The following is a 57,671-nucleotide window of genomic DNA, read 5'->3' as shown; positions in this document are numbered from 1 at the left end:
GCGCCGCGACGGGCTCGACCCGGTGCCCGAGCTCTCCGAGGTGCAGGCCGAGGAGCCGGTGAAGAAGCTCGCCGACCTGTTCGGCAAGGGGGTCTGGCTGGTCAGCGGGTACGACGCGGCGCGCGACGTGCTCGCCGGCGGTGCGGACGTGTGGTCCAACGACCTCGGCCAGTTCGTGTCGCAGGAGGGACGCTCCGAGGAGGAGCAGATCGGCGGCCTCGGCATGACCGACCCGCCGCTGCACACCACGCTGCGTCGCTACCTCACCCCCGAGTTCACGATGCGTCGCCTCGCCCGGCTCCAGCCCGGCATCGAGGCGATCGTCAAGCAGCGCCTGGACGCGATGGAGGAGGCCGGCCGGGGCGGGCGTGCGGTCGACATGGTCGAGGAGTTCGCGTTCGCCGTACCGTTCGACGTGATCTGCGACCTGCTCGGCCTGCCGGTCGACGACCGCGCTCGGTTCCTCGAGCTCGGCGTCGCGCGCTTCGACCTCACCGAGGGCGGCGCGGGCGCGTTCGGCGCCGCTGCCCACACCCGCGAGTTCCTCATCAACGCCGTGCGCGAACAGCGCGCGAACCCCGGCGACGGTCTGATCGGTGCGCTGCTGAAGGAGCACGGCGACGAGCTCGACGACGTCACCCTCGGTGGCATCGCCGACGGCGTCTTCCTCGGCGGCTACGAGACCTCCGCGTCGATGCTGGCGCTGGGCGCCTATCTCATCGCGACCACGCCGAAGGCCGGCGAGATGCTGCGCTCCGACGACGCCGAGCAGGTCAACGGGGTCGTCGAGGAGCTGCTGCGCCACCTGTGCGTCGTCCAGCTCGCCTTCCTGCGCTTCGCCAAGCAGGACGTCGAGATCGGCGGCGTCCTGATCAAGGAGGGCGACGCCGTCGGCGTCTCCCTCCTCGCCGCCAACCGCGACCCGCGCCTGGCGCCCGGTCTCGACACGTTCGACCCGAGCCGCGAGCCCACCCGCCACCTCGCCTTCGGCTGGGGCATGCACCGCTGCGTCGGCGCCGAGCTGGCCCGGATGGAACTGCGGACCGCCCTGCGGATGCTCGCCGAGCGGTTCCCGGACCTGACCATGGCCAGCGACATCTCCGAGCTCGAGTTCCGCAAGCTGTCGGCCGTGTACGGCGTCGAGTCGCTCCCGGTCCACATCGGCGCCGAGCCGGTCGCCGTGTGATCGACCCGTCGCATCTGAACCTCTGAGAGCCGCCGACCCGGCGCGTTTGAACGCGCCGGGTCGGCGCTTGTGGGGCGTTCAGATGCGCCGGGTCGGTGGGACGTAGGGTCGCGGGCGTGAGGATCGTGGTGGTCGGCGCGGACGCCGCCGGGATGAGCGCGGCCCATACGGCGCTGCGGGCGGCGGCGAGCGCGGGCCGCGAGATCGACGTCACCGTCGTGGAGGCGACCGGCCACACGTCGTACTCGGCGTGCGGGATCCCGTACTGGATCGCCGGCGATGTGCCGCGCGGCGAGGACCTGGTCGCCCGGTCCGCACAGGAGCACCGTGCGGCCGGGATCGACCTGCGACTCGGGTCGCGGGCGGTGGCGCTCGACAGCGAGCGGCGCCGGGTGCGGGTCGAGGGACCCGGCGGCGGACCGGCCGACGAGCTGGAGTACGACGAGCTGGTGCTCGCCACCGGCGCCGCGCCGATCGTGCCCGACTGGGCCCGGGCGGCCGACGGCGTACCGGTCGCGGGCGTGCACCCGGTCAAGAACCTCGACGACGGGGCGCTGTGGACCGAGCTCCTGAGCGGCGCGGGCGAGCTCGACGGTCCGTCCCGGGCGGTCGTGGTCGGGGGCGGCTATATCGGGCTGGAGATGGCCGAGGCCCTGATCCGGCGCGGCCTGTCGACCACCCTGATCACCCGGAGCCGGGTGATGAGCAGCCTGGACGCCGACCTGGGCACGGAGATCGAGGACGCGCTGGTCGCCGGCGGGGTCGACCTGCGCACCGGTCGGACGGTCGACCGGCTGGAGACGACGGAGGGCCCGGCCGGTGCGCGGGTCAGCGGGGTCGTGACGGACACCGGCGAGCGGCTCGCCGCCGACGTCGTCGTGCTCGCGATCGGCGTGGAGCCCGCCACTGCGCTGGGCGCCGCGGCCGGGCTGCCGCTGGGCGAGGACGGCGGATACCTGCCCGACCCCGGGGGCCGGGTGGCCCCGGGGATCTGGGCCGCCGGTGACTGCTGCGAGCTCACCCACCGGCTCACCGGGCGCCGGGTCTTCCTGCCGCTGGGCACCCATGCCAACAAGCTGGGCCGGGTGGTCGGCGACAACCTGCTCGGGCGCGACCGGCGCTTCGGGGGCGCGCTCGGGACCGCCATCACCCGCTTCGTCGCCGGCGGCGTGCACCTCGAGATCGCCCGGACCGGACTCTCCAGCGCCGCGGCCACCGAGGCCGGGTACGACGTCGCCGCGCTCGTCACCAGCGGCACCACCGCCAGCGGCTACATGCCCGAGGCCGAGCCGATCCACACGAAGGTGCTCGCCGACCGCGCGACCCGCCGCCTCCTGGGCGTCCAGATCGTCGGCGGGCCGGGCTCGGCGAAGCGGGTCGACGCCGCGGCCGCCGCGCTGTGGGGCGGCCTCGACGTCGACGACCTGGCGGGCATGGACCTGGCCTACGCCCCGCCGTTCGCGACGGTGTGGGACGCGCTGCAGATCGCGGCCCGGCGGCTGGCCGACCGGCTCTGACCGCCGCGCCGTCGTACCGGACGAAACTGTCGCGAGATCGGCCGATCCACGACGGTTTCGTCCGGTACGACGGGGACTACTTGCTCGTGGTGAGCCGGTACTGGCGCACCGACAGCGGCGCGAACACCGCGATGATGAGCACCACCCAGATCAGCGTGTAGGCGACCGGGTTCTGCATCGACCAGGCGTCCGAGCCGGGGCCGACGCCGGTGTTGCCGAACAGGTCGCGGCTGGCCTGGGTGACCGCCGAGACCGGGTTCCACTCGACGAAGGGCTTGAGCACCTTGTTGAACGACTCCGTCGGCACGAACGCGTTGGAGATGAAGGTCAGCGGCATGATCACGATGAAGGAGGCGTTGTTGATGACCTCGACGCTGGGGACCATCAGGCCGACCCAGGCCATCACCCAGCTGATCGCGTAGCCGAAGACCAGCAGCAGCGCGAACCCGGCCAGCGCCTTGAGGGCGCCCTCGTTGATCCGCCAGCCGACGATCAGGCCGGTGAGCGCCATGATGATGAGCGAGAGCACGTTGTAGACGACGTCGGAGGCGGTCCGCCCCACGAGCACCGCGGAGTTGGACATCGGCAGCGACCGGAACCGGTCGATGATGCCCTTCTGCATGTCCTCGGCGAGGCCGGCCCCGGTGAAGGTCGCGCCGAAGACGATGGTCTGGCCGAAGATGCCGGCGATCAGCCACTCGCGGTAGTTGACGCCGGGCGTCTCGATCGCGCCGCCGAAGACATAGGCGAACAGCAGCACGAACATGATCGGGCTGACCAGGACGAACACCAGGATCTCGGGGACCCGGACGATCTTGATCAGATTGCGCTGGGCGACCACCCAGCCGTCGTTGAGGGCCTGGGCCATGGTGCTCACTGCTGCGCCTCCGCGCTCTCGTCGGTGCTGTCGTGTCCGGTCAGGGTGAGGAAGACGTCGTCGAGGGTCGGGCGGCGCAGCCCGACGTCGAGGACCTTCACGGCATCGCGCTCGAAGCCCTGGAGCACGCGGAGCAGGTCGCCCGCGGCGTCCTCGCCGACCGCGGCCGCGAGCTCGCGGCCGCCGCCGTTGACCTTGACCTCGCCGACCGCGACCTCGTTGAGGATCCGCCCCGCCGCCTCGGCGTCGGCGGTGCTGGTGAGCACCACCTCGATCCGCTGGCCTCCGGTCTGTGCCTTGAGCTCGTCGGCGGTGCCGTGGGCGATCTCGCGACCGTGGTCGATGACCACGATGTCGTCGGCCAGGACGTCGGCCTCCTCGAGGTACTGCGTCGTCAGCAGCAGCGTCGCGCCCTCGCCCACCAGCTCGCGGATGACGTCCCACATCAGCTGGCGGCTGCGCGGGTCGAGCCCGGTCGTCGGCTCGTCGAGCACGATCACCGGCGGAGCGGCGACCAGTGCGCCGGCCAGGTCGAGGCGCCGGCGCTGGCCGCCGGAGTAGGTCTTGGTGGGCCGGCTCGCGAACTCGGTGAGGTCGAAGCGCTCCAGCAGCTCCTGCGCGCGGGCCCGTGCCCGGGTGCGGCCGAGGTGGTAGAGCCGCCCGATCATGACCAGGTTCTCGTACGCCGTGAGGTGCTCGTCGACCGCGGCGTACTGCCCCGACAGGCCGATCTTCGCCTTGGCCGCCGCCGGGTCGGCCAGCACATCGATGCCGGCCACCGTGGCGGTGCCGGCGTCGGGCTTCAAGAGCGTGGTCAGGCAGCGCACCGCCGTGGTCTTCCCGGCGCCGTTGGGGCCGAGCAGGGCCAGCACCTTGCCCTCAGGCACGGCCAGGTCGAGCCCGGCGAGGGCCTCGACCTCCTTGTAGCGCTTGACCAGTCCGGTCGCGCGGATCATCGGTTCGCTCATCGCAGCCCCTGCGTCTCCTCGTCTGATGTGTCTCGATCGTCGTTCCCCCGGCGTTGCACACTACGGACCGCCACCGACACCGGAACTCATCGCCGGCTGCGCCGTTGGACCGTCGGCTAGGGGGGCGAGCCGTGCACATGCCGTCGATCCGAGGGTGGTCCCCGTGTTCCGAGAGCGCTTGCTGGGAGCCGGTCTGGCCGTGCTCCTCGCCGCCGCCGTCCCGTTCGTCCCCGGTGCTGCCGCCGCCGGCCCCGGTGTCCGGGCCCCGGCACGCGCCGCCACCTGCGCGGACGGTGCCGTCCCGTTCGTCGCGGGCGGCGACCTCGCCCGGGCGCGCGCGGCGGTGACCTGCCTGGTCAACGCCGACCGCGCGGCCCGTGGCCTGCCGACGCTGAGCGCGTCGCCGCTCCTCGACGAGGCCGCCCGTCTGCACGGGCAGTGGATGGCGACCACCCAGGTGATCGATCACGTCGAGTCGGGGCCGGGCGCCCGGCCGCAGCCCTGGGACCGGGCGGCGGCCGCGGGCTACGCCTACGCGTTCGTCGGAGAGAACCTGGCCGCCGGTCAGCCGACGCCGGCGGACGTGGTCCAGGGCTGGCTGCGCAGCGTCGGGCACTGCGAGAACCTGCGCTCCCCGCAGCCGCTGGACATCGGCCTGTACGTCACCACCGACCCGATCGTGCACCAGGGTGCGGGCATCAGCCCGGTATGGACCCTGGTCCTGGGGCGGCAGGCGGGCGTCGCCGTACCGTCGGCCGACACGTCCGGCCAGGCCGCCTGCACCGCGACGGTTCCGTCGCTCGTGCCACCGCAGGCCGGGGGCGCCGCGGCCGACTTCGGGGGGAGTACGACGGGGCGGGCCTCCCGGGTCAAGGTCACGGCGGTCGGCGCGAAGCGGCGGGCGACGTTCACGATCAGGGCCCGGACGGGGAAGCGTCCCGCGCGCGGCAAGGTGCTGATCGCCGCCGACGGCCGGGTGCTCGAGAAGGCGCGGCTCTCGCGCCGGGGGACGGTCACGGTGACGGTGCGCAAGCAGCCGAGGGGAGAGCGGACCTACACGGTCGTCTACCTCGGCAACAAGCGGACGCGAGCGGCGCAGCGCAGTGTGGACGTGCGGGTCCGTTAGTCAGGTCCGCCTCACGTAGGCAAGGCTTCCTTTTCTGGAATCGTTCCAGAAAGCGTGGCAGGCTGGTGGGCACCGACACCGAAGCGAAAGGGAGCATCATCCATGGCGACCACCGCGACCCGCCACCGCACGTCCCAGCACGTCTCGCACCCGGCCTTCCGCGCCGACGCGACGTTCGCCGCGCACCTCCAGCAGGTCCTGGTCGACCTCAACGACCTGGCCCTCCAGGGCAAGCAGGCGCACTGGAACATCGTGGGGCCCAACTTCCGCGACCTCCACCTCCAGCTCGACGAGATCGTCGACGCCGCCCGCACCTTCACCGACGAGGTGGCCGAGCGGATGCGCGCGGTCTACGTCGTCCCGGACGGCACCTCCGCCCGCACCGCCGCCCAGTCCAGCCTGCCCGCCTTCCCGGGCGGCGAGGTCGAGACCGGCGCCGCCATCGACGCGATCGTCGCGTCGATCTACGCTGTCACGGGCACGGCCCGCCGGGTCCACGACGACGTCGACGCCGCCGACCCCACCACCGCGGACCTGCTGCACACGATCATCGAGCGTCTCGAGCAGCTCGCCTGGCTGACCGACGCCGAGCGCCGTACGCCGGGCGCCTCGGTGCCGGAGGCGATCCTCGCCTGAGGCGCGGTCCTGGTGTGCCGCGCAACGACCGGATTCGTCGCGGTCGCGGCTCGCGGACAGCACATCCGGTAGTTGCGCCGTCATCACATCAGCCCGGACGCTAGACAGATCAGCCGGCATGTCTCATTCTTGGGGCATGTCGACTGAACTGTCCCATGGCTATCAGCCCGGTGGCGGGACCGCCTGGCGCGACCCGTGGGCGTCGTACGCCTGGTTGCGCGACCACGACCCGGTCCACCACGTGGTGCCCGACGAGCGGCCGGAGCGCGACCACTACGTGCTGTCCCGGCACGCCGACGTGCTGGCGGCCGCGGTCGACGTCGCGACCTTCTCCAGTGCCCACGGCCTCACCGTCGAGTACGACGAGCTGGAGCGGATCGGCCTCGTCGACAACCCGCCGTTCGTGATGACCGACCCGCCCGTGCACACCACCTTCCGCAAGCTGGTGGCGCGCGGGTTCACACCCCGCCAGGTGCGTGAGCTCGAGCCCGTGGTGCGGGCGTACGCCGCCGAGCGGCTCGACGCGCTCCGGGCGGCCGGCGGCGGCGACATCGTGGCTGAGCTGTTCAAGCCGCTGCCCAGCCTGGTCGTCGGCCACTACCTCGGCGTCCCGGCCGCCGACCAGCCGCGCTTCGACGACTGGAGCGGCGCGATCGTCGCGGCCAATGTCGCCGGTGAGGGCGAGACCGCGGCGGCGGGCGCGGCGGACGCGACGCTGGAGCTGATGGGCTATTTCACCGAGCTCGTCGAGCGCCGGCGCCACGAGCCCGGCGAGGACACGGTCTCCCAGCTGGTCCTGGCCGACGTCGAGCTGCTCGAGATCCTCGCGTTCGTCTTCACCATGGTGGCCGGCGGCAACGACACCTCGACCGGGGCGCTCGGCGGCGCGGTCCAGCTGCTCGCCGCCCGCCCCGACCAGCGGGCGCTGCTCGCGGGCGACCCCGGGCTGGTGCCCGACGCCGTCGAGGAGTTCCTCCGGCTCACCTCGCCGGTGCAGGGCCTCGCGCGGACCACCACCCGCGACGTCGAGCTGCACGGCACGACGATCCCGGCGGGTCGCAAGGTCCTGCTGCTGTACGGCGCGGGCAACCGCGACCCGAGGAAGTACGGCCCCGACGCCGACGCCCTCGACGTACGTCGCCGGCCGAGCCAGATCCTCAGCTTCAGCCAGGGCCACCACCACTGCCTGGGCGCGGCCGCCGCACGGCTGCAGATCACCGTCGCGCTGGAGGAGCTGCTGGCGCGGATCCCCGACTTCGGCGTCGACGAGGACGCCGTCACCTGGGCGCCCGGGCCCTACGTCCGGCGTCCGCTCTCGGTCCCGCTGGTCGTGGCATGACCCCGTCCGCGACGCCCTGGGTCGACCGCCGGGCGCCCGCCGTCGAGCGGATCCTCGACGCGGCCGGAGCCCTCTTCGCCGAGCGGGGGGTGGACGGGGTGGCGATGGGCGAGATCGCCGTCGCGGCCGGCTGCTCGCGGGCCACGCTCTACCGCTACTTCCCCGACCGTCCCGCGCTGCAGCTGGCGTTCGTGCAGCGGGAGGCGATCCGGGTCGGGGCGCTCGTCCTCGCCGATCTCGGCGATCCGACCGGCGCCGCGGACGACCTGGTGACGACGGCCGTCCTCTCGGCGCTGCGTCACGTCCGCGCGGCGCCGACGCTGGCCGCCTGGTTCCGGGAGACCGACGCCGGCCGCACGGCCGACCTCGCCCAGGGCTCCGAGGTGATCGAGGCCCTCGGCCTCACCGTCACCGACGACCCGGACGCCGCCCGCTGGCTGGTGCGGGTGATCGTCTCGCTGCTGACCGTGCCCGGCGGCGACGCGGCCGAGGAGCGGCGGCTGGTCGAGCGCTTCGTCGCCCCGGTGATCGCCCTGACCGCCCCCTGACGGTTCCCTGGCCGTCCCCTGAACCACCACTGACCGGCCCGGGATCCGGCCCGGCGTCCCCTACGGTGGTGCCCGTGGGAGCGGTCGTCTGGGTCTACACGGTCGTCACGAGCCTCGTCCTGGCCGCGGGCCTCGCGACGGTGATCCGCCGGATCCTCGGCGCCCGGGTCGGCTGGCTGCGCACGCTCCTCGTGGGCTGGGCCGCGCTGCTGGTCGGCATCCCGGTGACGGGCAGGCTGGCGGTCGCCGCCGGCGTCGGGACCGAGAGCGGCGAGCTGACCACGTCCGAGGGGACGGCCGTCGCCTTCCTCCTCGTCAGCTGCCTGTGGGTCTTCGCAGCGTCCCTGGCGGTCGTCATGCTGCTCGAGGCACTCCTCCCGTCGGGCACCGTTCCCGGCCCCCGCGAGGCCGTCGGCCGGTTCCGTGCCTGGCTGCGCCGGACCCGGCGCTACCTCCAGATCGGCCGCGCCGCCACCGGCTCCGGACTCGGCGCCGTGCTGCGCGGCGGCCCGGGCTCGGCCTCCTTCGGGCCCGCCCTCGCCTCGGTGTTCAACAAGTCGGGCGTCACCTTCGTCAAGCTCGGCCAGATCCTCGCCACCCGCGACGACCTCCTCCCCGCGGAGACCACCCGTGCCCTCGCGACCCTGCAGTCCGACGCCGACCCGGAGCCGTACGACGCCGTGGCGGCCACGATCGAGGCGGACCTCGGCGACCGGCCGGATGCCCTCTTCGCCACCTTCGACGCCGCCCCGCTCGCCGCGGCGTCGGTGGCCCAGGTCCACACCGCGACCACCCACGACGGTCGCGACGTCGTGGTCAAGGTGCAGCGCAGCAAGGCGCGCCGCCAGGTCGAGGTCGACACCGACATCCTGGTCCGGCTGGCCCGCACGGCCGAGCAGCGCTGGCCCTGGGCGCGGGACATGGCGGTGTCCCGGCTGGCCGAGGGTCTGGCCCAGTCGTTGCGCGAGGAGCTGGACTACCGGATCGAGGCCGGCAACACGGCCTCCGGCGCGGCTGCGCTGCGGGAGCGGACGGACATCGTGGTGCCGGCGGTGGACCTGGCGCTGAGCACGCGCCGGGTACTCGTGATGGACCGGCTCCACGGCGTACCCCTGTCCGCCGGGGAGGAGGCCGTCGTCGGCCTCGACCCGGCCCGGCGCGTCGAGCTCGCCGACACGCTCATCGGCGCCCTGCTCGACACGGTCTTCGTGGCGGGCGTCTTCCACGCCGACCTGCACCCCGGCAACATCCTCGTGCTCGACGACGGGCGGATCGGCCTGCTCGACTTCGGCGCCGTCGGGATCCTCGACAGCGAGACCCGGCAGCTGCTGGCCCTGCTGCTGTTCGCGATCCTCAGCGACGACGCGGTCTCCGCCGTCGACGCGCTGACCCTGGCGTTCGACGTACCCGACCACCTCGACGTGCCGCTGCTGCGGCGCGAGCTGGGCCGGGAGATCGCGGCACTCCAGCTGCGGACCACCATCGGCGGCGACACCTTCACCCGGATCTTCGCCGTGCTTCGGCGCCACGGCATCGGCGTCCCGGGCGATGTCGCCGCGGCCTTCCGCACGCTGACCTCGGTCGAGGCCGCGGTGACCCTGCTCGACCCCGGCAGCAGCCTGCTCCGGTCGGCCCGCGCCCAGCTGCCCTCGCTGCTGAAGCGGCTCGCCGAGCCGAAGCGGGTCGCGGCGCAGGCGATCAGCCAGGCCGGCGTCGTGGCCGCCATCGCCCGGCGCCTGCCCGAGCGGGTCGAGCACCTCACCAGCGCCCTCGGCGACGGCACCTTCACCGTCCGCACCCGCGCCTTCGGCGACGCCGAGGACCGCGCGTGGCTGCGCGACCAGGTCAACAACGGCCTGGCCGCCGCCTTCGGCATCACCGCCTGCATCCTGGCCGTCGTCCTGGGCGGGATCGACGGCGGACCGCAGCTCACCGACCGGCTCTCGCTCTTCGCCCTGCTCGGCCTGACGCTCGGGTTCTGCGGCGTCACCCTCGCCCTGCGCGTGGTGGTGCGGCTGTTCCAGCGCCGCGAGTAGGGCCGCGGACGGGTCAGGTCTTGCTCTCGGCGAGCAGCAGGGTGCCGCCGAGCCCGATCATCATCGTCCCGCCGGTCGCCTGGATCGCCGAGAGTCGTCGGGGCGAGCGGGCGAACCACTCACGGGCCGACCCGGCGGCCACCGCCCAGGCGCCGTCGCAGGCGAACGCGATGAGGGTGAACACCAGGCCGAGGACCATCATCTGCAGCGGCACGTGGCCCGCGCGGAGGTCGACGAACTGCGGCAGCGCCGCGACGAAGAACACGATCGTCTTCGGGTTCGTCGCGCCGACGATGAAGCCCTGGCGCAGCACGGTCCGCGACGACACCTGCCGTACGTGGGTGTCGACGGGGTCGTCCAGGCCGCTGCGGCGGTGGCGGATCGCCTGGACCCCCAGATAGCCGAGGTAGGCCGCGCCGAGCACCTTGACGACGGTGAACAGGGCGATCGACCGGGCCACGACCGAGCCGACGCCGAAGGCGACCGCGGCGATCGGCACCAGGGAGCCCAGTTCGTTGCCGAGCACGCTCCACAGTCCGCCCCGGCGGCCCACGGACAGCGACTGGCCGATCACGAAGAGCACGCTCGGCCCGGGGATCGCGATCAGGATCAGCGAGGTCAGCGCGAAGGCGAGGAGGACGTGCGGCTCGGGCATCTCGTGATCGTAGTCCCGGTCGGCCCCGGAGGCACCGACGATTTCTCGGTGCCACCCATCTCGTGGTTCCCGGTCGAGTACCTCACGCCGACGATGGAGCGACGAGCACTCGAGGTGCAGGGCGTTCTGGCCAAGCGCGGCCAGCACCGGGCGCCGTCGGTGCCCGACCTGCTGATCGCCGCGGCCGCGGAGATGTCCGGGCTCGTCGTCCTCCACGTCGACAAGGACTTCGAGCTGATCGCCGAGGTGACCGGCCAGCAGGTCGAGCGCCTCGACATCACTGGCTGATCAGCGCCGCCTCCACCTGCTGCTCGATCGGCGGCGCCAGCGCGTCGTCGCCGGTGACGATCTCGACCCGCTCGATCCGGCCGGTGAAGCGGTAGCCGTCGCGGGTGCCGTAGTCGTCGGTGACCGGGGTACCGCGGTCGATCCCGACGTCCAGGGTCTGGTCCATCGAGAACATGCCGGGCAGGGAGCGCTCCAGCCGGCCGTGGCCGACCTCGGTGCCGTCGAGCACGAGGACGATGTCCGCACCCCGGCCGAGCCCGCCGCCGTCGTACCCGAACCGGAGCTCGGCGACGTGCTCGCCCTCGGTGAGGGTCACCGACGAGCGGACGTGGGTCCAGTCGACGGCCGCGTAGCTGTAGGCCCAGGTGAGCACGCCGTCCTTGACGTAGAGCGACCAGCCGCCGAAGTAGCCACCCTGCGCGACGATCACGCCGCGTGCGCCCGGACCGCCCGAGAAGACCGTCCGGACCAGGTGGGAGGCGTTGCGGACGATCGGTACGGCGTCGTCGCGGAGCCGTCCCGACGTCGGCCCGAGCACGATCGAGGCCGGGGGAGCGGGTCGGCTCCCGGCGGCGCGCGCGAACACCAGCTTGTCGTCCATCGGGAGCACGTGGTTGCGCCGCGCCTCGGCGAGGAAGAGCTCCTGCAGGGCGGCCAGCCGCTCCGGCTCGACCGCGGCCAGGTCACGGGCCTGGGTCCAGTCGGTGGTGGTGTCGTAGAGCTCCCAGCGGTCGTCCTCGAAGCGCGGCGTCTCCGCGAACCGCGGGTGCCACGGCGCCTTGTGGGCGGCGACCGCGGTCCAGCCCTCGTGGTAGATCCCGCGGTTGCCGAACATCTCGAAGTACTGCGTGGTGTGCCGCTCCGCGGCCTGCGGCTGGTCGAAGGAGTAGGCGAACGAGACGCCGTCGAGCGGCGCCTGCTCGACCCCGTCGATCGTCTCGGGGAGGGGGACGCCTGCCACGTCGAGGAGCGTCGGCAGGACGTCGTTGACGTGATGCCACTGGTGTCGCACCTCGCCGCGCGCCCGGATGCCCGCGGGCCAGTGCACGACCAGCCCGTTGCGCGTGCCGCCGTAGTGGGAGGCCACCTGCTTGGTCCACTGGTACGGCGTATCCATCGCGACCGCCCAGCCCGCGGGGTAGTGCGGGTAGGTGTCCGGCCCGCCGAGCTCGCCCGGCCGCTCCGCGAGGAACCGCGCGATCCGCTCCGGGTCCTCCTCGATGCCGTTGAAGTGCAGGCCCTCGTTGAGCGTGCCGGCGTCGCCGCCCTCGGCCGATGCCCCGTTGTCGCCGAGGATGTAGAGAACGATCGTGTTGTCGAGCTCGCCGCGCTCGCGCAGCGCCGCGATCACCCGGCCCACCTGGGCGTCGGTGTGCTCGGCGAAGGCGGCGTACAGCTCCATCAGGTGCTGACCGGTCTCGCGCTCGAGGTCGGAGATCTCGTCCCAGTGCGGGACGCCGGGGGTCCACGGCGCCAGCTCCGCGTCCTCCGGTACGACGCCCAGCCGCTTCTGCCGCTCGAGGGTGATCTCGCGCTGGCGGTCCCAGCCGTGCGCGAACTCCCCGCGGTACCGGTCCCGCCACGACTCCGGAACCTGGAAGGGCGCATGGGTCGCGCCGAACGCCAGGTAGCAGAACCACGGCTTGTCCGGCGCGTGGCGGCGCACGTCGCCGGTCCAGGCGATCGCGCGGTCGGCCAGGTCCTCGGAGAGGTGGTAGCCCTCGGCGGCGGTGCGCGGCGGGTCGACGAAGGTGGTGCCGTCGACGAGGGTCGGCTCGAACTGGCTGGCCTCACCGCCGAGGAAGCCGTAGAAGCTGTCGAAGCCCTCGCCGGTCGGCCAGCGGTCGAACGGCCCGGCGGCGGTCTGCTCCCACGGCGGGGTCTGGTGCCACTTCCCGAAGGCGCCGGTGCTGTAGCCGTTCCCGCGCAGGATCTGTGCCAGGGTGCCGGCGGACCGGGGCCGCTGGCCGTCGTACCCGGGGGCGCCGGTGGAGATCTCCATGACCGTGCCGACGCCGACGGCATGGTGGTTGCGGCCGGTCATCAGCGCCGCGCGGGTGGGGGAGCACAGTGCGGTCGTGTGGAACCGGGTGTAGCGCAGGCCGTCCTCGGCGAGCTCCTCCGCGACCGGCGTACGGCACGGGCCGCCGAAGACCGAGGGCGCGCCGAAGCCCATGTCGTCGAGCAGGACGACGAGCACGTTCGGCGCGCCCTCGGGGGCGTGCAGGCGCTCGCGCAGCGGCAGCGGCGCGACCTGGTCGCGGGCGTCCAGCTCGGCCTCGAAGGGCGCGCGGTCGCGGTGGAAGGGCAGGTGGGTGCGGTCGGTCATCGGTCGTCCGTCCTGTCGGTGAGGTCGTGGAGGGGGAGGGAGTTGCCGCACCGGAAGCCGACATTGGCCGAGGCCGAGTCGGGGGTGTTGCCGCTGCGGGCGGCGACGCGGTAGCGGTTGCAGTAGGAGTCGTGGCACAGGTACGAGCCGCCGCGCATGACGCGGTGGGTGCCGTGGTCCGGGCCGCGGGGGTCGGTGGCCGGACGGTCCGTGGGGGAGGTCGCGTAGGACGTCGGGTCGAACCAGTCGGCGCACCACTCCCAGACGTTGCCGACGGTCTGGAAGAGCCCGTACCCGTTGGGGCGGTAGGACTTCACGGGCGCCGTGGTGAGGTGGCCGTCGTCGAGCGTGTTGGTCACGGGGAAGTCCCCCTGCCACACGTTGAGCCGCCAGGCGCCGCCGTCGTGGAGCTCGTCGCCCCACGGGAAGCGGCGGCCGGCGAGACCGCCGCGGGCGGCGTACTCCCACTCCGCCTCGGTCAGCAGCCGCTTGCCCGCCCACCGGCAGTAGGCCTGGGCGTCGTTCCACGTCACGTGCACCACCGGATGGTGCGGCAGGTCGCCGATCGAGGAGCGCGGGCCCGCCGGGTGCCGCCAGTCGGCGCCCTGGACCGCGACCCACCACGGCGTCGTGTCGAGGCGGTGCAGCACGTCGCCGCGGGCCGCCTCGACCGCGAGGTGGAAGACCGCGGAGACGCCGAGCCGCTCGGCCTCGGTGACGTACCCGGACGTCTTGACGAAGCGCGCGAAGGCGGCGTTGGTCACCGCCGTCTCGTCGACGAGGTACGGCGCCAGGGTGACCTCGTGCACCGGTCCCTCGCCGTCCGCCGGGTCGCCGTCGCCGAAGGGGTCGCCCATCGCGAAGGTGCCGCCGGGGACGGGCCGCTGGCCGCGGGTGTCGCGTTGGGGTGCGGATTGGGGTGCGGATTCACCACGGGATGTAGGCGAATCGGAGCTTCCCGTGCGGAGTTCCACCAGGGAAGTGCCTGTCGGGCTACATCCCGTGGTGAATCCGCCACCACCCGCGCAGCACGTCCCGCTCACGACGCCAGCTCGCGCACCCGGCGGCCGCGGCGCGCCGGATCGGGCACCGGCACGGCGTCGAGCAGACGCCGCGTGTAGTCGGCCGTGGGCCGGGCGAAGACGGCGCCGACCGGGCCTGCCTCGACCAGCTGTCCGGCGCGCAGCACCGCCACCCGGTCGGCCACCTGGTGCACGACGGCGAGGTCGTGGCTGATGAACAGGCAGGCGAACCCGAGCCGTTCCTGCAGGTCGCGGAACAGCGCGAGCACCCGTGCCTGCACCGACACGTCGAGCGCACTGGTCGGCTCGTCGGCCACCAGTAGCGCCGGCTCCAGCGCCAGGGCACGGGCCAGCGCGATCCGCTGCCGCTGACCGCCGGACAGCTCGCGCGGCCGCCGGACGGCGTACGACGCCGGCAGCTGGACCGCCTCGAGCAGCTCGGCGACCCGGGCGTCCCGCTCGGCGGGCGTGCCGACCCGGTGGATGTCCAGCGGCTCGCGGATGCTCGCCCCGACGGCGTAGCGCGGGTCGAGCGAGGCCTCGGGGTCCTGGTGCACGAACGCCAGGCCCCGGCGCAGGTGGCGCCGCTGCGCGCGGGGCGCGGCCAGCACGTCCTCCCCGCGCAGCAGCACCTGGCCGCCGGCGAGCGGGACCAGGCCCGCGGCCAGGCGGCCCAAGGTGGTCTTGCCCGAACCGGACTCGCCGACCAGCCCGACCACCTCGCCGGGTGCGACCGCGAGGGAGACGTCCGCGATCGCGGGGAAGGCGCGGCCGCGGCGGCTGGACCCGTAGTGCACGTGGACACCGCGGAACTCCACGGCCGGCACGGCCGGCGGCCCCGGCGGCCCCGGCGGCCCCGGCGGCCCCGGCGGCCCCGGCGGCCCCGACGGCCCCGACGGCCCCGACGGCCCCGCCGCGTCCTCGGCGACGGGCGGCTCGATCTCTCCGTCGAGCTCGGGCAGCCGCAGCACCGAGGCGAGCAGCGTCCGCGTGTACGGCTCGCGCGGCTCGGCGAAGAGCGCGCGGGTCTCGCCCTCCTCGACGACGTTCCCCGCCTGCAGGACCACGACCCGGTCGGCGATCTCCGCGACGACGCCCATGTTGTGCGTGATCAGCACGATCGCGGTCCCGGTGCGCTCGCGGATCCGGTCGAGCAGCCGCAGGATCTCGGCCTGGACGGTGACGTCGAGCGCTGTGGTCGGCTCGTCGGCGAGCAGTACGTCGGGCTCGTTGGCGAGGGCGAGCGCGAGGACGACCCGCTGCTTCTGACCTCCGGAGAGCTGGTGCGGGTACGACCCCAGGCGCCGCTCCGGCTCCGGGATCTCGACCGCGCGCAGCAGCTCGACCGCCCGCTCCGTCGCGGCCTTCCGCGAGATCCTGCCGTGGGCCCGCAGCGCCTCGCGCAGCTGCCAGCCGATGGTGCGGACCGGGTTGAGGGCGGTCTGCGGCTCCTGGAAGACCATCGCGATCCGCCTCCCCCGGATCCGGTTGAGCTCGGCCTCGGGAAGGCCGAGGATCTCCGCGCCGTCGTACCGGATCGACCCGGTGGCCCGCGCGCCCGGTGGCAGCAGGCCGAGGACGGCGCGCGCGGTCATCGACTTGCCGGAGCCGGACTCGCCCACCAGGGCGAGGATCTCGCTCCGGCGCAGGGTCACCGACACGTCCTCGACGGCGGGGCGCGGCTGGGCGAAGGAGATGGCGAGGTGCTCGACGGCGAGCACGGCCTCGGTGGAGTGGAGATCAAGCACGGCGGGCCTCCGAGAGCGACTGGGAGATGAGGAGGAGGCCGAGGACCAGCGCGACCACGACGGCCAGCGGGCCCACGGCGAAGAAGGGGGCGTCGTGCAGCAGCCGGACGCCGTCCTTGATGAGCGAGCCGAGCGACGGATGCGGCGGGCGGACGCCGAGGCCGAGGAAGCTCATCGCGCCCTCGATGAACACCGCGACCGACATCGACACGGCGAGCTGGACGGTCAGCGGCTCCAGCGCGTTGGGCAGCACGTGCTTGCGCAACACCCACAGCGGCCCGGCGCCGACGACCTGGGAGGCCTCGACGAACGGCATCTCGCGCACCGTGCGGACCGCGGTGCGCACCAGCCGCCCGAAGACGGGGATCTCCAGCGCCACGATGACGATCCCGACGGTGAGCAGGCCGGGGCCGAAGAAGGCCGTCAGCAGGATGCCGAGGATGAGGGCGGGGAAGGCGAGCAGCAGGTCGAAGGCCCGCTGCGCGACGACGTCGGTGACCGACCACCAGCTGGTGACCAGGCCGAGCAGCACCCCGAGCACGGCGCCGATCGGCACCGCCGCGAAGACGACGACCAGGTCGGCCCGGATGCCGTAGAGCGTCCGGGAGAGGATGTCGCGGTTGAGCTCATCGGTGCCGAGCCAGTACCCGGCGCTCGGACCCAGCAGGTTGGCGCCCGGGACCTGCTCGGTCGGACCGTACGGCGCGACCAGCGGCCCGAGCACGCCCAGCAGCACCACCGCGCCGACCAGCACGAGCCCGGCCAGGCCGCGCCCGCGGAGCAGGGCGGACAGCAGCCCGTGGCGCCGCGCGGGGGCGGGATCGCCGGGGACCGGGCCGACCGGCACCGGGGAGAGCGGCTCCTCCAGGGAGACGTCGACGGATGCGGACATCACGAGGCTCCGTTCGTGCCGGTGGTCAGGCGCACGCGCGGGTCCAGCCACGCGTGGATCAGGTCGCTGGCGAGCTGGGTCAGCACGAACACCACGACCGAGAGCAGCAGTAGGACCTGCACGACGGGGTAGTCGCGCGACGAGATGCCCTGCTCGATGAGCCGGCCCAGTCCGGGCCAGGCGAACACCGCCTCGACCAGGATCGCGCCGCCGAGCAGGGTGCCGAACTGGATGCCCAGCACCGTGATCGACGACGGCAGCGCGTTGCGCAGCGCCTGGGTGAGCACGATCCGGCGCCGTGGGATGCCCAGCGCCCGTGCGGTGGTGACATAGGGCTGTCGCAGCTGGGTGCGCAGCGCCTCGGTGAGGAAGCGGGTCAGCGCCGCCCAGGCCGGGAGGGCGAGGGCCAGGCCCGGCAGGATGAGGTACTGGAAGGCGATGTCGGGGTGGGCGAAGAACCCGCCCGGCGGCGTACCTCCGGCCGGCAGGACGGGGAAGCGCACCGCGAACACCAGCACCAGCACCAGTGCCGTCGCGAACGTGGGCACCGCCACCGCGGCCGTGTTGAGCGCCGAGAGCAGCGAGTTGAGCCAGCGCCGGTCCCACACGACCGCGGCGGTGCTGGCCGCCAGCGCGCCGGCCGAGGCCAGCACCAGCGCGAACAGCGTCAGCACCACGGTGTTGAGCGCGCCGTCGGCGATCAGGCTGCCCACGTCGCCCCCGAGCTTGTACGACGGCCCGAGGTCCAGCCGGGCGAGATCGCCGAGCCAGTGCAGGTACTGGCTCCAGAACGGCTGGTCCAGCCCGAGCTCCGCGCGGATGGCCGCGCGGGACGCGGGCGTGGCGTCCGGCCCGGCGAGCACCGAGACCGGGTCGCCGGGCACCAGCCGGATCAGGGCGAAGATCCCGATCGACGCGAGCACCGTCACCAGCAGGGCCGAGCCCAGCCGGTGGAGGAGGTAGCGGATCATCGCCGGCTCACTTCGTCAGGTAGGTGTCGTAGAACAGCGGCTCGCCCCGCTTGGTCTGGCCGATGTCGTGGACCTGGGTGCTGCTGGCGTCCTGGGGCAGCGTGATCGCGATCTCCAGCAGGAAGGAGCCCTTCAGCAGCGCCTCGTTGAGGGCGGCGTAGTCGGCCGGGTCGACGTCGCCTCCCCCCTGAACGGCCGGCTGGTTCCACACCTCGTCGGCGATCGCCTTGTAGTCCGCGTCGACGTAGAGCGAGGCGTTGTGGTCGGCGTTGAACGGGTACGCCGACACGGCCAATGTCGAGGGTGTGTAGTGCGCGTAGGCGTGGTTGAGGATCCACAGGCCCTCGAACTTCGCGCCGATCAGCTGCTGGATCACCTGTGCCTGCTCCTGCGGGTCCAGCTCCACCTCGATACCGGCCTTCGCCAGGTCCGCCTGGACGATCTGCGCGATGGCGCCGTAGGCCGGGTTCTCCGACGGATAGGTCAGGGGGAGCTTCGGGATCGTCACGCCGTCGGCCTTCGCCTCCTCGACCAGGGCCTTCGCCTTGTCGAGGTCGAAGTCGTAGGTCGCGTTGGCGTCCGCGTCGTAGGCGGGCGAGTAGTCCGGCCAGGGCAGGCTGATCGGGATGGCGGCGCCGCGGTAGACCTCGTCGACCACCCGCCTGCGGTCCAGGGCGTAGGCGATGGCCTGGCGGACCCGCACGTCGGAGAGCGCCGGGTTCGTCACATTGGTGCCGACGTACACCTGACCCTCGGCGCCGTTCCACTGGTTGACGCGGAACGCCTCGTCCTTGCCGAGGCTCTCGAAGTCGCGGTACGACGCGCCGAGGATCAGGTCGAGCTGGTGGGCGCGGAGCTGGGAGACCTGGGCCTGCGGGTCCGGGATGACGCTGACGTCGATGCCGTCGAGGGCGGGCCTGCCGCGCCAGTAGTCGTCGTTGCGGGTGAAGCTGATCTTGGCGCCGGGGCTCCAGCTCGCGAACTCGAACGGGCCGGTCCCGACGAACGCCTTGCCCTCGCGGAGCTGGTCGATCGACTCGGCGTCGATGATCGGCAGCATGTCGAGCAGGTCGAAGACGTTGCTCAGGGGGTGTGCGAAGGTCAGCGTGATCGCGTGCTCGTCGCTGGTGTCGAAGCCGGTGATCGCCGCCGCGGTGCGCTGCAGCTGCACCGTCCAGACCGGGTCGGCCCAGGTCTTGATGGAGAACTCGACGTCCTTGCTGGTGAAGGGGCGGCCGGAATGGAAGGTGACGTCGTCGCGCAGCTGCAGGGTCAGCCGGGTGCCGTCCGCCGACTGCTCCCACGACGTCGCCAGCGACGGCTGCGGCTCGAGCTCGTCGAGCGGATAGTCGATGAGCGAGTCGTAGACGCTGCCGATCAGCAGGTTGATGGCGTCGCTGGAGTTCGTGAAGATGCGCGCCGGGATGATGTCGTTGAGGGCGCCGACGCGCAGCGTGCCGCCCTCCTGGCGCTCGCCGGAGCTGGCCTTCAGCTCGTCCACGGCGGAGGAGCACGCAGTGGCCGCCACGAGCGTGAGCAGCGCGATCGCGGTCGCGACCAGGCGGCTCGGGCGTCGGCGGGAGCGTCGGCGCGGGTGCGCAGGGGCAGAAGTGGACACGGGTGTTCCTTTCGCAGGGTGCGGGAGGTGCGGGGGTGCGGGAGGAGGGTGGTCAGGCGCCGAGCGGGCGTCGACACCCGCCGTCCGCCTCGACGCACCCGAGGGGGTCGTCGAGGACCGGACCGAGGGCGACCGTGCAGGCGCTGATCGCCTGGATGTCGCTGCCGAAGCGGGTGAACGACACCGGGACCGGGTGGTCGAGCGCGCTGTGCGCGTCGTACGCGGCGACGATCGCGTCGAGCAGGCCCGGGTCGCCGGTGAAGGCCTGGCCGACCAGTACGACCCGGTCGGGGGAGAGCATGTCGCGCACCGCCCCGGCCGTCGTACCGAGGATCCGGGCGCGCTCGGCGGCGGACCCGGCCTCGACGGTCGCGGCGAGGCACCCGGTGCGCCCACAGGGGCAGGCGATCCCTGAGCCGGTGGGGAAGTGGGCCAGGCCGGCCGACCGGGTGACGTCGGTCTGCACGCCGCGGTCCACGGCCACCGACCAGCCGAAGGTGTCGCGCGCGTAGAGGTAGAGCGTGAGGCCGGCGGGATCGGGGCTGGTGGTGTCGTGACGGCCGTGTCGGCGGTGCAGGAACTCGGCCGCCGCGACCGCGGAGATGTGGTCGCCGGTGCGGACCGGGAGGCCGGTCAGCTCGTGCAGCTCGGCCTCGCGCTCGGTCGGCACCAGTGCGATCTCCCGCCACGGAGCGACCAGGCCCGCGGCCACCGGGACCCGCCCCGGGTGGGAGCCGAGCAGCGTCGCGGCCGCTCGGCTGAGCTGCTCGAGATCGGGCTCGTCTCCGAGCGGGCGGCGTACCGTCTGCGCGGCGAGGACCCGGCCGGTGAGGTCGCCGAGGGCGACCGTCGCGATCCGCCGGCCGATGTGGACGCCGATGGTGACGTAGCGGTCGGGGTCGATCTCGACGGGGACGCCGGGGCGCCCGGTGACGCCGGCCCGGGCGCGGTCGGGCCGCTCGCGGAGCAGGCCGCGCTCGACCAGCAGCGTGGCCGCGCGGCCGACGGTCGCGATGCTCAACCCGGTCGCGGCGGCGACCTCGTCGCGCGAGGCCCGGCCCACGGCGCGGACCTGCTCCAGCACCTGGGCCGCGGTGGGGCTGAACCGGCCGCGGGACACGGTGATGATCGGTGAGCGTGTCATGCCGTGCCTCCTCGTCCGGGTCGTGTCGAATGGTTTGTCTATCAACCTACTCGACAAACTGTAGATCATGCCGGAGGGCACGGCGCAAACCGATCCCGCGATCCGGGCGGGTTCGGATCACGGTGAGCGGAAGCCTTGTCCGACCCGGGATTCCTCCGCACCGTTGGGCCTCGTCCGATTCCCCGTCACCGAAGGGCCCACTCATGACCATCAGCCTCGACCGCGAGACCGCCGCTGCCCCCGGGACGATCACGGTGAGCAGGCTCGGCAGCCGGATCGGCGCTCGCATCGACGGTGTCCGACTCGGTGGCGACCTCGCACCGGAGACCGTGACCGACATCCGGGCGGCGCTCAACGAGCACAAGGTCGTCTTCTTCCGCGGCCAGGACCACCTCGGCGACGACGCGCAGATCGCCTTCGGTGAGCTGCTCGGCCCGCTCACCACCGCCCACCCGACCGTCAACACCGGCAGCGCGCGCGTGCTCGCCCTCAAGGCCACCAAGGGCATGGCCGCGAACTCCTGGCACACCGACGTCACCTTCGTCGACCGGGTGCCGGCGTTCTCGATCCTGCGCGGCGTGACCATCCCGAAGTACGGCGGCAGCACCGTCTGGGCCAACACGGTCACGGCGTACGCGTCGCTCCCGCCGCAGCTCAAGGCCCTCGTCGACGACCTGTGGGCGGTGCACACCAACGACTACGACTACGCCAACCACTACACCGAGGAGGGCGAGGCCAACTCCCAGTTCAGCCGCGCCGAGTTCGCCTCGACGGTCTACCAGACCCAGCACCCCGTCGTCCGGATCCACCCGGAGACCGGCGAGCGCGCGCTGCTCCTGGGCCACTTCGTGAAGAACTTCGTCGGCTTCAACTCCAAGGAGTCGGCCGCCCTGTTCAACCTGCTCCAGGACCGCGTGACCAAGCTTGAGAACACCGTGCGCTGGGCCTGGCAGGCGGGCGACGTCGCGATCTGGGACAACCGCGCGACCCAGCACTACGCCGTCGCCGACTTCGACACCCAGCTGCGCGAGGTCCGCCGGATCACCGTGCAGGGGCCGGTCCCGGTGTCGATCGACGGCCGCGAGAGCCGGGTCGTGCAGGGCTCGGCCGACGTCTACAACCGGCTCGACGAGCTGATCAGCTGAACGTCGCGGGTCGGCGCCGGGGCGTAGCGTCGGTGGCATGACTCCTGCCGATCTGCTGACCGACGCCTTCTCCCGCGTCCTCGGCGTCGTCGAGTCGGTCCTCGACGGCGCCGACGACGCGCTCCTCCTCCGGCGCCCGGGCCCGGACGCCAACCCGATCGCCTGGCTGGTCTGGCACCTGACCCGGGTGCAGGACGACCACGTCGCCGACGTCGCCGGGACCGGCCAGGTCTGGAGTGACGAGGGGTACGCCGAGCGCTTCGCGCTCCCGCTCGACCCGGGCGACATCGGCTACGGCCACACGGCCGAGCAGGTCGGCCTGGTCCGCGCCCCCGCCGGCCTGCTGCTCGACTACTACCGCGCCACCCACGCCCGGACCCTGGCCTTCGTCGGCGCCGTGGAGCCCGGCGACCTCGACCGGGTCGTCGACACCCGCTGGGACCCGCCCGTCACCCTCGGGGTCCGGCTGGTCAGCGTGGTGGACGACTGTGCACAGCACGCCGGGCAGGCGGCGTACGTGCGGGGGCTGCTCAGCTGAGCTTGGCGAGCAGGGCCAGCAGCGTGCGCCGCTCCGCTGCGGTCAGCGGTGCGAGCACGTCCTCCTGGACGTCGTCGAGGACGCGGTCGAGCTCGACGAGCCGGCGCTCGCCGGCGCGGGTGAGAGTCACGACATTGCGCCGCCGGTCGGCCGGGTCGGGGTCGCGGCGCGCCATCCGCCACGCGACGAGATCGTCGAGGACGGCGACCACGTCGCTCCGGTCGATCCCCGTCGCCCGGCCCAGGTCGGCCTGGCTGCACGGACCGTACTCGGCGAGGGCGGCGAGCAGGCGGTAGTGGTAGCCGCGCACGCCCGCCGCCGCGAACGCCTCGCCGAGCAGGCCCTGGGCGCGCGCATGGGCTCGGCCGAGCGCCCAGGTCGGCCGGCCGGCGACACGTTGCAGCGAGGTCACCCGCGCAGTCTACGGAATGTTGGTAGGGCCAATGATCCGGTATTGTTGGTCGTACCAACGAATCAAGGAGTGCTCATGCCCGTCCGCTTCGGACCCCAGCTCATCGGCCAGACGGAGAAGTCGTTGTCCGCCCTGCTCCTCCGCATCCTCGACGGACGGCTGACCGAGCCCCAGTGGGTCGCGCTCCGGCTCGCCCAGGCGCTCGACGGCGACCTCGCGGACGACGCGGCTCTCGCCGCGGCGGTGGCCGACCGTGCGCGGTTCGCCGATGCATCCGGCCTCGTCGACACTCTCGTGGCCGCCGGCCTGGTCGCCGCCGGTCGGCCCACGCCCCGCGGTCGTGAGCTCGTCGCCGCCGTCCAGGACGAGATCGCCGCGACCACCGCCCCGGTCTGGAAGGGCCTCGACGAGGCGGATGTCGCCGCCGCCGGTCGGGTCCTCGACGAGGTCCTGCGGCGGACCCGGGTCGTGCTGGCCGGCGGCTGAGCGCCCGGCTCAGAGACCCGCGACCAGCTCCCGCACGATCTCGCCCGCCGGCCGCGCCTGCGCGCCGCGCCAACCCGTGCCGGCCCACAGGTGCAGCCGGTGCGGGTCGCCCGCGCGGGCGGCGGCGCGGCGCAGGTCGCGGGTGAGGTGGTGCAGCTCCGGATAGCCGTACGGCGCCGCGGCGTGGTGCCGCTCGACGAACCCGTTGCGTAGCGCCCGGGCGGGCCGTCCGGTGAAGCAGTGGGTGACCACGGTCGTCGTGAACCCGGGATCCGCGAGCGCGTCGCGGTGGGTGGCGCTGGTGCCCGCCTCGGTGGCGCGGAGCAGGAGGGTGCCGACGGCGACGGCCTCGGCGCCCGCAGCCAGCAGCAGGGGTACGGCGCCCGGTCCGTCGACCCCGCCGGCGGCGACGAGCGGCAGTCGGGTCACCGCCGCCACGGCCCGCACGACGTCCGCGGTGTCGGCAGCGCTCGCGGCGGCGGGCACCGGGCGGTGCGGGTCGAAGGTGCCGCTGTGGCCGCCCGCCGCCGGCCCCTGGACGACCAGCCCGTCAACGCCGGCCTCCTCGGCGGCGCGTGCCTCGTCGGGCGTGGTCACCGTCGCCAGCACCCGCGAGCCCGCCGTCCGCAGCGCCGCGATGTCGCCCTGGCGGGGCAGGCCGAAGGTCAGGGAGACGACCGGCACCGGCTCGGCCAGGAGCAGGTCGACCTTCGCCCGCCAGGCGTCGTCGTCGTGCCGCGGCTCTGCCGCCAGGTCCGCGCCCAGCGCATCGGCCTCCGCGCGGATCTCGGCGGCATACGCGCGATAGGCGTCGGGCGCGATCGCGCCCGCCTGGGGCACGAACAGGTTGACCCCGAACGCCTGGCCAGTGGCGCGTGCGGCCGTGAGGTCGGCCGCGAACGCCTCCGCGGAGAGATAGCCCCCCGGCAGGAAGGCGAATCCGCCCGCCTCGCTCACCGCCGTGGCGAGGCCGAGGGTGGAGGGGCCGCCGGCCATGGGCGCCGCGGCGAGGGGGAGGGCGGAGTCGAGCAGGGGCACCTCCCCAGCATGGCCGATCGGCCCCGTACGGCGCACCTGACGGATGGGTCGCTGATGCGGCGATTCCCGACCATCTCGTCGGGCACGACGCGGGGACCGACTGCCGGGACATTCCCACCTCGGCCTACCACCGCGGTGCACCAGCGTCGCCCCGGACAACCTGCTCATGACCAAGTTGAGATTCCCACCTCGGCCTACCGCCGAGGTGCACAGGACTTCTGGATCTTCCCCGGCGCGATCCGCTTGATGTTGAGATTCCCACCTCGGCCTACCGCCGAGGTGCACGACGCCTACGTCGGGCCCGCATCGACCAGCCGATGTTGAGATTCCCACCTCGGCCTACCGCCGAGGTGCACCGGGAGCGTACGCCGCCCAGCGCGCGCCCGGGCCAGTTGAGATTCCCACCTCGGCCTACCGCCGAGGTGCACCTGCGCCAGTTTGAACGCTCCCGCGGCGGCGGCGTTGAGATTCCCACCTCGGCCTACCGCCAAGGTGCACGGTGCTTCCTCCTGGTCGTGGCGTTGGGTCACCACCAGTTGAGATTCCCACCTCGGCCTACCGCCGAGGTGCACACGAGATCACCGCGCCGGCGGAGTTGATCCACTCGTTGAGATTCCCACGTCGGCCTACCGCCGAGGTGCACAGCAGCGACACCGCGACCACGCTCGCGCAGGTTCGCGAGTTGAGATTCCCACCTCGGCCTACCGCCGAGGTGCACTCTTGCACTTGGCGAACTCGTTGCGCTCGGTGGCGATGTTGAGATTCCCACCTCGGCCTACCGCCGAGGTGCACGACTGCGACACGAGCGAGGTCGTGGTGACGGTGAAGTTGAGATTCCCACCTCGGCCTACCGCCGAGGTGCACCCGCGGGTGTGGTGCTCCTCGATCGCCCAGTAGCCGAAGTTGAGATTCCCACCTCGGCCTACCGCCGAGGTGCACACGGCGAGGTCGGGCCGGCAGTCCGGCGTACGGGAATGTTGAGATTCCCACCTCGGCCTACCGCCGAGGTGCACGCAGGAGAGCCTTCCCGATCGCCCGCTGGATGAAGTTGAGATTCCCACCTCGGCCTACCGCCGAGGTGCACCAAGGCGCGCGACGTCGTGCTCAACGCCAACCAGAGGTTGAGATTCCCACCTCGGCCTACCGCCGAGGTGCACGCCCCGACCGCTACCGCACCGCACCCACCACGAAGGAGTTGAGATTCCCACCTCGGCCTACCGCCGAGGTGCACCGGTCTGGTTCGAGATCGAGACCGAGGGCGACGAGTTGAGATTCCCACCTCGGCCTACCGCCGAGGTGCACCGCCACGGTCACCGCGGCCGGGGACCTGGCGGGCAGGTTGAGATTCCCACCTCGGCCTACCGCCGAGGTGCACGATCGATGCCTGCACCTCGACGGCGGGGTGGTCGACGTTGAGATTCCCACCTCGGCCTACCGCCGAGGTGCACTGCGGTCGGCCGGCTTCGGCACAGCGCCAGCAGGTGTTGAGATTCCCACCTCGGCCTACCGCCGAGGTGCACTCGGGTTCACCCCCTCAACCCTCAAGTCCACGAAGTTGAGATTCCCACCTCGGCCTACCGCCGAGGTGCACTGCGGTCGGCCGGCTTCGGCACAGCGCCAGCAGGTGTTGAGATTCCCACCTCGGCCTACCGCCGAGGTGCACGAGCCCGCTGGTGGTCCCCTGCAACGGTCCGGGCAGGGTTGAGATTCCCACCTCGGCCTACCGCCGAGGTGCACGCCAGCCGCTCATCCTCGGCGATCCGGGCCAGCAGGTTGAGATTCCCACCTCGGCCTACCGCCGAGGTGCACGACAGCCTCGCCCGCGAGTGGCGGGGGCAGGCGCAGTTGAGATTCCCACCTCGGCCTACCGCCGAGGTGCACCGCCGGAACTTCGTCCGCAGGAACGACCCCCGGATCGTGTTGAGATTCCCACCTCGGCCTACCGCCGAGGTGCACCGCGACCGCTGGTATCGCGGGCACCGCGGCGCTGGTGTTGAGATTCCCACCTCGGCCTACCGCCGAGGTGCACTGGACCGATCTCGGGTTCCCGCTCGTCGGGGCGTGGTTGAGATTCCCACCTCGGCCTACCGCCGAGGTGCACCACGTCGAGATCGACGCACCCCTGCCCGCCTGCGAGTTGAGATTCCCACCTCGGCCTACCGCCGAGGTGCACCACGGCGCGACCGCTGTCGTCCTCGTGGGCGACTGGTTGAGATTCCCACCTCGGCCTACCGCCGAGGTGCACCGGGCTGTCGATCTTGCCGACCGCGGCGCCGTCGGGGCGGTTGAGATTCCCACCTCGGCCTACCGCCGAGGTGCACCGGAGGGCGTCGTCGCCCTCGGGGCCGTCAGCGACCTTGTTGAGATTCCCACCTCGGCCTACCGCCGAGGTGCACCCAGTCCGACCGGGACACCTTGACCTCGTGGCCGTGGTTGAGATTCCCACCTCGGCCTACCGCCGAGGTGCACCCTCACCGTGGCCCAGAGGAGAAGCACCCTCTGTCACGTTGAGATTCCCACCTCGGCCTACCGCCGAGGTGCACGGCATCAGGCCACCTCGAACGAGCACGTGATGGAGTAGTTGAGATTCCCACCTCGGCCTACCGCCGAGGTGCACCCCGTCGCAGCCACGACAAGCGCAACTACGGGGATGTTGAGATTCCCACCTCGGCCTACCGCCGAGGTGCACCCGCCGGCAGCAGCTGCACCACCCCGATCGCCGCGAGGTTGAGATTCCCACCTCGGCCTACCGCCGAGGTGCACCCCATCTGACCTGCACAACCGGGCTCGGGACGAGGCTACCGATGCATCCAACTGTGACGGAATGAAACTCCTGTGATCCACGGGGTGGGCAGGCCACGGTAAGGGCGGCATCGCCAGCGATTCTCAGAGCGTCCATGCTTGATCGTGCGGGAGGTTCTGCGATTCGCCCAAGCGGATCACCGCATTGAAGTCCTCGGAGTGGATCGGGTACAGCCGAAGGCTGTCCTCCTTAGACTCGATCACCTCTTCGAGCTTGTGGAGGAGCTTCGCGAGATCGGACTTCGAGCAGGTTACCTCGAACACCGAGTACTGAACACGTTGGCCGTAGCCTTCGCAGATCTTCGCGACTCGCCGCAGCCGGCGCTTGCCTGCTACGGTCAAGGTCGAAACGTCGTAGGTGACGACAAGGTTCATCGGACGACCAACTCGTGTGCTGTGTAGGAGCTCCTGCTGCGGAGGCTGTTTGCCAGAAGGTTGGCCTGCAGGATAGGGATTGCCGCGTTGGGCACGAGCATCTGTGCTGATCGGAGCCGTGTCTCTTGCTTTCGATGCTGATGCCAAGCATTCATGACGATCTCGCGGCCGACGTCCGTCAGCGACACAGCGCCGGTGAGGGACGTCTCGAAGTGTTCATCGCGTGGCTGTCTCCGGTTGAACAACGAGACGGTGAGACGATCTGCCTCCGGCCGAAACTCCTCCATCAGGTCGAGTACGAGTGATGGCTGGCCGTCACGATCGCCATGAAGGAATCCGCAGTACGGATCGAGCCCCGCCGCATGAGTCGCGCCGTGGACCGCCAGGCGAGTCATGGAGTAGAGAAACGACAGTACGGCGTTGACCGGGTCGGGAGGCGGGCGACGTTGGCGACCCGGGAAGTCCCCGACCTTCAGCGCCACAGGGAAGCACTCGAAATAGCGCCGGGACGCGGCACCTTCCACCCCGAGCGCTTGGAGCCTCCCGATGTCTGCTAGGGATGCGTGGTCTTGTTGCAGTGCGGCGGCCGCCTGTTGCAGCTGAGTCGCGGCGGTTGCCTCGGCGTCACGAGCCCACTGTTTGAGCGCCCATGCCATCTGTCGGATCTTTCCCGCGACGATCGACCGCGCCAGGGCATCGCGACGGCTCGTGTCGAAGTGGGACTCATACTGCAGGCGTCGAAGGCGCCCGCGCCCACTGGTCGGTCCCTCGATGATCGCCCGTGGCTTCCCGTAGCGACTCAGGATTGCGATTGTCCGGCCATCCTCCGCACATCTTGTCAAGAGGGGCGTTGAGACGTCGATGCCGCTGAGTACCGCAATGGAGTCGATGGCGTTGAGCGGAAGACGTCGTGGCGGGGCCTCATCACGCAGCGCGCGGACAGCGTCGCCGTCGAGCACCAGGCGTGTCCCGGCGGTGTGGACGAAGAGCGTTCTGAGGAAGTACGACGTCATCGCCACTCCGCGCCACGTGGCTGGCAGGCGTTCCGGACGCTGCACGACTGGCAGAGTCGGCTGGCGAAGTTGGGCGGTATCTCCTCTTGAAGTCGGAGACGAGCCTCTTCGACGAGCGACACAACACGCGAACGGTGCTCCTCGGTGCGATAGACGTCGCGCCTCCGCTCCTTGGTGATGTAGAGGGCCACCTCGGGAACCTCCACGTCCAGCATCTCCTCGAGGCAGATCGCCTGCGCCACCACTTGGGCCAACGAAGGAAGGAGGTCGCCGGCGCCCCGCCCTCGCTTGTGCTCGACCGGCAGAAGCCGACCGTCCCGATGCTGCTCGACCGCATCGGCGATCCCGTGGAGCCGCAGCTCATGACTCACCAAGGGCACGCGATGATGCACGACGACGCCTCTTCTTCGGTCTGCTCCACCGGCATCGACTCGCTCGTGCCCAGCCGTTCCCTGGACCGTCAGGTGATTGTCAGCCCACACCCCGTCGGAGAGCAGATAGGCCTGGCGCGGACAGTACGCGTAGTGCTGGATCGCCGAGATGCGCAGCCAGCCACTGTCGGGTTCGCTGGAGGTCACGGCTACACGACGGTCACCAGGGAGATGCCCTTCGGCAGGGCTCCGTCTGCGGGAGGCTCGATCACGTAGTCGCTGGACGACGTGGGCACCTCGGCGTCGGTCACCTTGGTGACGCTCACGGTGTCCAGCAGCTTCCTCGCGGGAGCATCACCCAGCGCATTCGAGTGGCTGAAGACGAACAGGTTGCGTACCGATACGTCCGGCCGCGCAGCGCTCCGGGTGACTTCGAACATGGTGGAGAGCGTGGACCAGAGGACCTCCAAGTCCTCCGGGGTCACCTGGTTGTCCTTGGTGGGCTGGTAGTGGATCCGACAGACGTAGAGCCCGTAGGGGATGACGGACTTGTTGCCCATCTGGGAGGCGTTGTCCTTGTCCGCCTCCTTGGTCGACGCCGTGCGGGTGATGCCGAGATCGATAGGCAGCACGGGATCGAGTGAGCGGGCAAGGCCAACAGTGACGGGACCGGTCACCTTGCCCGCGGACGCGTGGCCTGTGCTCATGACGGCACCGAACATCCGCACGTCGTAGTAGTTCGCGATCATGTACGCCGCGCCCTTGGCGACCGACGCTGCCTTGGGCTTGCCCTTGTCTTGCCCCAGCGCTTCGTAGGCGGCCTCCAGTTGTTCGTTGAGCGAGACACCGCGGCGGATGAAGATCTGGTACCGATCGGCCGGCGTGAGAAGTCCCTGATCGACTTGGAACTGGACGGCGTCGCGCACCTTCCGCTTCAGGCTTGCGTCGGACACGAGCCCATGGCCCGTGTCGAGGTCGGTACGGGGCTTGCCGGCGTTGTCAGGGTCGCCGTTCGGGTTGGAGTCGACGGCCTCGAACAACAGCAGGGCATCGTGCTTGACGGTGGGGTCGGTGTGGGAAGTCATCTCAGTTCTCCTCGGAGGTGGTCTGCTGCTTGTTCTCTTGCGCCCGCTGGAAGTTCGCCTGACGCTGCTGGTAGTAGCCGGCGATCCAGAGGGCCTGCTCCTCGCTCGTCAGCCGACCGGGAGCCGCCCCGCATCTGGCATGGAGATCGTCGACACGCTTGCTGAAGGCGATCTCGGCGTCACGTCGTCCCTTCCTCCGGAGAGCACGAAGGTGCTGTTGTTCCAGGGTTGAGAGCGCGTGATCGACACTTGCCGGGTTCGCTGACGCCCGCTCGAAGTAACGGTCGGTGATCGACGCGTTCACTTCGCCCAATGCCTGGTACTGGAGCGACTCCCGGACGGCGAAGAGGCGCCCGGAGAGATAGGACGGCTCGCTTCTGTCCTCATCGAGATGTGGTGGCAATGGCTTCCCCTTCAGGTGAGAGCGGTTGAGGATGAGGCGGATCAGAGCGAAGCGGGCATGCATGCGTCGCCGTACGACGCCAACAGCTCGCGCGTCGGAGAGCGACAGATAGTGGGTCTCCGCCCGCGCTCGACCGATGGCCCGGGTGAACAGGTTTCGTGGGATCTTCGCCCCGGTCAGCGCGCACGTGATCAGCAGTTCACGGGAGCCCTCTGGCAAGCCCGAGAACAAGCCGTCGGAGGGAACGAAGTCACCGCAGCTCCTAGCCATCTCCGATACGCCAAAATTGGCTCTGCCGGGCACTGGTCCGGCGCTGTCGTCGAACCATGCGACTACGTTCCGGTGGGCTTCCAGCAACGGGAGGTCGATCCACTGACGGATCACGAGCCGAGCCACGTTGCCTGAGAACGTCAGGGCGTAGAAGTGGTCTGCATCCTCGAACTCGCCGATGGGTCTGTGCCCTCTGTCGAGGGCCGTGAGAAATGCGGCGACCTCGCGAGGCTCTGGCGCTTCCAGGGTATTGAAGTCGACCGAACCATCCTCGGTCCACCAGATCGTCGCCTGTGCCTCGTTCCGCCCGCCCCAGCGGTGATCTGGCGAGGCGGCGAGCGTGTTGAAGGCCGAGACGGCACCGGTCGCGCAGTCCGCACAGATCGGCGCCGACCGGAGCCCAGTGCCGCTTGCGCCGCGAGAAGCCGCCGGGAAGTTGACGCTCACCAGGGCCACGTTGGAGGTCGACGTGGCAGGGATGAGCGCCCCGGTCAGGGATTGCGGAAGCGTGTCGACGACTGGCTTGAGCCGGCCGCAGACGAGGCAGATGCGTGGCTCGCCGCGGGATTTGGACGATGTTGCGCGCGCGCTCCAGAAACTCTGAGCGGACGGCTTCGAGTGGATCTGCGATGACGCGCCCACTTGGATCGCGATCGGATCGAGATCCAGACGGCCGATACTGAATGAGTCCAGAGCGGCAATCGCCCTCTCCAGCCCTGGTTCGCCATTGCCGCGCCAACGGAGGAAGACCAGCGCGTCGTCGTCACCGGCCGTTTCCGCGTATTCCCGAAGCAGGGCGTCGAAAGCCGCGCACTTGACGCCTGCCTTCGCGGCCTCCTTCTCCTGCTTGGCAGGATCCTTCTCAGCTTTGGGGCGACCGAGCACATAGCTCGCGTTGTCGCATCCGAGCATGGGCACCGGCTTGACCGTCCGAACGACATTCGGGATCAGGGCGGATCCAGCCACGGCCCGTGACTTTCCGTCAGGCGTCTCGAGGCGCTCGTAGCGCGAGTGCAACTGGCAGCCCTCGCCGTCCGAGTCGATCTGGAGGACGAAGCCGAGGGTCTTCATCGCATAGCCCGCCGGCGTGCGCCCGCCGGCTCCGCCGTATTCGTTCAACGCGCGAAGGAGCATCCTCGTCACCCGACCTCGAGGTCGTGGGCAGCCATCAACCCGATTCGGGGGATGTCCATCGCGCCGTCGACGACCTTCGCCTCGAACCAGTCGTAGGTCTCAGCGCCCGTCCGCTCGTCGTAGACGACGGAGTGGTGCATGACCCCGAGATCCTCGGTCCAGCCGATGGGTGCGGTGTCACTCGCCTCCATCACGTCCGCGTGAAACTCCCGCATCCCCAGAAATGGCGTACGGAAGGACTGTCCACGTTTCACGCGACGCTGGAACTGATCCCTCCACTTGGCCGGGGCCTGTTCTTCGGCCTCGGGGTGTACCCAGACGTTGGCGTGGATGCGGTAGTGGACGTCGCGCAGCATCGTGGTCATCCGCTGCTGCACCGTGTCGTCCACGTCAAGGTAACCCTTGGAGAGGTGATCGCGGGTGATCGCGGAGCCGCTCTCGTTGCGTCGGAAGGTCGTCCACTTGACGGGCGCGAGCACTTCGATCCGCTCGACGACCCAGCGGAACTGGGGCTTCCAGAAGACGGAGGAGAGCAGACCGACCGCTGCTGCCGGCGTGATGATCGGGTAGCTCACCCGTTCGCTGACCAACTCCGGCCTGGTGAAGCAGGCCCAATCGCCGCTGGCCTCGACGGACAGCGGCGGATATCGGAATGACGAAGGAACAGGCAGCGTGTCCCAGTCGTGATGAGGCGTGCTCATTGCGCGACCTTCCAATGTGCTGCCTGAAGGTGACGTGATCCTGATTTCGCGGTGCGACGTGGGCTGATCACCAGATCGTCGCTTCGCTCGTCGTGTCCAGCACCAGACCGCAGTGGTCGTCGTAGTCGCCTCGCCATAAGAGAGGTCCTCCTTCGAGTTGCTCGAACAGGTGGGGTTGGGTGAGTCGCAGCAGACTCGGCGCGGTCGCTGTGAAGGCGCCGAGCAGTCGGCGATCGGCTCGGCTCATGACATAGCCGGGGAGCCGAAGCCGCTCGATGAGCGGAGCGGGCAGTTCCGCGTCGTCGGCGTCGTCGTGATCGGTGACGACCACCGAGGTGCTCCGGTCCTCGATCAGCCGGAAGGCGTCGTTGGTGCGAGCGAACGCGAGATCCTTGCGGTGCTGCGCGATATCGGTCGACACCGTCTTGGCCGACGAGTCGTGATGAAGGCTGTAGAGGTGCCGGTAGTAGTTCTCCATCGACCGGGGGTCGCCGAACACCGCGCGACTCGGGTCATCTGCATTCTTGCGGCCGGCCTGCTCGATGAAGAGCGACTTGGTGATCCGCGCCGCGTCGGCGTACTCACCTGCTGGAAACCGCGCGTCCTCAGGTTGGAACACGACGACACGTCCGGCGCCGACCCCCAGCAGTCCTTCCCGGTTGCAACGCCCGGCGCTCTGGACGACGGAGTCAGCAGGGGCCAGGGCGCGGTAGACGACGGGGAAGTCGATGTCGACGCCTGCCTCGATGAGCTGGGTGGAGACCAAGACGACGGGTGCCTTCTGGTCGAGCAGTCGCCTGGCTGTCTCGAGGACGCTCGCGCGGTGACGGCTGTACATCCGAGTGGAGAGATGCAGTACAGGGACGCCGACATCGACGCGGGAGGCGATGAGGCCATGGAGCCTCTGAGCGTCGGCCGTGGTGTTGACGATCGTCAGGGCCTGACGCTCCGCGGAGACCTCGTCGGCGATCTCCTCCCATGGTTGCTCGGATGCTCGCACGTCGTAGGTCACCCGCTGAGTGATGGCCGGCACGTAGTCGACCGGCATCACGTCGTTCATGGGGAGGTCGCGCCACTCGTCGAACGACCAGAACGCCGGCTGGGTCGCGGAGGCGAGCAAGAACGTGACGCCGTACCGCTCGCTCAGCTCACGCATCATCCGAAGGGTGGCGGGAACCAGCCTCAGCGGAAGCGATTGCACCTCGTCGATCACGATGACCGAGTTGACCAGCCGATGCAGCTTGCGCGTTGCAGAAGGGCGGTTCGAGAAGAGAGACTCCAAGAGTTGAACGGTCGTGGTCACGATGAACTCCGCGTCCCAGTTCGCTGCCGCCAGGCGTCGCCAACCATCGTCTGCGACGCTCTCGTCGAGGATGGCGGAATGGTGCTCGAGCACGACGTCGTCCCCGAGCCCACCCAGGAGATCGCGGTAGACGGCCGCGTTCTGCGTCGTGATCGAGGTGTAGGGAACCGCGACGATCACCCGACGCTTGCCGAAGGACGCGGCGTGGGTCAGCGCGAAGGCCGCCGCCGAGAGCGTTTTTCCGCATCCGGTCGGGGCAGGCAGCCGGTAGATCCCGCCGCTTGTCGCGGTGCTCGCGGTGCTCGCGGCGCCGGCTCGGCGCCCCGCGTCGAAGTACTCCCAACGCAGCCCGCTGAGCTCCGATGCGGGCTTGCCCGGTTGAGGCGTGTAGCGACGGTGATACTCCCGCTCGAAGTGAGATCGGAGTTGCTCGACGCCGCGGACCACGCTGCGATGGGGCACCCCTGACCCGTCGAAGTGTGCCGCCGTGTCGAGGAAGTCGGCATCGACGAGAGTGGAGTGGCAGAGGCGGGTGAAGAGTTCGAGATCCGCGCGTGTGCTGATCCACTCGGGCATCGTCACGTCAGCGGCGAGCTCGCGGAGATCGAGGCTCAACTCGGACTCCATCTTGGCGACGAGCTCGTCCAGGTGCCGGCGGTTCCGGTCGACGAAGCGCAGGATGGGCTGCACCGTCTCGGGATCCGTACGGTCCGGAATGAAGTTGTGATGACCGAAGTTGGCAAGCGCCATGACTTGTGCGGCAGACACGTTGCCGGCATCCAGGAGAAGCGCTGACAGCGCGGCTCCCTCCCACTTGTGAGGATGGCCGAGTCGCCGCCCTCCGTCGACGGCTCGCTGGCGCAGGGCACGCTGCACGTCATCGGTCAGCTTGCCGGCGTCATGGGTGATCCCGAGGAGGCGGCAGATCTCAGCAGCTCGAAAGGCGGCGCCGAAGTCGGCTGCCAGCGTGCCGACGATCCGCGCGTGGTCGGCCCAGAGGTGCCAGGTCGTCGACCCGTTGGGAGGTGTGTGCGCGTAGAGCGCAGGCTCGACACACAGGGGACGAGCCGGGACGGGGGTCGACGGCCCGGCAGTCACCGCGCGGCATCCCTCACCGTCATCGACGCGCATCGACATTGACGCTGTCGTCTGTCGAGCATCGCGACCGATTCGAAGAGCATGGCTGGAAGGTAGACGTCACCCCCGACGAAAACCGGAGAACGGCAGATCCGGCCGCGGAATCAGGCGGATCTTGTCACGCGGTAGCGCACGAACGACGGTACGGCGAGCGCCGCCACGACCACCAGGACGACGACGAGTACGCCGCCACCGGCAGCCGCGGTCGCCGTACCGACCATGGCCGCGGTGGCGCCGTGGGCGACATCGGCGATCCGGGGCCCGCCGGCGACCACGACGATGAAGATGCCCTGCAGCCGGCCACGAACCTCGTCGGCCGCCGCGGTCTGCAGCATCGAGGTGCGGAACGCGGCCGAGGCCATGTCGGCGGCGCCGCCGACGACGAGCATGAGCACCGCGACGACGAGCCAGGCGCGGGCCGGGCCGGGAAGGGAGTCGGCGGCGAAGACGGCCAGCCCGAAGCCGACCATGGCCAGGCCCCACACGACGATGCACCAGACGACCGCCCGGCCCTGGGCGCTGATGCGGGAGACCCAGCCCGAGAACACCCCGCCGAGGACGGCGCCGATGGGGATGCCGGCGAAGAGCAGCGCGAACGCCAGCCCGCCCTCCTCGGGGCCGAGGAAGCTCTCGTGCGCGATCTCGGGGAACAGCGCCCGCGGCATGCCGAAGACCATCGCGATGATGTCGACGACGAACGACATCATCAGCACCGGCTGGCCGCGCAGGTAGGCGATGCCCTCGATCACCGACCGCAGCCCCGGCGTACCCGCCGCGATGCCCTCGACCGGCAGCGCGGGCAGCCGGATCACGGCCCACATCGTCGCGAGCAGGCACACCGCGTCCGCGAGGTAGAGCCACGAGAAGCCGGTGAACGGGATCAGGACGCCGGCGATGAGAGGGCCGCCGATCGCGCCCGCCTGCATGACTGTCATGTTCAGGGAGTTCGCCGCGGGCAGCAGAGCGGGCCCCAGGAGCCGGGGCAGGACGGCGGCCCGGGTCGGCTGGTTGACCGCGAAGAACCCCTGCTGGACGGCGAACAGCCCGAGCAGCAGCCACACGTTCCCGACATCCAGGGCCGCCTGCAGCCAGAACAGCGCGGCGGTGCCGATCAGCCCGCTCGTGGTGATCATCAGGATCGTGCGACGGTCGAAGTGGTCGGCGAGCGCACCGCCCCACAGACCAAACACGACGAGGGGGACCAGACCGAAGACACCGGTGAGCCCGACGTACGCCGACGAGCCGGTGTCGGCGTAGATCTGGGCCGGCACCGCCACCACCGTGAGCTGGGCCCCGACGACGGTAACGATATTGGCGGTCCACAGCCGCCGGAAGTGCGGATCCTGCAACGGCCGGGTGTCGGCCAGCATCCCGCGAAGACTCACCAGAGAAGGCTACGGAGGGAGTCGCGGGGGCGATGAATCGAGCCCGGTGCGACGGTCGACACGTCCATGAGCATCCCGGAGCAGAGCGGCATCGGTCCGCTCGACATCACCTTCACCGAGACCCTCCGTCAGAGCGACGCCAAGGGCGGCTGGACCTATGTGATCTGGCCCGAGTCCGTCGCGCGCTTCGGCACCCGCGGCCGGGTCAAGGTCCGCGGCACCGTCGACGGCGCGCCCTTCGAGACGTCCTTCATGGCGCTCGGCGACGGCACCCACAAGCTGCCCGTCGCCAACGCCCTGCGGGTGGACTCCGGCAAGCACGCCGGCGACACCGTCGAGGTCCACCTCACCGAGCGGCTGGCCTGAGCCCGCCGGCGCTACTGGGCCGGCGGCCAGCAGTACCGGAAGTGCGGGATCTGGTCGAAGTCCGTGCTGTCCCAGCCGTAGCCGGTCACGATGTCTCCGACGGCCTCCACCCCGCGCACCAGTGCGCCCAGCACGCCCCGGTCGAGTGCGCTCTGCCGGTCGACCGGCGCCCGGACCGCCGTGTCGACCGCGAGCCGGGCCTGCAGCACGTCACGCTCGTACGCCGCCCAGCGAGCCCGCCCCGCGGCGTACTGCGGCGCGTCGCGGTAGGCGACCACGATCCGGCTGCCGCCCCGGAACCGCCTGCGGACCTGGCCGTCGGCGGCCGGCTCGCTCTCCGCGCCCGTCGTGGTGACCTGGGCGGTGCCGCCGATGATGTCGCCGACCTGGTCCTGGGTGACCTGGGCGCTGTAGCAGTCCTGCGGCCGGACGCCGACGATCTCCAGGTGGGCCTGCAGCAGCTCCTGCGGCGTGCTCGGCAGGTACGGGAAGGGTGAGGGTACGACGGGTCGCTGGTCGGTGCGCGGCATCACGACCTTGCGGATGGCCAGCCAGTTGAGCACCGTCACCTGGACGTCGGGGGGCGGCACGGCCTGCAGCGGCCGGGCCGCGGCCATCTGCTCCAGAACGCCGTCCGCGGCGCCCGCCGGATGGAGGACGACCACGCCGGTGACGCCGACCAGCACCCGCGGACTCTCACCCTCGTCGCCACCGCCGGTGGCGGCGACGCCCACCCGTCGCGCGATGCCGAGGCACCGATCCGGGCCGAGGTCGGCCCGGCGGAGGTACTCCAGCCCGAGGTCCTCGTCGAGCACCGACGGCTCACCCGGCGACCGCGCCGCCCAGCGCTCGCGGGCGTCGAAGGCGACCTGCGCGGCGGGTGCCGCCGGCGGCAGGCCGGAGGTCGCGGCGTGCGCGACCTCCCACTCGATGATCGCCGCCTTGCGGATGCCGAGTCCACCGGGCAGGTGGTCCGGCACCCGGGCCACGCCGTAGACCAGGTCGGGCCGGCCGGCCAGCCCGGAGCCGCCGAGCCATGCCGCCAGCTCCTCGACCGGGCGCTTGCGACCGGTCGCCACCCGGGTGAGCACGACCGGCGAGCGGTCCGGCGCGAGGTACGGCGTCCGGGCCTCGTCCCGCGCCGCCCGCTCGTGCGCGGCCTGGACCGCGGCGTCCGCGCTGACCGGGGGCGCCGGAGGGACCGGGGCGGTCCGGCCGCGCACGGTCTCGCGCAGCGCCTGTCCGAGTCCGGCCCGGGCCTGGGCGAGTTGGGTCCCGAGGTCGACCGTGGTCAGCGCCTCGCGGTCCGGCATCGGTCCGTACAGGTACGCGCCCGCAGGACCCGACAGCGCCCGCCGGGCCTCCTCGGCCGCGATCGCTTCGTCGACCGACGTCTGCATCCGGGCCATCGCGTCGTCGTACGCCGCCCGCTGCTCGGGTGTCATCGCGGCGAGCTGCTCCTCGCTCAGGTGGCCGCCGCTCGCCATCGCCTCGCGACCGGCGGCGAGTCCCTGCCGGATCGCGTCGGGGCTCAGCGCCCGGCCGATCTGCTTCAGCTTGTCGAACATCACCGCACGCTCGCCGCTGCGGGCCCACGTCGCAACCGTTCGGCACCCGCCTGAGACCGGCGTGAGACGGGACCCCGCCGCGCGGGTCGCGGGAACGCCGATGAAAAAGTCCGTGGCAGGCTGTCGTAGCCAGCGTCCCCCGTTCGTGGAGGGGGTGAGCGGCGGTCATCGGACCGTCCCGCACCGACCGAGACCAGGAGAGATCCATGACGCAGTACCTGCTGTCCGTGCACGGCAACGAGGAGGAGTACGCCGCGGTCCCCGAGGACCAGCTGCCCGAGATGTTCGCCGCGGTCGAGCGCTTCAACGAGCAGTTGCGCACCGACGGCGTCTGGGTGTTCGCCGGAGGCCTGGAGGGCGCCGAGACCGCCACGGTCGTCGACGCCCAGGGCGACGCCCCGGTGTTCACCGACGGTCCCTACCTCGAGACCAAGGAGCACGTGGGCGGCTTCTGGATCATCGAGGTCCCCGACCTCGACGCCGCGTTGAAGTACGCCGCGGCCGGCTCGAGGGCCTGCCAGGGCAAGGTCGAGGTCCGGCCCTTCCAGGCCGAGCCCCCGGCCGAGGCGTGAGCGAGGACCCCAGGTCTGCCGTCGAGCGGATCTTCCGCGACGAGTACGGCCGGCTGATCGCCTCCCTGGTCCGCCGCTTCGGTGACATCGACATCGCCGAGGATGCGGCCGGGGAGGCGCTCGTCGCCGCCCTCGAGAAGTGGCCGCGGGACTGGCCAGAGACAGGTGAGCCGCCCAACCCCGGTGCGTGGCTCACCACCACCGCCGGCAACCGGGCCATCGACCGCCTCCGCCGCGAGAAGCTCCGCGACGGCAAGCACCGGGCCGCCGTCATGATCGAGGACGACACTCCCCACGAGCCGACCGGCGTCATCGAGGACGACCGGCTGCGGCTGATCTTCACCTGCTGCCATCCGTCGCTCGCGCCGGAGGCACGGATCGCGCTCACCCTGCGCCTGCTCGGCGGACTCACGGTCGCCGAGATCGCCAGCGCCTTCCTCGTCCAGGAGACGACGATGGCGCAGCGGATCACCCGCGCCAAGGCCAAGATCAAGGGCGCGCACATCCCCTACCGGGTGCCCGAGGCCGAGGACCTGCCCGCCCGGGTCGGCGCCGTGCTGGCCGTCCTGCTGCTCATCTTCAACGAGGGCTACCTCTCCTCCGGCGACGGCGACCCGGTCCGCGAGGAGCTCACCGGCGAGGCGATCCGGCTCGCTCGGATCCTCCACGAGCTGCTGCCCGCGGACCTGGAGACGACCGGCCTGCTGGCGATGTTGCTGCTCACCGAGGCACGCCGCTCGGTGCGGGTGCGCGGCGGTGAGCTGGTCCCCCTCGACGAGCAGGACCGCGGCGGCTGGGACCGCGCGCTCATCGCCGAGGGGCACACCCTGGTCCGGCAGTGCCTGGCCGCCAACCGGCCCGGCCGCTACCAGATCCTCGCCGCGGTCAACGCCGTCCACACCGACGCGCCGACCGCCACCGCGACCGACTGGTCCCAGGTCGTCGCGCTCTACGACCAGCTCGCCCGACTGGACCCGTCCCCGATCGTGGCCCTCAACCGCGCGGTCGCGGTCGCCGAGATCGACGGGCCCGAGGTCGCGCTCGCGATCGTCGACCGACTGCCGCTCGACGGCTACCACGCCTGGCACGTCACCCGCGCCGAGCTGCTGCGTCGGCTGGGGCGCAGCGCCGACGCGCGCACCCAGTACGACGCCGCGCTGGCGGTCTGCGACAACGTGGCCGAGCGCGCGTACCTCACCCGCCGGCGCGGTCAGCTCGCACCGGGCTGACCACCGGGCTGACCACCGGGCTGACCACCGGCTGACGCCGTCGCGGGGCATCCCGCCGCACGGCCCGGTCCGCCCGTCCCGGAAGATGCGGGACCTCCACCTCTGCTGCTCGGGCCATCCGGCCCGCGATCGTCGGTCCGCCCGGAACGAGACAGCGGAAAGAGGACGAGAAGATGCAGGCGCGACGTACGGCGATTCTGACGGCGACCACGGTGCTCGGAGCGTCACTGGCGACGCTCGGGACGACGCCCGGTGCGAGCGCGGCTCCCCAGCGGGCGGACCTGGTGGTCTCCGCGCTGAGCACGCCGCCGACGACGGTGCGACACGGCAGCTCCTTCAACCTCGGCGCCACCGTGGCCAACAAGGGCCGCGCGAGCGCCAAGCGGAGCTCGCTGCGCTTCTACCTCTCCCGGGACCGGGTGCGGAGCGCTGACGACATCGTCGGCGGGAGCGTGGCGGTGAAGCGGATCAAGCCCCGCAAGAAGAAGACCGTCAGCGGTCCGGTGCACGTCCCCGTGACGGCCGCCGGGAAGTACTGGGTGCTCGCCTGCGCGGACGCGACCACGAAGGTGAAGGAGACCAAGGAGCGCAACAACTGCCGGGTCTCGCGGAGCCAGGTCGACGTCGACGCGGCCCTGCACGCGGCCCTGGTCGGCCGGCTCACCTTCCTCGACGAGGGGGAGCGCACCGACCCGACCACGGGTCGGGTCGAGACCTGGCGACACACGGCGTCCGCCTCGATCTCGATGGCCGTCGACGGCGACCCGCACAACCCGACCTTCGCCAGCACCGGCAGCACCTACGAGCGCGCCGGCTCGGTGACCGCCCTCGAGGAGTCGGACAACTGCCGTATCGCACTCGACCGCACTGAGGCCGGCGGCGGCACGCTGGCCTATGCCGGCGACCGCTTCAACGACGACATCAACGCCCGCTTCACCCGCACCGACCTGAGTGGCCTGCGGGTCGGCCTGTCCCTGCGGGCCGACTGGTCGGCGACCTCGACGCGGACCGGCCGGGGACAGTTCCCGTGCGATCCCTCGACCACGACCACCGAGGGGACGGTGCTCGACATCAGCAGCATCGAGCTCACCCAGGTCGCGGCGACGGCGGGCGGGATCACCTACCGCGTGGTCGGCTGGGTCGGGGAGCAGAACACCCCGTCCGACTGGGACCGGGTCGAGGGCACGCTGACCCTGACCTCGCGCTGACTCACTCGGTGGTAGGGGCCGGCGGATCGGCGCCGCGGTCGCGGAGCGGGAGCCACAGCACGAACCGGGTGGTGGGGGACGTCGCGTCGAGTGACAGGTGCCCGCCGCACACCTCGGCCAGCTCGGAGGCGACCGCCAGGCCGATGCCCTCGGAGCCGTCGGTGCCGGTGCTGACGCCCCGGTGGAACACCTCCGGGCCGAGGTGATCGATCCCCTCGTCGCCGACCCCGACCTCCAGATGGGTGCCCGCGTCGCGGACCTCGACCGTGATGGTGCCGCGTCCGTGGGTACGGGCGTTGTCGATCAGGACGTCGAGGACCTGCTCCAGCGGTCCGACCGGGACCCGGGCCCGCGAACGCCGGCCCGACTGTCGGACGACGAGGTCCCGCGACTCGGCAGCCAGACGACGCGACCAGCGCGCGGAGCTCGCCCGCACCAGGGCGACGAGGTCGACCTCCTCCTGCGCGTCGATGCGCCGGCCGCGGGCCAGGGCGAGCAGCTCGTCGATCGCCGTGCTCAGCCGGTCGAGCTCGCCGATGCCTCGCTCCAGCTCCGTCGCCACGGTGGGTGCGGTCTCCGGCCACAGGGTCAGGTCCTCGAGGCTGAGTCGTAGCGCCGTGACGGGAGTGCGCAGCTGGTGCGAGGCGTTGGCAGCGAACTCCCGCTCACGGCGCACGAGATCGTCGAGCTGCTCAGCCGCCCCCCGCAGCGAGGATCCGATCGCCTCGGCCTCCGGGACGGAGTAGGCGGGCACGTCGATGTCGAAGCGGCCGTGACCGAGTTCGCGCGACAACAGCGCGAGCTCCTGGAAGGGGCGTGAGAGGCGACGCGCCAGGACGAGGCCGAGGATCGCCGAGACCAGCGCCAGCGCCAGGCCGAGCAGCACCAGCGGCATGATCGCGTCGCGGACGGTCGCGCCCACGGTGTCGCCGGAGACGCTCAGCCGCAGGACGCTGCCGTCCTCCAGGCTCCGGCGGACCGTGATCCCGCCGGAGCCGTCGCGCTCGGCCCCGACCATCAGCGGCTCGCCGTCGATCGGCGTCAGCTCGACCCGGTCCGCCGCAGCCAGGCCGACGACGAGCAGGTCCTCATCGACCGTGCCGTGCGCGGAGCGGTGCTCGTCGAACAGCTCCTGCAGCGCGGTCGCCGTGCCGTCGAGCTTCGCGCGCTCCTGGTCGCGGACCAGGTCGGCGAGGAAGTAGGCGCGCGGCACGCCGTACAGTCCGATCACGGCCATGGTCAGGCCGACGAACGCGATGACCAGCCGCTCACGCATCGGGCGCGGCGCCCTCCAGTCGGAATCCCACACCACGGACGGTGTCGAGCCGGATCGGAGCGGAGCCGTCCTGGAGCTTCTGGCGCAGCCGTCCGACCGTGGTATCGAGGGTCTTGGTCGACCCGAACCAGTTCTCGTCCCACACCCGAGCCATCAGATCCTCGCGGGTGACCACCGCTCCGCGGTGGTCGTCCAGCAGCGCGAGGACGTCGAACTCCTTCGCCGTCAGGGTCAGCTCCGTGTCGCCGACCCAGGCGCGACGTGCGGACCGGTCGACACGGAAGCGGTCGCCTCCGCCGGGCGACGGGTCAGGGACCGCCGCCGTCGGGGCTGGCGGTGCGGGCGCCCGATCGGATGCCTCGGGTGCGTCGTCGGCCCCCGTCCGCGGGGGCGATCGACGCAGCAGCGCGCGTACCCGGGCCAGCAGCTCCGACAGGCTGAACGGCTTCGCGAGGTAGTCGTCGGCGCCGACATCGAGTCCCACGACCCGGTCCAGCTCCCCGGCCCGGGCGGTGAGGATCAGGATGCCCCCCACGAAGCCGTCGGCCCGGAGCTGGCGGCACACGTCGAGTCCGTCCATGTCGGGCAGACCGAGGTCGAGCAGCAGGAGGTCCACGCCGCCGGCGGCGACCAGGTCGATCGCCGGCCGCCCGGCCGCGACCCGGACCACGTCGTACCCCTCGCGCTGCACGGCGCGCAGGAGTGGGGCTGCGATGGCATCGTCGTCCTCGACGATCAGCAGGCGCACGGGCACTCACCGAGCATAGGGGTCCTCGGCGTGCGCGCCGGCGGACCGCGCCCGACGGGACCGGATGCGTCGGTCGACGTCGATAGCCACCAGCACGGAGAAGGGGAGCACCAGGCCCACCAGCGCCGCGACGCCGAACCCCTGCCGCGGCTGACCGGGCAGGCCGATCGTCAGCGCCAGGGCCGTGAGCGCGAGCGGGGCGGTCACGACCAGGACGACGGCCAGCCGCGTCTCGAGGCAGTTGATCCGGGCGAGAGCGGCCGCGGCGAGCAGGCTGAGGGGTGCGAGGACGAGCGCGGTGGCCGCGGTGCGCTCACTCCCGTTCGTCCACCACAGCTGGCCCAGGCCGAGCAGTCCGGTGAGCGCCGCGGCGGTCTGCGAGCCTCGCGTGGGAGCGCTCATCAGAACTCCCGGTCCGGCGCGCCGGACTCGGCGGCCGGCGCTGCCGCGCAGGCGCCGCCGGTCGTGGACAGGGCCGCCGTGGACGGCGTCCACACCATCGTGGACGCCGTGGACACCGTGCGCAGTCCGCTCCCGCCGGACAGGGTCCCGACGGTCACGGTCACCACGGTCCGCTGCACGCCGTCGACGGTGATCGTCGCGGCGGTCAGGGTGGCATTGAACTGGACGGTCTTGCGCCCCTTGACGTAGTCCTCCCGCAGCCCGACCGAGCCGAGCTGGACGGAGGCCCCGTTGCGGAGCACGTCGATCGCGTCGGTCTTGCCGGTGCCCCCGAGCAGGTTGCCGTCACGCAGCCGCAGGGTCACCGGCAGGGCCGCGCCCGACCAACCGGGCGTGATGCTGGTGGGAGCGACGACGTCGCTGTAGGTGAGCGTGACGGTGTCGCCCGCGTCGACGCGGCCGGCGGTCCCCTCGCCGTTGCCGGTCTGCACGTCGACCGCGCGAAGTCTGCTGTTGTCGATCCTGCGGCCGCCGAGGATCGCCGATGCCGACGTCGCACCCCGGCCGTCCGTCAGGACGGCCCGCAGGTCGTAGACGCCGTTCGCCACGGTCGTGGTGTCCCAGATGCAGGAGTACGGCGCGGCGGTCACGGTGCACAGGTCGGTCCAGGCGATCGTCCCGCCGGGGGCGTACTGGATGCGGACCGAGGCGATCCCGGCGGTGGAGTTGGCCTGGGCGGTGATGGTCGCCTGCCCCGACAAGAAGGCGCCGGGATCGTCGAGCGACACCGAGGACACGGTGTTGTCGACCACGCGTCCGGTCACCGCCGCCGACGTCGCCGTGTTGCCGGCCGTGTCGGTCGCGACGGCCCGGAACGCGTACGTGCCGTCGGCCAGGGTCGTCGTCGGATAGCGGCAGGAGTAGGGGTCGGCGGTGAGCACGCACAGGTTCTGGTAGCCCGCCCCGCCCGCGGCGTACTGCAGCACCACCTGCTGCACGCCCGACCCCACGTCGCCAGCGGTGGCGGCGAAGGTCGCCGTACCGCTGAGCGGCGAGCCGGGGTCGACCATGGCGACGGTCGGGGCGACGTTGTCGACGAGGACGTCGCTGACGACCGCCGACGTTGCCGAGGTCAGGCCCGCCGTCGCGACGGCCCGGAGGTCGAACGAGTCGTTGCTGAAGGTCGTGGTGGACCAGGTGCACGTGAACGGCGCGCTCAGGCCGGTGCACAGTGTCTTCCAGTTCGTGCCCCCGTTGGTCGTGTACTGGACGGAGACCAGCCACGGAAGGAGCCCCCCGTTGTAGACGCTGGTCTTCAGCGAGACGCTGCCGCGGACGACCTCGCCGGGGTCGCCGAGCACGACGAGGACGTTGTTGGCGACCGTGGTGGACACGGAGTCCGACACAGTGGTGTAGCCGGCTCCGTTGACCGCGCGGGCCCGGAGGGCGTACCCGCCGTCGACGCCGGCGCGGGTGTTCCAGGCGCAGCTGAACGGCGCCACCGTGGTCGTGCAGAGCGTCGTCCAGGAGCTGTCGCCCGGCGCGAGGTACTGGACGACGACCGAGGCGATGCCGGACTCGGCGTCGGCCGCCGTCGCGCTCAGGGTGACGGTGCCCTGCACCGGCGTCGCGGGCGGTGCGAGGGCGACGGCCGGTGGGGTCCAGTCGGCGGCGGCCCGGACGGTCGCGGTGTTCGAGGTCGACCGCACGTAGGTGGCGTCCGAGGACGCGGTAGACGTCAGCATCAGCCCTGCGCTGAGCAGACCGAGGACGGCCAGGCGGAGGGTGAGCGGGTGTCGCATCGCGGCGTCCTTCGTGACGGGGCTGGTGGCGGATCGGAGTCGTCCTCAACGCTAGGGATGGCGACGCCACGGGAGATCCACGGTGAGGACACGCGATCTCCACAGAAGGGAGTGGAGGAAGTGCCGGGCCCGCGTTCCCACCGACGCGAGCCCGGCCGTTCCCCTGTCGACGCCCAGCGCCGTCAGGCCGTCCGGGCTCGACCCCCCAGCGCCGAGCCCGGACGAGTACGGAGGGCGGTGACGAGCTGCCCGAGGCTGAGGAGGGCGATCAGGCCGGCGGGTACGCCGACGACGAGCATCCGGGTGTCCCGGTCGGCGAGGGCGATCAGCGCGTAGCCGACGTACGGGACCGAGAACGCCACCACGGGCTGGCGTTCCGACGTCAGCGAGAACCGCCACGGATCGGGGTCGGGGTTGGCGTCGCCCTGCGTCCGGAGCACCTGACGGCCCTCGTCGTCGCGGGTGATCCGGATGACCCGGTGGGTGACGAGCATGGTCACGCCGGACGAGACCGGCGGCTGGTAGGTGATCACGTCGCCCACCTGCAGGTCGGCGGCCGGGACCTCGCGCTCGAAGACGACCGATCCCTTGTCGTAGGTCCCGGTCATCGAGCCGCCGGTGATCACGTAGCGCTGGAGGCCCAGGCTCGACGGAAGGACCGCCGCGAGGGCCGCGAGCGAGATCAGGACCAGCAGGAGGGTGCCGACGCCGCTGGCGGCGCGGCGCACGACCCCGGGGCCGGGGTGGTCGCGGTGGGCTGCCATGGTGCTCATCTCCTCGCTGGACGGCCTTGCTCGTTCGGCCCGGATCAGTGGTCGTAGGTGTCGCCGTTGAGCTGGACGGAGTCCCACTGATAGGTGGCCGAGGCGGACTTGCCCTGGTCGGCGTTCGGGGTGGCGGTGGCGAGCTTCACGGTGAAGCGGAAGGTGTTCGCGACCCCCGGCTGGACGACCCCGATGTCCGTCCTCGCTCCGTCGACCAGACCGCCGAAGGTGCCGCTGTAGACCGTGGCGCCGGTGGTGGTGTTGGTGACTGCCAGGCTCAGGTTGTCCCCGGTGAAGCCATTGGTCGACGACGTCTCCGTCAGGCCGAAGGAGGCCGGCAGCGAGCCGGTGTTGGTGAGAGTCAGCGTGCCGTTCAGGGTGTCGCCCGGCTTGAGGTTCGCCAGGTCGAAGATCGCGCCGCCGTCCTTGGAGTTCGTCTGCTGCAGGGTGCCCGCGGTGACGGCGCTGACGGTGTTGCCCGACTGCGAGGTGAAGGTGGCACCGGATCCGACAGCGATGGCGCCGGCCGCGGAGAGGGTGGCGAGCGGGACGAGGATCTTGCGGGACATGCGCATGGCGGAGGCTCTCCTGGTGTGTCGTGCTCGTCGTGAGCAGGTCGTTGCTGATGACCGAAACTCTGCTCGCCCGCGATCCACGGACGCTCCACGTGATGTCCGCGCGATCTTCCCGCCATCTCCACAGCTCGCCACGTAGCCCGGTGCTGGGTCACGGCTTCTCCCCGCCGACCGAGGTCCGGAGTCGCCGCGGCCCACCGGGTCGGTGACCTGGCAGGGACGACCGGTCTCTCTAGGCTGAGCCCATGACGCTCGCGCCGCTCCCCCTGCCGACCTCCCCCGACGACTGGCCCACCTGGTTCCGGGCCACCACCGAGGCGGAGCTCGCGCGGGCGACGGCGCTGGTCGACGCGCTGCGGGCGGCGCCACCGGCGGACCCGGTCGAGGCGCTGCGGCAGTGGGACCGCGCCGCGGGCCACCTCGGCAACGCCGCCGCCGCGGGCTCGCTCTTCGGCAACGTCCACCCCGCCGAGGAGGTCCGCGACCTCGCCGACGCCGCCGAGCAGGAGGCACAGCGGATCGCCACGGCATGGGGTCTGGACCGCGGGCTGTACGACGTCTTCGCGGCGATCGACGACGCGGCGGTGGCCGCCGACCCCGCGGCGGCCCGGATGCTCGCCAAGGTGCGTGAGGACTTCCGCCGCTCGGGCGTCGACAAGGACGAGGCGACCCGGGCGCGGATCGCGCAGGTCCGCGAGCGGATCACCGAGCTCGACCAGGAGTTCAGCCGGGTGATCCGCGACGACGTACGTACGGTCCGGGTGACCCCTCAGCAGCTCGCCGGCATGCCCGACGACTGGCTCAGCGCCCACCCGGTCGACGCCGAGGGCATGGTCACCGTGACGACGGACTATCCCGACTCGGTGCCGGTGCGGATGTTCGCCCGCGACCAGGACGTCCGGCGCGAGGTCACCGTCGCCTTCCTCGACCGTGGCTGGCCCACCACCGAGCCACTGCTGACCGAGCTGTTCGCGCTGCGCCACGAGCTCGCGACGACCGTGGGGTACGCCGACTGGCCGTCCTACGACGCCGACGTGAAGATGATCGGCGACGGGCCGGCGATCCCCGCGTTCATCGAGCGGATCGTGACGGCGGCCGAGGAGCCGATGCGTCGCGACCTCGATCAGCTGATGGAGCGCTACCGCCGCGACCACCCCGACGCGGCCGAGGTCCCGGCGTACGACTACAACCACTACGCCGAGCTGGTCCGCGCCGAGAAGTACGACGTCGACGCGCAACGGGTGCGCGCCTACTTCGACTTCGCCAAGGTCCGCCAGGGCCTGCTGGACGTGACCGGCCGGCTGTTCGGGCTGCGCTACGAGCCGGTCGACGTACCCGTCTGGCACGAGGACGTCACCGTCTACGACGTCTTCCGCACCGACGAGGCGGAGCGGATCGGCCGGATCCACCTCGACCTGCACCCGCGCGACGGCAAGTACAAGCACGCCGCGCAGTTCACGCTCGCCGACGGCGTTCGTGGCGAGCAGCTGCCCGAGGGGGTGCTGGTCTGCAACTTCTCCCGCGGCCTGATGGAGCACGACCACGTGGTCACCTTGTTCCACGAGTTCGGCCATCTGCTGCACCACGTGCTCGGCGGGCACGGCGACTGGTTCCGCTTCGCGGGTGTCGCCACCGAGTGGGACTTCGTCGAGGCGCCGAGTCAGATGCTCGAGGAGTGGGCCTGGCACGCCGACGTACTGCGCACCTTCGCCACCGACGCCGCGGGCGACCCGATCCCGGCGGAGCTGGTCGCCGCGATGCGGGCGGCCGACGACTACGGCAAGGGCATCTACGCCCGCACCCAGATGTTCTACGCGGCGATGTCGTACTGGTTCCACGCCGACCGCGGCGCCGCCGAGGTCCCCGACCTGACGGCGCGGATGATCGAGCTGCAGGACCGCTATGCCGCGCTGCCCTATCTCGCCGGCACCCACATGTTCGCCAGCTTCGGCCACCTCGGCGGCTACAGCTCCGGCTACTACACCTACATGTGGTCGCTGGTGATCGCGAAGGACATGTTCAGCGCCTTCGACGAGGCCGACCTGTTCGCACCCGAGGTGGCACACCGATACCGCGACCGGGTGCTGGTTCCCGGCGGCGCAGGCAATGCCGCAGAGCTGGTCGCCGGCTTCCTCGGCCGACCGTTCTCGTTCGACGCGTACGCCGCCTGGCTGGCCCGCTGAGCCCGGCGATCGACCACGTCGGCACCCGGTCCGGGTCGGCCGGCACGTCCGCCGGGCCGGGTTCCGGGGCGGTGCGGCCGCCGGCGTCGCGGGCGGAGCCGGGAGCGGAGGCGGGAGCCGACCGCGGCCGGGGCGCGGGCAGGTCCGGGCGGCGGGCCTGGCCGGCGACCGGCCGGTGCGCCCAGGACCACACCCCGGCCGCCGCGGCCAGCCCCAGCGCGAAGACGAGGAACACCGACGCCGTGGTCGGCGCGGTCGGCCGGCCGCGGGTGAGCGCCAGGGTCAGTACCGGGCCCACGGCGCCCAGCGTCGCGAAGACCGAGACGACGGCGGCCTGGGCCCAGCGCATCCGGGCCGGGATCGCCGGCGCGGACGCCGCCGCACCACGGCGGACCTGCCAGGGTCGCGCCGCCAGGAGTACCCCGGCCGCGGTCACGGCGGTCGACGCCGATGCGAGGGTGGCGAGTGCCTCGGAATGGGTGCCCATGGTCGGGTTTCCGTTTCGCTGGGCGGCAGGGCCCGAGATCGAGGCCGCGGAGTGGTGGAGGTGTCGGGGTGCCCCGGTGGATGGGACCGGGGCACCCGGGGCGGGGATCAGGCGGACCGGCTCCGGCGCCGCGATCCGAGCAGGGCGGCGCCGGCGGCGGTGAGGGCCGATGCCGAGCAGGCCGAGCCCGGCCGAGGGGCCGCCCGTGTTCGGCAGCCCGCCCTCGGCGCGCGGGGTCGCCGCCGCGTCGACCTCCCCGTCCGGCTCGGCGTAGGCGACGACGGCCACGCCGCCGACCTCGCCGGGCTTCTCGGTCTCGCCGCCGACCTCGCCGCACGAGACGGTGTTGGTCTCGACGGGGGTGGGGTAGCTGTGGGTGGGCTTGTTGTCGGGGAAGGTGTGGCCGGTGGTGGCGGTGAGGGTGATGGAGCCGTCGTTGTTGCGGGTGGCGGTGTAGTTGCCGGTGGGGATGGTGCCGTAGGTGGCGTTGCCGGTGCCGCAGGGGTCGGTGACGGGGATGGTGGGCGGGGTGATCTCGACGTCCGGGTTCTCGGGCGTGGTGTCGTCGCAGGGGGTGGTGTTGGTCTCGACGGGGGTGGGGTAGCTGTGGGTGGGCTTGTTGTCGGGGAAGGTGTGGCCGGTGGTGGCGGTGAGGGTGATGGAGCCGTCGTTGTTGCGGGTGGCGGTGTAGTTGCCGGTGGGGATGGTGCCGTAGGTGGCGTTGCCGGTGCCGCAGGGGTCGGTGACGGGGATGGTGGGCGGCGTGATCTCGACGTCCGGGTTCTCGGGCGTGGTGTCGTCGCAGGGGGTGGTGTTGGTCTCGACGGGGGTGGGGTAGCTGTGGGTGGGCTTGTTGTCGGGGAAGGTGTGGCCGGTGGTGGCGGTGAGGGTGATGGAGCCGTCGTTGTTGCGGGTGGCGGTGTAGTTGCCGGTGGGGATGGTGCCGTAGGTGGCGTTGCCGGTGCCGCAGGGGTCGGTGACGGGGATGGTCGGCGGCGTGATCTCCACGTCCTCGCCCTCGCCGTCGTCGGTCGGGCAGGCGGAGAGCGGGACGTCCTTGGCGCGCTCGCCCTTCTTGGCGAAGCGGACGGCGACCGAGTCGTGCGCGTCCGGGAAGCTCCACGGGAAGGTGGTGCCGTTCCATCCCTTGAGGGTGTTCACGCTGACGATCACGATGTGGTCCAGCACGCCGCCCGGGGTGGAGACGTACTTGCACACGACGACCTTCTTCGCGTCGTCGCCCTTCGCCCGGTCACCGCCGGCTCCCGTCCGCCCACTCGCGAGAGCCGCCGCGTCGGTGCGCGCCGCGGCGTCGGCCGCCAGCGCCGGTCCCGCGAGCGCGGCGGTCAGCAGCGCGATCGCCGTCACGAGGGCGCCGAGCAGGCGGGTCCGGGCGGGTACGCGGTCGAGGCGCGCAGGAAATTTCACGGTTCTCCTTCAAGGGCGTAACGCCGATGAGGTCTCGGCGTTGAGCCGGAGGAAATTCCCGCCAGATACCTCTGGAACCCGGGGTTCTCCGGCCGATGGTCCGGATGCGCCGCCGAGAAGAACGCGGAGCCATCTCAACATGGCCCGCCGGGCGATCTGACCGCTCGGTTCTCGGATGCGATATGCCCGAGCCGCAGCCGTGGCGAACGCCACGTTGCGCGCTCGGTAAAGACTCGGTGAGGTGCCGGATTGCCCTGCCGGCGGCCGCTCCGGCTGGTTAGGGTCGGTGCCGTCTCCTGTGGATGATCTGGCGGGTCTTCGGGTGGGCGCTCTCGGGAAAGGGAGCAACCGCCACCGTGTGAAAGAGGACCGGGCGAGTGTGGGGGATCATCTCGTCGTTCGAGGCCGACGTCGCCTCGAGTCCCGATGCCCGTGCGCTCTGGGATCGGGGACAGCCGCCGTGGGTGGCCCTGGAGGGACGGGCGGCGCTGCTGCATCGCGCCGTGCTCGCCAACTGTCTGGCGCTCATCCACTTCGCCTCGGCCGATGACGTCCGTCGGCTCGACGAGCTGATCGGCGCGGAAGGGGCACCGACCGTCGCCCGGATCCAGGAGCGTGTCCTGGCCCGGATCGACGACCCGGAGCGGTCCTTGACCGTGCGCCTGGTCGGGCGGCTGGGGCGCCTGGCCTGGGGGTCGCGCGCCCGCGCCGGCACCTCGGTCATCAGCGGCAGTCCCGAGCTGGAGAAGACCTGTGCCGAGGCGGCACTGCGCCTGCTGCTCGTGGGGGCGCGGGACGAGGTCCCGCCGACCATCCGCTCGGCCGCGGATCTGGGCGCGGTGATCGACAGCCAGGACCTGCGCGCCTGGCGTGCGTGGGCCGCGGCGTCCGCGGCCGCGCCGTGGACCGGGCGGGTCGAGGAGCACCTGGCGCTGATCCAGTCCGGTGGCCGGGCCGGTGAGACGGCCGGGCTGCAGGCGTTCGTCGGTCTGGTGCAGCGCGTGACCCGTGAGGACGAGCGTCGTACCGTCGCCGATCAGATCCGCGCCAGCGTCACCAGCACCGGCCTCTCCCAGCGGGAGTTCGCCGCGCTCATCGGGACCTCCCCGTCGCGGCTGTCGACGTACCTGACCGGCGCCGTCGCGCCCTCGGCGATGATGGCGCTGCGCATCGAACGGGTCGCCCGGTGGGTCGTGGCGTCGAGCACCGCCGCGAGCGCGGAGGGGACGGCGGGACCCGCGGGCTCCTCCGGTCCCGCCGGGCCGGCCGGGCCTCCGTCCCGGTCGCGGCATCCGAGCGACCACGAGTTCGCGCCGAGCGCGCGGGCCCGACGGCGGCACGCCCGGACCCGTCCCGACCGGGCCTGACGACCGACGGGCTTGCGTGGTTGATGGTTGTCGCGTACGGTTGCGATATATCGTGATACAAACACGATCTGTTCCCGCGGTATCTCGAACTCAGGCCGGGCCCACGAGGCCCCCGACATCGAAGGAGGTCCCCCATGGGACGCCATCACGAGAACGTCGGTCGGTACGACGACCGCGACCCCTGGGGTCGCTCCGAGCCCCGCGGCTTCCAGCGCCGCCAGCGCGGCGGGGGCCCCGGCCCCTGGGGCGGCTGGGCCGGTTGGGACCAGTGGGGTGAGCCCGGCCGTGGCCGGGGTCGCCACGGTGGTCCCGGCTTCGGGCCCGGCGGCCCGGGCATGCCGCCGCCGTGGCTCGCCGGCCTCTTCGGCATGGGTCGCCCCGAGCCCGGTCGTGGCCCGCGGGTGCGCCGCGGCGACGTCCGCTCCGCGATCCTCGACGTGCTCCGCGACGCCAACCAGCGCGAGGAGTCGCCGAACGGCTACCAGGTGATCCAGGCGATCACCGACCGCAGCGGCGGCGTGTGGAAGCCGAGTCCCGGCTCGGTCTACCCGACCGTCCAGCAGCTCCAGGACGAGGAGCTCGTCGAGATCGACGAGGCCCGCGGGCGCCGCGCCATGCGGCTCACCGCCAAGGGCGCGACCTGGTGCGAGGAGCACGCCGACGAGCTCGCCGCCGTCTGGGTGCCCTTCGACCGCAACCGGGAGCGGGCCCAGGGCGGCGCGGTCGACCAGGGCCATGCCGACATCAAGGCCGAGATCGGCCAGGTCATGGGCGCGGTGTGGCAGATCGTCACCGCCGGCTCCGACGCCCAGCGCCAGGCCGCGGTCGGCGTGCTCGTCGACGCCCGGCGCAGCCTGTACGGCATCCTCGCCGACGGCCCGACCCGGGACGTCGACCCCGCAGATCCGGAGGACCCCGCCGACCCCGCAGATCCCGCAGATCCCGAGGACCCCACCGACCCGGAATGAACGCCGACCCGGCGCATCTGAACGCCTCACAACCGCCGACCCGGCGCATCTGAACGCCTGACAACCGCCGACCCGGCGCGTTCAAACGCGCCGGGTCGGTTCGTCCTGGGATCAGCCCGCGGCGTACTCGTCGGCCACGTCGAGCGCCTCGTCGAGGATCGCCAGTCCCTCGAGCAGCTCCTCCCGTGTGGTCGTGCACGGCGGGGTGACATGGGTGCGGTTGAAGTGGACGAAAGGCCACAGGCCGCGCTCCTTGCAGGCGGCGGCGAACCGGGTCATCGGCTCGGCGTCGGCGCCCGCGGCGTTGAACGGGACGAGTGGCTCCCGGGTCGCGCGGTCCCGGACCAGCTCGACCGCCCAGAACATCCCGAGCCCGCGGACCTCGCCCACCGAGGGATGACGCGCGGCGATCTCGGCGAGCCGTGGGCCGATCAGGTCGGTGCCCATGCTCCGCGCGTGCTCGAGGACGCCGTCGGCCATCACCCGGATCGACGCGACCGCCGCCGCGCAGGCCAGCGGGTGGCCGGAGTAGGTCAGCCCGCCCGGGTAGGCGCGCTCACGGAAGGTGTCGAAGATCGACTCCGCGACGACGACCCCACCCAGCGGCACGTAACCGGAGTTCACCCCCTTCGCGAACGTGATCAGGTCCGGTACGACGCCCCAGTGGTCGATCGCGAACCACTCGCCGCAGCGCCCGAAGCCCGCCATCACCTCGTCGGCGATGAGCATGATCCCGTGCTCGTCGCACAGCGCGCGTACGCCGGCGAGGTAGCCCGGCGGGGGAATGAGGATGCCGTTCGTGCCGACCACGGTCTCGAGGATGATCGCGGCGATGGTGGCGGGTCCCTCGACCATGATCGTGTCGGCGAGGTGCTGCAGCGCGCGCACGCCCTCCTCCGCCTCGGAGGTGGAGTGGAAGGCCGAGCGGTAGGGGTAGGGCCCCCAGAAGTGCACCGATCCGGGGATCGACGGCTCCGACGGCCAGCGCCGCGGGTCACCGGTCAGCGCGATCGCGCCGGCGGTGGCGCCGTGGTAGCTGCGGTAGGTCGAGAGGATCTTGTGCCGACCCGTGTGCAGCCGCGCCATCCGGATCGCGTTCTCGTTGGCCTCGGCGCCGCCGTTGGTGAAGAACACGTGGTTCAGCGACCCGGGCGCGCGCTCGGCGATCAGCCGCGCCGCCTCGCCGCGCACGTCGTTGGCGAACGCCGGCTGCACCATGCACAGGCGCGCGGCCTGCTCCTGGATCGCCGCCACCACGGCGGGGTGCTGGTAGCCGAGGTTGAGGTTGACCAGCTGCGAGGAGAAGTCGAGGTAGGTCGTGCCGTCGTAGTCCCAGAACCGCGATCCCTCGCCGCCGGCGATCGGCAGCGGGCTGATCCTGTCCTGCGCCGACCAGGAGTGGAAGACGTGGGCGCGGTCGTCGGCGACCACGGTGTCGACGCCGGCGTCGGTGGTGATCCCGGGCGAGAAGGTGGTCACGGGAGTCACCGGTTGCGCGGGAAGCCGAGGTCGATGGTCGACGTCGCCGGGTCCGGCCAGCGCGACGTGATCACCTTGGCCCGGGTGAAGAACGCGATGCCCTCGGCGCCGTACATGTGGTGCGAGCCGAACAGAGACGACTTCCAGCCGCCGAACGAGTAGTGCGCGACCGGGACGGGGATCGGCACGTTGACGCCGACCATGCCGACCTCGATCTCGCGCTCGAACCTCCGGGCGGCGCCGCCGTCGCGGCTGAACAGCGCGACGCCGTTGGCGAACTCGTTGCGGTTGACGAGGGCGATCGCCTCGTCGAAGGTGTCGACCCGGACGACCGACAGGACCGGCCCGAAGATCTCGTCGCGGTAGACCGACATCTCCTCGGTGACGTGGTCGATGAGCGAGGGACCGAGGAAGAAGCCCGACTCCGGGACGTCGGTACGACGGCCGTCGAGCACCACCGTCGCTCCGGCCTCGGCCCCGGCGTCGATGTAGCCGGCGACCCGGTCGCGGTGGGCGCCGGTGATCAGCGGGCCCATGCCGGTACCGGCCACGGTGCCGTCGCCGACGGTGATGTCGAGCGCGCGGGTCTGGATCTCCTTGATCAGCTGGTCGGCGACGTCGCCGACGGCGACCAGCACGGAGACGGCCATGCACCGCTCGCCGGCCGAGCCGTAGGCGGCCGAGATCGCCGCGTCGGCGGCCATCCCGAGGTCGGCGTCGGGCAGCACGATCATGTGGTTCTTGGCGCCGCCGAGGGCCTGCACCCGCTTGCCGGCGCGGGTGCCCGCCTCGTAGACGGCCTGCGCGACGGGGGTCGAGCCGACGAAGCTGACCGCGGCGACGCCGCGGTGCGCGAGCAGCTCCTGCACGGTGCCGGCGTCGCCCTGGAGCACGGTGAACACGCCGTCGGGCAGGCCTGCCCGCTGCCAGAGGTCGGCGAGCAGCAGCGACGCCGACGGGTCGCGGTCGCTGGGCTTGAGGATGAAGGCGTTGCCGGTCGCGATCGCGGTGGCGCACATCCACAGCGGCACCATCACCGGGAAGTTGAACGGCGTGATGCCGGCGACGACCCCGAGCGGCTCGCGGATCGAGCGGACGTCGACGCCGGTGCCGACCTCGGCGGAGAAGGAGCCGCGCAGATGCTCGGCGATGCCGACGGCGTAGTCGATGTTGTCGAGGCCGCGGGCGACCTCGCCGGCCGCGTCGTCGAGGACCTTGCCGTGCTCGGCGGTGATCGCCGCGGCCAGCTCGTCGGCGTGGCTGCGGACCAGCTCGCGGAACGCGAAGAGGACCTGAGTACGCCGGGCCAGGGAGCTGTCCTTCCACGCGCGCGCCGCCGTGGCGGCCGACGCCACCGCACGGTCGACGAGAGCGGCGTCCGCGAGCTGCACGGCACCGGTGACCTCGCCCGTCGCGGGGTTGAACACGTCGCCGGTCCGGGCGCCGTCGACCGTCAGGCGGGCACCGTCGAGCCAGTGGGGGATGGAGGTCGTGGTCATGCTCAGGACCGTAGGCGGGAGTGCCGCCTGCGGCCAGTGGCAGACTGTCTCTGATCAGGCAGTGGGATTGACATTATGACAAGGGAGGTGGCGCCCGTGCTGCCCACCCTCGCCGCGGTGCTCGCGCTGCCCGAGCTGCAACGCGGCGCCCCGCTCGTCGTCGCCGCCCGCGAGCATCTCGACCGGCCGGTGCGCTGGGTCCACGTCAGCGAGCTCAGCGACATCGCCGCGCTGCTCAGCGGCGACGAGCTGCTGCTCACCACGGGCATCGCGCTGCCGTCCTCCCGTGGAGACCTGCGCCGGTACGTCGACGGGCTGGTCGAGGTCGGCATCGCGGGTCTCGGGATCGAGCTCGGCCGGCGCTACACCGACGCACTGCCGCCCGCTCTCGTCGCCGCCGCGGAGGCGCGCGGCCTGCCGCTGGTCGCCTTCCGCCGGGAGACGTCGTTCGTGGCGGTCACCCAGGCGGTGCACCAGATCGTCGTCAACGCCCATCTCGCCGAGCTGGAGGCGTCCGAGGAGGCGCACCGCGCCTTCACCCGCCTCACCCTGGGCCGGGCCCGGCCGCAGCAGGTGGTCGACCTGGTCGCCGAGATGGCCGGCCGGCCGGTGGTCTTCGAGAACCTGGTGCATCACGTGATCGCCTACAACACCGCCGGGCGCGACCACGACGCCGTCATCGGCGACTGGGAGCGCCGCTCCCGCGCCGCCCGGATGCGCGGCCCGGGCGCGGCCGTCGACGTCGGCCCGGAGCCCGGCCGGTTCGGCCGCCTGGTGCTCCTCGCCGACGGCGCCGACGTCACCGACGTCACCGAGGAGGAGGTGACGCCGCGACACCGGATGCTGCTCGAGCGGGGCGCCACCGCGCTCGCCATGGGCCGGCTGATCGACCGCGACGCCCAGAACCTCGAGCTGCAGGCGCACCGCACCCTGCTCACCGAGCTCGCCGCCGGTTTGGACGTGCCCCACCTCGCCTCCCGGCTCACCTCCCTCGGCCTGCGCTGGAAGGGTCGCCACGTGACCGGCGTCGTGGTCCGGCTGCCCGGGCCGCAGGGCGACGCCGGTGAGCTCCGCGCGGTGGCCTCCGACCTGCTCGACGAGCTGCGCCTGCGTCGTACCAGCGGGCTGGTCGGGCCGGTCGACGACGAGCGCGTGGTCGCCCTCGTCGCGCACGCTGCGGGCGGCGGTGACCCGGTCGTCGACCGGCTCGTCGAGCGGCTGGCCCGCACCGGCGCCCGCCTGGTCGTCGGCG

Annotated in this window: 48 protein-coding genes and 1 CRISPR repeat array (2 of these 49 cut by a window edge); of the genes, 19 read left to right on the top strand and 29 right to left on the bottom strand. The window is 71.9% G+C overall.

Annotation, left to right across the window (positions count from 1 at the left end):
• Positions 1-1,186, top strand: partial view of a cytochrome P450 gene (locus QJ852_25875; GenBank protein ID WGX96561.1) — the 3' portion only. The gene continues 161 nt to the left of window position 1, outside the view; only the last 1,186 of its 1,347 coding nucleotides appear in the window; its start codon lies beyond the left edge, outside the window; the stop codon is at positions 1,184-1,186.
• Positions 1,187-1,302: 116 nt separating this feature from the next.
• Positions 1,303-2,703 (top strand): FAD-dependent oxidoreductase, encoded by a 1,401-nt coding sequence (locus QJ852_25870; protein ID WGX96560.1) that lies wholly within the window; start codon positions 1,303-1,305, stop codon positions 2,701-2,703.
• Between the two features lie 76 nt (positions 2,704-2,779).
• On the opposite strand, the gene QJ852_25865 is transcribed toward QJ852_25870, so the two are convergent.
• Both QJ852_25865 and QJ852_25860 read right to left on the bottom strand, forming a co-directional pair.
• The gene (locus tag QJ852_25865) at positions 2,780-3,571 is read right to left on the bottom strand and encodes an ABC transporter permease (protein WGX99506.1); all 792 of its coding nucleotides are present in this window, start codon (positions 3,569-3,571) and stop codon (positions 2,780-2,782) included.
• 5 nt (positions 3,572-3,576) lie between these two features.
• Positions 3,577-4,548 carry an ATP-binding cassette domain-containing protein gene (locus tag QJ852_25860; GenBank protein ID WGX96559.1) on the bottom strand — a complete coding sequence of 324 codons (972 nt, stop codon included), beginning with the start codon at positions 4,546-4,548 and terminating at the stop codon, positions 3,577-3,579.
• A gap of 163 nt (positions 4,549-4,711) precedes the next feature.
• On the opposite strand from QJ852_25860, the gene QJ852_25855 reads away from it, so the two are divergent.
• From QJ852_25855 to QJ852_25835, 5 genes are all read left to right on the top strand, one after another.
• On the top strand, positions 4,712-5,674 hold the full coding sequence (locus QJ852_25855) for a CAP domain-containing protein (protein ID WGX96558.1): 963 nt from the start codon (positions 4,712-4,714) through the stop codon (positions 5,672-5,674).
• Between the two features lie 102 nt (positions 5,675-5,776).
• Positions 5,777-6,310, top strand: coding sequence for a DNA starvation/stationary phase protection protein (locus QJ852_25850; GenBank protein ID WGX96557.1), 534 nt, complete (start codon positions 5,777-5,779; stop codon positions 6,308-6,310).
• A gap of 136 nt (positions 6,311-6,446) precedes the next feature.
• On the top strand, positions 6,447-7,649 hold the full coding sequence (locus tag QJ852_25845) for a cytochrome P450 (GenBank protein ID WGX96556.1): 1,203 nt from the start codon (positions 6,447-6,449) through the stop codon (positions 7,647-7,649).
• Complete coding sequence (locus tag QJ852_25840) at positions 7,646-8,197, top strand: helix-turn-helix domain-containing protein (GenBank protein WGX96555.1); 552 nt, start codon at positions 7,646-7,648, stop codon at positions 8,195-8,197. Before QJ852_25845 ends, QJ852_25840 begins: the two co-directional genes overlap by 4 nt.
• A gap of 74 nt (positions 8,198-8,271) precedes the next feature.
• The gene (locus QJ852_25835; protein ID WGX96554.1) at positions 8,272-10,233 is read left to right on the top strand and encodes an AarF/UbiB family protein; all 1,962 of its coding nucleotides are present in this window, start codon (positions 8,272-8,274) and stop codon (positions 10,231-10,233) included.
• 13 nt (positions 10,234-10,246) lie between these two features.
• Here the strand turns inward: QJ852_25835 and QJ852_25830 are convergent, their stop codons facing one another.
• Positions 10,247-10,888: a LysE family translocator gene (locus QJ852_25830; GenBank protein ID WGX96553.1), complete on the bottom strand. Its 642-nt coding sequence runs from the start codon at positions 10,886-10,888 to the stop codon at positions 10,247-10,249.
• 48 nt (positions 10,889-10,936) lie between these two features.
• Here QJ852_25830 and QJ852_25825 point away from each other — a divergent pair, with 48 nt between their 5' ends.
• Positions 10,937-11,176, top strand: a complete 240-nt coding sequence (locus QJ852_25825) for a hypothetical protein (GenBank protein WGX96552.1) — start codon at positions 10,937-10,939, stop codon at positions 11,174-11,176.
• Here the strand turns inward: QJ852_25825 and QJ852_25820 are convergent.
• The 7 genes from QJ852_25820 to QJ852_25790 all read right to left on the bottom strand — a co-directional run bounded on the left by QJ852_25820 (position 11,166) and on the right by QJ852_25790 (position 20,900).
• Positions 11,166-13,505, bottom strand: a complete 2,340-nt coding sequence (locus QJ852_25820) for an arylsulfatase (GenBank protein WGX96551.1) — start codon at positions 13,503-13,505, stop codon at positions 11,166-11,168. The two genes, QJ852_25825 and QJ852_25820, sit on opposite strands and share 11 nt — an antisense overlap.
• Positions 13,502-14,479, bottom strand: coding sequence for a formylglycine-generating enzyme family protein (locus QJ852_25815; protein ID WGX96550.1), 978 nt, complete (start codon positions 14,477-14,479; stop codon positions 13,502-13,504). The genes QJ852_25820 and QJ852_25815 overlap by 4 nt, the downstream gene beginning before the upstream one ends.
• Before the next feature lie 65 nt (positions 14,480-14,544).
• Positions 14,545-16,275 (bottom strand): ABC transporter ATP-binding protein, encoded by a 1,731-nt coding sequence (locus QJ852_25810; protein ID WGX96549.1) that lies wholly within the window; start codon positions 16,273-16,275, stop codon positions 14,545-14,547.
• Positions 16,268-17,167 carry an ABC transporter permease gene (locus QJ852_25805; protein ID WGX96548.1) on the bottom strand — a complete coding sequence of 300 codons (900 nt, stop codon included), beginning with the start codon at positions 17,165-17,167 and terminating at the stop codon, positions 16,268-16,270. The genes QJ852_25810 and QJ852_25805 overlap by 8 nt, the downstream gene beginning before the upstream one ends.
• Positions 17,167-18,138: an ABC transporter permease gene (locus QJ852_25800; GenBank protein WGX96547.1), complete on the bottom strand. Its 972-nt coding sequence runs from the start codon at positions 18,136-18,138 to the stop codon at positions 17,167-17,169. The genes QJ852_25805 and QJ852_25800 overlap by 1 nt, the downstream gene beginning before the upstream one ends.
• 7 nt (positions 18,139-18,145) lie before the next feature.
• Positions 18,146-19,756, bottom strand: a complete 1,611-nt coding sequence (locus QJ852_25795; protein ID WGX96546.1) for an ABC transporter substrate-binding protein — start codon at positions 19,754-19,756, stop codon at positions 18,146-18,148.
• 52 nt (positions 19,757-19,808) lie between these two features.
• Entirely contained in the window at positions 19,809-20,900 is a 1,092-nt protein-coding gene (locus QJ852_25790) for a hypothetical protein (GenBank protein ID WGX96545.1), read from the bottom strand.
• Positions 20,901-21,103: 203 nt separating this feature from the next.
• Between QJ852_25790 and QJ852_25785 the strand changes: the two genes are divergently transcribed.
• On the top strand, positions 21,104-22,045 hold the full coding sequence (locus tag QJ852_25785) for a TauD/TfdA family dioxygenase (GenBank protein WGX96544.1): 942 nt from the start codon (positions 21,104-21,106) through the stop codon (positions 22,043-22,045).
• Between the two features lie 37 nt (positions 22,046-22,082).
• Positions 22,083-22,583: a DUF664 domain-containing protein gene (locus tag QJ852_25780; GenBank protein ID WGX96543.1), complete on the top strand. Its 501-nt coding sequence runs from the start codon at positions 22,083-22,085 to the stop codon at positions 22,581-22,583.
• Here QJ852_25780 and QJ852_25775 read toward each other — a convergent pair.
• Entirely contained in the window at positions 22,576-22,995 is a 420-nt protein-coding gene (locus QJ852_25775; protein WGX96542.1) for a MarR family winged helix-turn-helix transcriptional regulator, read from the bottom strand. The two genes, QJ852_25780 and QJ852_25775, sit on opposite strands and share 8 nt — an antisense overlap.
• Before the next feature lie 75 nt (positions 22,996-23,070).
• Here QJ852_25775 and QJ852_25770 point away from each other — a divergent pair, with 75 nt between their 5' ends.
• Positions 23,071-23,481 carry a MarR family transcriptional regulator gene (locus tag QJ852_25770; protein ID WGX96541.1) on the top strand — a complete coding sequence of 137 codons (411 nt, stop codon included), beginning with the start codon at positions 23,071-23,073 and terminating at the stop codon, positions 23,479-23,481.
• Positions 23,482-23,490: 9 nt separating this feature from the next.
• Here QJ852_25770 and QJ852_25765 read toward each other — a convergent pair whose 3' ends face one another.
• The 9 genes from QJ852_25765 to QJ852_25725 form a co-directional block, all read right to left on the bottom strand.
• Positions 23,491-24,519 carry a nitronate monooxygenase gene (locus QJ852_25765; GenBank protein WGX96540.1) on the bottom strand — a complete coding sequence of 343 codons (1,029 nt, stop codon included), beginning with the start codon at positions 24,517-24,519 and terminating at the stop codon, positions 23,491-23,493.
• Positions 24,520-24,623: 104 nt separating this feature from the next.
• A CRISPR array of direct repeats spans positions 24,624-27,282; the repeat unit is 37 nt; unit sequence GTTGAGATTCCCACCTCGGCCTACCGCCGAGGTGCAC.
• A 123-nt stretch (positions 27,283-27,405) separates the two neighbouring features.
• Positions 27,406-27,696, bottom strand: a complete 291-nt coding sequence (cas2, locus tag QJ852_25760) for a CRISPR-associated endonuclease Cas2 (GenBank protein ID WGX96539.1) — start codon at positions 27,694-27,696, stop codon at positions 27,406-27,408.
• The gene (gene cas1 / locus QJ852_25755; protein ID WGX96538.1) at positions 27,693-28,709 is read right to left on the bottom strand and encodes a CRISPR-associated endonuclease Cas1; all 1,017 of its coding nucleotides are present in this window, start codon (positions 28,707-28,709) and stop codon (positions 27,693-27,695) included. Before cas1 ends, cas2 begins: the two co-directional genes overlap by 4 nt.
• On the bottom strand, positions 28,706-29,287 hold the full coding sequence (gene cas4 / locus QJ852_25750) for a CRISPR-associated protein Cas4 (GenBank protein WGX96537.1): 582 nt from the start codon (positions 29,285-29,287) through the stop codon (positions 28,706-28,708). Before cas4 ends, cas1 begins: the two co-directional genes overlap by 4 nt.
• A 2-nt stretch (positions 29,288-29,289) precedes the next feature.
• Positions 29,290-30,165: a type I-C CRISPR-associated protein Cas7/Csd2 gene (gene cas7c, locus QJ852_25745; protein WGX96536.1), complete on the bottom strand. Its 876-nt coding sequence runs from the start codon at positions 30,163-30,165 to the stop codon at positions 29,290-29,292.
• A gap of 1 nt (position 30,166) precedes the next feature.
• On the bottom strand, positions 30,167-31,972 hold the full coding sequence (gene cas8c, locus QJ852_25740; GenBank protein WGX96535.1) for a type I-C CRISPR-associated protein Cas8c/Csd1: 1,806 nt from the start codon (positions 31,970-31,972) through the stop codon (positions 30,167-30,169).
• Between the two features lie 5 nt (positions 31,973-31,977).
• A complete protein-coding gene (gene cas5c, locus QJ852_25735) occupies positions 31,978-32,673 on the bottom strand; it encodes a type I-C CRISPR-associated protein Cas5c (GenBank protein ID WGX96534.1) in 696 nt (231 codons plus the stop codon).
• Positions 32,674-32,740: 67 nt separating this feature from the next.
• Positions 32,741-35,107: a CRISPR-associated helicase Cas3' gene (gene cas3 / locus QJ852_25730; protein ID WGX96533.1), complete on the bottom strand. Its 2,367-nt coding sequence runs from the start codon at positions 35,105-35,107 to the stop codon at positions 32,741-32,743.
• Between the two features lie 110 nt (positions 35,108-35,217).
• Entirely contained in the window at positions 35,218-36,498 is a 1,281-nt protein-coding gene (locus tag QJ852_25725) for an MFS transporter (GenBank protein WGX96532.1), read from the bottom strand.
• A gap of 66 nt (positions 36,499-36,564) precedes the next feature.
• On the opposite strand from QJ852_25725, the gene QJ852_25720 reads away from it, so the two are divergent.
• Positions 36,565-36,864 (top strand): DUF1905 domain-containing protein, encoded by a 300-nt coding sequence (locus QJ852_25720; GenBank protein ID WGX96531.1) that lies wholly within the window; start codon positions 36,565-36,567, stop codon positions 36,862-36,864.
• An 11-nt stretch (positions 36,865-36,875) separates the two neighbouring features.
• On the opposite strand, the gene QJ852_25715 is transcribed toward QJ852_25720, so the two are convergent.
• Positions 36,876-38,432: a hypothetical protein gene (locus tag QJ852_25715; GenBank protein ID WGX96530.1), complete on the bottom strand. Its 1,557-nt coding sequence runs from the start codon at positions 38,430-38,432 to the stop codon at positions 36,876-36,878.
• 206 nt (positions 38,433-38,638) lie between these two features.
• Here QJ852_25715 and QJ852_25710 point away from each other — a divergent pair, with 206 nt between their 5' ends.
• The 3 genes from QJ852_25710 (at position 38,639) to QJ852_25700 (ending at position 41,441) form a co-directional block, all read left to right on the top strand.
• Positions 38,639-39,004, top strand: a complete 366-nt coding sequence (locus tag QJ852_25710; protein ID WGX96529.1) for a YciI family protein — start codon at positions 38,639-38,641, stop codon at positions 39,002-39,004.
• On the top strand, positions 39,001-40,233 hold the full coding sequence (locus QJ852_25705) for a sigma-70 family RNA polymerase sigma factor (GenBank protein WGX96528.1): 1,233 nt from the start codon (positions 39,001-39,003) through the stop codon (positions 40,231-40,233). Before QJ852_25710 ends, QJ852_25705 begins: the two co-directional genes overlap by 4 nt.
• Positions 40,234-40,406: 173 nt before the next feature.
• Positions 40,407-41,441, top strand: a complete 1,035-nt coding sequence (locus tag QJ852_25700; GenBank protein ID WGX96527.1) for a CARDB domain-containing protein — start codon at positions 40,407-40,409, stop codon at positions 41,439-41,441.
• 1 nt (position 41,442) lies between these two features.
• Here QJ852_25700 and QJ852_25695 read toward each other — a convergent pair whose 3' ends face one another.
• The 6 genes from QJ852_25695 to QJ852_25670 all read right to left on the bottom strand — a co-directional run bounded on the left by QJ852_25695 (position 41,443) and on the right by QJ852_25670 (position 47,008).
• The gene (locus QJ852_25695) at positions 41,443-42,717 is read right to left on the bottom strand and encodes a HAMP domain-containing sensor histidine kinase (GenBank protein WGX96526.1); all 1,275 of its coding nucleotides are present in this window, start codon (positions 42,715-42,717) and stop codon (positions 41,443-41,445) included.
• Complete coding sequence (locus QJ852_25690) at positions 42,710-43,471, bottom strand: response regulator transcription factor (GenBank protein ID WGX96525.1); 762 nt, start codon at positions 43,469-43,471, stop codon at positions 42,710-42,712. Before QJ852_25690 ends, QJ852_25695 begins: the two co-directional genes overlap by 8 nt.
• A complete protein-coding gene (locus QJ852_25685) occupies positions 43,472-43,867 on the bottom strand; it encodes a hypothetical protein (GenBank protein ID WGX96524.1) in 396 nt (131 codons plus the stop codon).
• Entirely contained in the window at positions 43,867-45,669 is a 1,803-nt protein-coding gene (locus tag QJ852_25680; GenBank protein WGX96523.1) for an Ig-like domain-containing protein, read from the bottom strand. The genes QJ852_25685 and QJ852_25680 overlap by 1 nt, the downstream gene beginning before the upstream one ends.
• A gap of 182 nt (positions 45,670-45,851) precedes the next feature.
• Positions 45,852-46,433: a signal peptidase I gene (locus tag QJ852_25675; protein WGX96522.1), complete on the bottom strand. Its 582-nt coding sequence runs from the start codon at positions 46,431-46,433 to the stop codon at positions 45,852-45,854.
• Between the two features lie 44 nt (positions 46,434-46,477).
• Positions 46,478-47,008, bottom strand: a complete 531-nt coding sequence (locus tag QJ852_25670; protein ID WGX96521.1) for a TasA family protein — start codon at positions 47,006-47,008, stop codon at positions 46,478-46,480.
• Positions 47,009-47,253: 245 nt separating this feature from the next.
• Here QJ852_25670 and QJ852_25665 point away from each other — a divergent pair, with 245 nt between their 5' ends.
• The 3 genes from QJ852_25665 to QJ852_25655 all read left to right on the top strand — a co-directional run bounded on the left by QJ852_25665 (position 47,254) and on the right by QJ852_25655 (position 53,441).
• A complete protein-coding gene (locus QJ852_25665; protein ID WGX96520.1) occupies positions 47,254-49,191 on the top strand; it encodes a M3 family metallopeptidase in 1,938 nt (645 codons plus the stop codon).
• A gap of 2,292 nt (positions 49,192-51,483) precedes the next feature.
• A complete protein-coding gene (locus QJ852_25660) occupies positions 51,484-52,473 on the top strand; it encodes a helix-turn-helix transcriptional regulator (protein WGX96519.1) in 990 nt (329 codons plus the stop codon).
• 134 nt (positions 52,474-52,607) lie between these two features.
• Positions 52,608-53,441, top strand: coding sequence for a PadR family transcriptional regulator (locus QJ852_25655; protein WGX96518.1), 834 nt, complete (start codon positions 52,608-52,610; stop codon positions 53,439-53,441).
• A 111-nt stretch (positions 53,442-53,552) separates the two neighbouring features.
• Here QJ852_25655 and QJ852_25650 read toward each other — a convergent pair whose 3' ends face one another.
• Both QJ852_25650 and QJ852_25645 read right to left on the bottom strand, forming a co-directional pair.
• On the bottom strand, positions 53,553-54,920 hold the full coding sequence (locus tag QJ852_25650; protein ID WGX96517.1) for an aspartate aminotransferase family protein: 1,368 nt from the start codon (positions 54,918-54,920) through the stop codon (positions 53,553-53,555).
• 5 nt (positions 54,921-54,925) lie between these two features.
• Positions 54,926-56,419: a CoA-acylating methylmalonate-semialdehyde dehydrogenase gene (locus QJ852_25645; GenBank protein WGX96516.1), complete on the bottom strand. Its 1,494-nt coding sequence runs from the start codon at positions 56,417-56,419 to the stop codon at positions 54,926-54,928.
• A gap of 75 nt (positions 56,420-56,494) precedes the next feature.
• Here QJ852_25645 and QJ852_25640 point away from each other — a divergent pair, with 75 nt between their 5' ends.
• On the top strand, positions 56,495-57,671 hold the 5' portion of the coding sequence (locus QJ852_25640; GenBank protein ID WGX96515.1) for a PucR family transcriptional regulator ligand-binding domain-containing protein. Its footprint extends 455 nt past the window's final position; 1,177 of the gene's 1,632 nt are visible here — the first part of the coding sequence; its start codon is at positions 56,495-56,497; the stop codon falls past the right edge of the window.

Origin of the sequence: Nocardioides sp. L-11A, from assembly GCA_029961745.1 — a bacterium.
Lineage (GTDB): Bacteria > Actinomycetota > Actinomycetes > Propionibacteriales > Nocardioidaceae > Nocardioides.
The sequence above is the reverse complement of the archived record's forward strand: the minus strand, read 5'-3'. Positions and strand labels throughout refer to the sequence as shown.

Excerpts from the sequence above, each read along its gene's own strand:
- QJ852_25865 (WGX99506.1), bottom strand. The coding sequence starts at position 3,571 with ATGGCCCAGGCCCTCAACGACGGCTGGGTGGTCGCCCAGCGCAATCTG.
- QJ852_25860 (WGX96559.1), bottom strand. The coding sequence starts at position 4,548 with ATGAGCGAACCGATGATCCGCGCGACCGGACTGGTCAAGCGCTACAAG.
- QJ852_25850 (WGX96557.1), top strand. The coding sequence starts at position 5,777 with ATGGCGACCACCGCGACCCGCCACCGCACGTCCCAGCACGTCTCGCAC.
- QJ852_25845 (WGX96556.1), top strand. The coding sequence starts at position 6,447 with ATGTCGACTGAACTGTCCCATGGCTATCAGCCCGGTGGCGGGACCGCC.
- QJ852_25840 (WGX96555.1), top strand. The coding sequence starts at position 7,646 with ATGACCCCGTCCGCGACGCCCTGGGTCGACCGCCGGGCGCCCGCCGTC.
- QJ852_25830 (WGX96553.1), bottom strand. The coding sequence starts at position 10,888 with ATGCCCGAGCCGCACGTCCTCCTCGCCTTCGCGCTGACCTCGCTGATC.
- QJ852_25820 (WGX96551.1), bottom strand. The coding sequence starts at position 13,505 with ATGACCGACCGCACCCACCTGCCCTTCCACCGCGACCGCGCGCCCTTC.
- QJ852_25805 (WGX96548.1), bottom strand. The coding sequence starts at position 17,167 with ATGTCCGCATCCGTCGACGTCTCCCTGGAGGAGCCGCTCTCCCCGGTG.
- QJ852_25800 (WGX96547.1), bottom strand. The coding sequence starts at position 18,138 with ATGATCCGCTACCTCCTCCACCGGCTGGGCTCGGCCCTGCTGGTGACG.
- QJ852_25790 (WGX96545.1), bottom strand. The coding sequence starts at position 20,900 with ATGACACGCTCACCGATCATCACCGTGTCCCGCGGCCGGTTCAGCCCC.
- QJ852_25785 (WGX96544.1), top strand. The coding sequence starts at position 21,104 with ATGACCATCAGCCTCGACCGCGAGACCGCCGCTGCCCCCGGGACGATC.
- QJ852_25780 (WGX96543.1), top strand. The coding sequence starts at position 22,083 with ATGACTCCTGCCGATCTGCTGACCGACGCCTTCTCCCGCGTCCTCGGC.
- QJ852_25770 (WGX96541.1), top strand. The coding sequence starts at position 23,071 with ATGCCCGTCCGCTTCGGACCCCAGCTCATCGGCCAGACGGAGAAGTCG.
- cas2 (WGX96539.1), bottom strand. The coding sequence starts at position 27,696 with ATGAACCTTGTCGTCACCTACGACGTTTCGACCTTGACCGTAGCAGGC.
- cas1 (WGX96538.1), bottom strand. The coding sequence starts at position 28,709 with ATGACGTCGTACTTCCTCAGAACGCTCTTCGTCCACACCGCCGGGACA.
- cas7c (WGX96536.1), bottom strand. The coding sequence starts at position 30,165 with ATGACTTCCCACACCGACCCCACCGTCAAGCACGATGCCCTGCTGTTG.
- cas8c (WGX96535.1), bottom strand. The coding sequence starts at position 31,972 with ATGCTCCTTCGCGCGTTGAACGAATACGGCGGAGCCGGCGGGCGCACG.
- cas5c (WGX96534.1), bottom strand. The coding sequence starts at position 32,673 with ATGAGCACGCCTCATCACGACTGGGACACGCTGCCTGTTCCTTCGTCA.
- cas3 (WGX96533.1), bottom strand. The coding sequence starts at position 35,107 with ATGCGCGTCGATGACGGTGAGGGATGCCGCGCGGTGACTGCCGGGCCG.
- QJ852_25720 (WGX96531.1), top strand. The coding sequence starts at position 36,565 with ATGAGCATCCCGGAGCAGAGCGGCATCGGTCCGCTCGACATCACCTTC.
- QJ852_25715 (WGX96530.1), bottom strand. The coding sequence starts at position 38,432 with ATGTTCGACAAGCTGAAGCAGATCGGCCGGGCGCTGAGCCCCGACGCG.
- QJ852_25710 (WGX96529.1), top strand. The coding sequence starts at position 38,639 with ATGACGCAGTACCTGCTGTCCGTGCACGGCAACGAGGAGGAGTACGCC.
- QJ852_25700 (WGX96527.1), top strand. The coding sequence starts at position 40,407 with ATGCAGGCGCGACGTACGGCGATTCTGACGGCGACCACGGTGCTCGGA.
- QJ852_25695 (WGX96526.1), bottom strand. The coding sequence starts at position 42,717 with ATGCGTGAGCGGCTGGTCATCGCGTTCGTCGGCCTGACCATGGCCGTG.
- QJ852_25685 (WGX96524.1), bottom strand. The coding sequence starts at position 43,867 with ATGAGCGCTCCCACGCGAGGCTCGCAGACCGCCGCGGCGCTCACCGGA.
- QJ852_25680 (WGX96523.1), bottom strand. The coding sequence starts at position 45,669 with ATGCGACACCCGCTCACCCTCCGCCTGGCCGTCCTCGGTCTGCTCAGC.
- QJ852_25675 (WGX96522.1), bottom strand. The coding sequence starts at position 46,433 with ATGGCAGCCCACCGCGACCACCCCGGCCCCGGGGTCGTGCGCCGCGCC.
- QJ852_25670 (WGX96521.1), bottom strand. The coding sequence starts at position 47,008 with ATGCGCATGTCCCGCAAGATCCTCGTCCCGCTCGCCACCCTCTCCGCG.
- QJ852_25665 (WGX96520.1), top strand. The coding sequence starts at position 47,254 with ATGACGCTCGCGCCGCTCCCCCTGCCGACCTCCCCCGACGACTGGCCC.
- QJ852_25655 (WGX96518.1), top strand. The coding sequence starts at position 52,608 with ATGGGACGCCATCACGAGAACGTCGGTCGGTACGACGACCGCGACCCC.
- QJ852_25645 (WGX96516.1), bottom strand. The coding sequence starts at position 56,419 with ATGACCACGACCTCCATCCCCCACTGGCTCGACGGTGCCCGCCTGACG.